37 protein-coding genes and 1 rRNA gene are annotated in these 41,349 nt (G+C 72.3%); 8 read left to right on the top strand and 30 right to left on the bottom strand.

Annotated features, from left to right (window positions below):
• Positions 1 to 84 precede the first annotated feature (84 nt).
• Positions 85 to 510, top strand: a complete 426-nt coding sequence (locus ACZ49J_RS30550; RefSeq protein WP_467453851.1) for a hypothetical protein — start codon at positions 85 to 87, stop codon at positions 508 to 510.
• Between the two features lie 92 nt (positions 511 to 602).
• On the opposite strand, the gene der is transcribed toward ACZ49J_RS30550, so the two are convergent.
• The 5 genes from der to aroH form a co-directional block, all read right to left on the bottom strand.
• Positions 603 to 2,078: a ribosome biogenesis GTPase Der gene (gene der, locus ACZ49J_RS30545; RefSeq protein WP_467453852.1), complete on the bottom strand. Its 1,476-nt coding sequence runs from the start codon at positions 2,076 to 2,078 to the stop codon at positions 603 to 605.
• 74 nt (positions 2,079 to 2,152) lie between these two features.
• Complete coding sequence (locus ACZ49J_RS30540) at positions 2,153 to 2,740, bottom strand: lysophospholipid acyltransferase family protein (RefSeq protein ID WP_467453894.1); 588 nt, start codon at positions 2,738 to 2,740, stop codon at positions 2,153 to 2,155.
• A 56-nt stretch (positions 2,741 to 2,796) separates the two neighbouring features.
• Positions 2,797 to 3,474 (bottom strand): (d)CMP kinase, encoded by a 678-nt coding sequence (gene cmk, locus ACZ49J_RS30535; protein WP_467453853.1) that lies wholly within the window; start codon positions 3,472 to 3,474, stop codon positions 2,797 to 2,799.
• Positions 3,475 to 3,926: 452 nt separating this feature from the next.
• Positions 3,927 to 5,012 carry a prephenate dehydrogenase gene (locus tag ACZ49J_RS30530; RefSeq protein WP_467453855.1) on the bottom strand — a complete coding sequence of 362 codons (1,086 nt, stop codon included), beginning with the start codon at positions 5,010 to 5,012 and terminating at the stop codon, positions 3,927 to 3,929.
• The gene (gene aroH, locus ACZ49J_RS30525) at positions 5,009 to 5,371 is read right to left on the bottom strand and encodes a chorismate mutase (protein WP_467453856.1); all 363 of its coding nucleotides are present in this window, start codon (positions 5,369 to 5,371) and stop codon (positions 5,009 to 5,011) included. The genes ACZ49J_RS30530 and aroH overlap by 4 nt, the downstream gene beginning before the upstream one ends.
• A 170-nt stretch (positions 5,372 to 5,541) precedes the next feature.
• On the opposite strand from aroH, the gene ACZ49J_RS30520 reads away from it, so the two are divergent.
• A complete protein-coding gene (locus tag ACZ49J_RS30520) occupies positions 5,542 to 6,294 on the top strand; it encodes a nucleotidyltransferase domain-containing protein (RefSeq protein ID WP_467453857.1) in 753 nt (250 codons plus the stop codon).
• On the opposite strand, the gene ACZ49J_RS30515 is transcribed toward ACZ49J_RS30520, so the two are convergent.
• The 12 genes from ACZ49J_RS30515 to ACZ49J_RS30460 all read right to left on the bottom strand — a co-directional run bounded on the left by ACZ49J_RS30515 (position 6,211) and on the right by ACZ49J_RS30460 (position 20,517).
• The gene (locus ACZ49J_RS30515) at positions 6,211 to 6,978 is read right to left on the bottom strand and encodes a nucleotidyltransferase domain-containing protein (RefSeq protein ID WP_467453858.1); all 768 of its coding nucleotides are present in this window, start codon (positions 6,976 to 6,978) and stop codon (positions 6,211 to 6,213) included. The two genes, ACZ49J_RS30520 and ACZ49J_RS30515, sit on opposite strands and share 84 nt — an antisense overlap.
• Before the next feature lie 3 nt (positions 6,979 to 6,981).
• Positions 6,982 to 8,004 (bottom strand): ADP-ribosylglycohydrolase family protein, encoded by a 1,023-nt coding sequence (locus ACZ49J_RS30510; RefSeq protein ID WP_467453859.1) that lies wholly within the window; start codon positions 8,002 to 8,004, stop codon positions 6,982 to 6,984.
• Complete coding sequence (locus ACZ49J_RS30505) at positions 8,004 to 8,759, bottom strand: NUDIX hydrolase (protein ID WP_467453860.1); 756 nt, start codon at positions 8,757 to 8,759, stop codon at positions 8,004 to 8,006. The genes ACZ49J_RS30510 and ACZ49J_RS30505 overlap by 1 nt, the downstream gene beginning before the upstream one ends.
• Before the next feature lie 220 nt (positions 8,760 to 8,979).
• Entirely contained in the window at positions 8,980 to 10,086 is a 1,107-nt protein-coding gene (locus tag ACZ49J_RS30500) for a pseudouridine synthase (protein WP_467453861.1), read from the bottom strand.
• The gene (scpB, locus tag ACZ49J_RS30495) at positions 10,086 to 10,760 is read right to left on the bottom strand and encodes an SMC-Scp complex subunit ScpB (protein WP_467453862.1); all 675 of its coding nucleotides are present in this window, start codon (positions 10,758 to 10,760) and stop codon (positions 10,086 to 10,088) included. The genes ACZ49J_RS30500 and scpB overlap by 1 nt, the downstream gene beginning before the upstream one ends.
• Positions 10,757 to 11,854 carry a segregation and condensation protein A gene (locus ACZ49J_RS30490; RefSeq protein ID WP_467453864.1) on the bottom strand — a complete coding sequence of 366 codons (1,098 nt, stop codon included), beginning with the start codon at positions 11,852 to 11,854 and terminating at the stop codon, positions 10,757 to 10,759. Before ACZ49J_RS30490 ends, scpB begins: the two co-directional genes overlap by 4 nt.
• A 352-nt stretch (positions 11,855 to 12,206) precedes the next feature.
• Positions 12,207 to 12,857 carry a hypothetical protein gene (locus ACZ49J_RS30485; RefSeq protein ID WP_467453865.1) on the bottom strand — a complete coding sequence of 217 codons (651 nt, stop codon included), beginning with the start codon at positions 12,855 to 12,857 and terminating at the stop codon, positions 12,207 to 12,209.
• Complete coding sequence (locus ACZ49J_RS30480; RefSeq protein ID WP_366833415.1) at positions 12,842 to 13,969, bottom strand: ParA family protein; 1,128 nt, start codon at positions 13,967 to 13,969, stop codon at positions 12,842 to 12,844. The genes ACZ49J_RS30485 and ACZ49J_RS30480 overlap by 16 nt, the downstream gene beginning before the upstream one ends.
• Before the next feature lie 431 nt (positions 13,970 to 14,400).
• Positions 14,401 to 15,525, bottom strand: a complete 1,125-nt coding sequence (gene ald / locus ACZ49J_RS30475) for an alanine dehydrogenase (protein WP_467453866.1) — start codon at positions 15,523 to 15,525, stop codon at positions 14,401 to 14,403.
• A gap of 162 nt (positions 15,526 to 15,687) precedes the next feature.
• A complete protein-coding gene (locus ACZ49J_RS30470; RefSeq protein WP_467453867.1) occupies positions 15,688 to 17,862 on the bottom strand; it encodes a tetratricopeptide repeat protein in 2,175 nt (724 codons plus the stop codon).
• A 275-nt stretch (positions 17,863 to 18,137) separates the two neighbouring features.
• Positions 18,138 to 18,764, bottom strand: a complete 627-nt coding sequence (locus tag ACZ49J_RS30465; protein WP_467453868.1) for an NUDIX domain-containing protein — start codon at positions 18,762 to 18,764, stop codon at positions 18,138 to 18,140.
• A gap of 94 nt (positions 18,765 to 18,858) precedes the next feature.
• The gene (locus ACZ49J_RS30460) at positions 18,859 to 20,517 is read right to left on the bottom strand and encodes a CTP synthase (protein ID WP_467453870.1); all 1,659 of its coding nucleotides are present in this window, start codon (positions 20,515 to 20,517) and stop codon (positions 18,859 to 18,861) included.
• 528 nt (positions 20,518 to 21,045) lie between these two features.
• Between ACZ49J_RS30460 and ACZ49J_RS30455 the strand changes: the two genes are divergently transcribed.
• The 3 genes from ACZ49J_RS30455 (at position 21,046) to ACZ49J_RS30445 (ending at position 26,490) form a co-directional block, all read left to right on the top strand.
• A complete protein-coding gene (locus ACZ49J_RS30455) occupies positions 21,046 to 22,848 on the top strand; it encodes a glycoside hydrolase family 15 protein (RefSeq protein ID WP_467453871.1) in 1,803 nt (600 codons plus the stop codon).
• Positions 22,849 to 23,321: 473 nt separating this feature from the next.
• Positions 23,322 to 24,710, top strand: a complete 1,389-nt coding sequence (locus ACZ49J_RS30450; RefSeq protein WP_467453872.1) for an FAD-binding protein — start codon at positions 23,322 to 23,324, stop codon at positions 24,708 to 24,710.
• A 121-nt stretch (positions 24,711 to 24,831) separates the two neighbouring features.
• Positions 24,832 to 26,490: a PucR family transcriptional regulator gene (locus ACZ49J_RS30445; RefSeq protein WP_467453873.1), complete on the top strand. Its 1,659-nt coding sequence runs from the start codon at positions 24,832 to 24,834 to the stop codon at positions 26,488 to 26,490.
• Between the two features lie 94 nt (positions 26,491 to 26,584).
• On the opposite strand, the gene ACZ49J_RS30440 is transcribed toward ACZ49J_RS30445, so the two are convergent.
• The 6 genes from ACZ49J_RS30440 to ACZ49J_RS30415 all read right to left on the bottom strand — a co-directional run bounded on the left by ACZ49J_RS30440 (position 26,585) and on the right by ACZ49J_RS30415 (position 32,760).
• Positions 26,585 to 27,703: a glycosyltransferase family 4 protein gene (locus ACZ49J_RS30440; protein WP_467453874.1), complete on the bottom strand. Its 1,119-nt coding sequence runs from the start codon at positions 27,701 to 27,703 to the stop codon at positions 26,585 to 26,587.
• Between the two features lie 269 nt (positions 27,704 to 27,972).
• Entirely contained in the window at positions 27,973 to 28,728 is a 756-nt protein-coding gene (locus tag ACZ49J_RS30435; RefSeq protein ID WP_467453875.1) for a hypothetical protein, read from the bottom strand.
• Positions 28,729 to 28,913: 185 nt separating this feature from the next.
• On the bottom strand, positions 28,914 to 30,656 hold the full coding sequence (gene recN / locus ACZ49J_RS30430) for a DNA repair protein RecN (RefSeq protein WP_467453876.1): 1,743 nt from the start codon (positions 30,654 to 30,656) through the stop codon (positions 28,914 to 28,916).
• A 55-nt stretch (positions 30,657 to 30,711) separates the two neighbouring features.
• Positions 30,712 to 31,617 carry an NAD kinase gene (locus ACZ49J_RS30425; protein ID WP_467453877.1) on the bottom strand — a complete coding sequence of 302 codons (906 nt, stop codon included), beginning with the start codon at positions 31,615 to 31,617 and terminating at the stop codon, positions 30,712 to 30,714.
• The gene (locus ACZ49J_RS30420; RefSeq protein WP_467453878.1) at positions 31,614 to 32,429 is read right to left on the bottom strand and encodes a TlyA family RNA methyltransferase; all 816 of its coding nucleotides are present in this window, start codon (positions 32,427 to 32,429) and stop codon (positions 31,614 to 31,616) included. The genes ACZ49J_RS30425 and ACZ49J_RS30420 overlap by 4 nt, the downstream gene beginning before the upstream one ends.
• A 7-nt stretch (positions 32,430 to 32,436) precedes the next feature.
• Positions 32,437 to 32,760 (bottom strand): hypothetical protein, encoded by a 324-nt coding sequence (locus ACZ49J_RS30415; RefSeq protein WP_467453879.1) that lies wholly within the window; start codon positions 32,758 to 32,760, stop codon positions 32,437 to 32,439.
• A gap of 64 nt (positions 32,761 to 32,824) precedes the next feature.
• Here ACZ49J_RS30415 and ACZ49J_RS30410 point away from each other — a divergent pair, with 64 nt between their 5' ends.
• On the top strand, positions 32,825 to 33,172 hold the full coding sequence (locus ACZ49J_RS30410) for an SCP2 sterol-binding domain-containing protein (RefSeq protein ID WP_467453880.1): 348 nt from the start codon (positions 32,825 to 32,827) through the stop codon (positions 33,170 to 33,172).
• Between the two features lie 310 nt (positions 33,173 to 33,482).
• Here the strand turns inward: ACZ49J_RS30410 and ACZ49J_RS30405 are convergent, their stop codons facing one another.
• From ACZ49J_RS30405 to ACZ49J_RS30390, 4 genes are all read right to left on the bottom strand, one after another.
• Positions 33,483 to 34,412 (bottom strand): ABC transporter ATP-binding protein, encoded by a 930-nt coding sequence (locus tag ACZ49J_RS30405; protein ID WP_467453881.1) that lies wholly within the window; start codon positions 34,410 to 34,412, stop codon positions 33,483 to 33,485.
• On the bottom strand, positions 34,409 to 35,398 hold the full coding sequence (locus ACZ49J_RS30400) for a FecCD family ABC transporter permease (protein ID WP_467453895.1): 990 nt from the start codon (positions 35,396 to 35,398) through the stop codon (positions 34,409 to 34,411). The genes ACZ49J_RS30405 and ACZ49J_RS30400 overlap by 4 nt, the downstream gene beginning before the upstream one ends.
• 125 nt (positions 35,399 to 35,523) lie before the next feature.
• A complete protein-coding gene (locus tag ACZ49J_RS30395; RefSeq protein WP_467453883.1) occupies positions 35,524 to 36,567 on the bottom strand; it encodes a FecCD family ABC transporter permease in 1,044 nt (347 codons plus the stop codon).
• Between the two features lie 234 nt (positions 36,568 to 36,801).
• Positions 36,802 to 37,830 carry an HAD hydrolase-like protein gene (locus tag ACZ49J_RS30390; RefSeq protein WP_467453884.1) on the bottom strand — a complete coding sequence of 343 codons (1,029 nt, stop codon included), beginning with the start codon at positions 37,828 to 37,830 and terminating at the stop codon, positions 36,802 to 36,804.
• A gap of 106 nt (positions 37,831 to 37,936) precedes the next feature.
• Between ACZ49J_RS30390 and ACZ49J_RS30385 the strand changes: the two genes are divergently transcribed.
• Positions 37,937 to 39,232 carry a DUF1015 domain-containing protein gene (locus ACZ49J_RS30385; RefSeq protein WP_467453885.1) on the top strand — a complete coding sequence of 432 codons (1,296 nt, stop codon included), beginning with the start codon at positions 37,937 to 37,939 and terminating at the stop codon, positions 39,230 to 39,232.
• A 54-nt stretch (positions 39,233 to 39,286) separates the two neighbouring features.
• Here ACZ49J_RS30385 and ACZ49J_RS30380 read toward each other — a convergent pair whose 3' ends face one another.
• Together ACZ49J_RS30380 and ACZ49J_RS30375 are read right to left on the bottom strand one after the other, a co-directional pair.
• Complete coding sequence (locus ACZ49J_RS30380) at positions 39,287 to 40,126, bottom strand: tetratricopeptide repeat protein (RefSeq protein ID WP_467453897.1); 840 nt, start codon at positions 40,124 to 40,126, stop codon at positions 39,287 to 39,289.
• On the bottom strand, positions 40,018 to 40,542 hold the full coding sequence (locus ACZ49J_RS30375) for a hypothetical protein (RefSeq protein WP_467453898.1): 525 nt from the start codon (positions 40,540 to 40,542) through the stop codon (positions 40,018 to 40,020). Before ACZ49J_RS30375 ends, ACZ49J_RS30380 begins: the two co-directional genes overlap by 109 nt.
• 199 nt (positions 40,543 to 40,741) lie before the next feature.
• On the opposite strand from ACZ49J_RS30375, the gene ACZ49J_RS30370 reads away from it, so the two are divergent.
• Entirely contained in the window at positions 40,742 to 41,137 is a 396-nt protein-coding gene (locus ACZ49J_RS30370) for a hypothetical protein (protein ID WP_467453899.1), read from the top strand.
• Positions 41,138 to 41,256: 119 nt separating this feature from the next.
• Here ACZ49J_RS30370 and rrf read toward each other — a convergent pair.
• A 5S ribosomal RNA gene (rrf, locus tag ACZ49J_RS30365) occupies positions 41,257 to 41,349 on the bottom strand; the annotation flags it as partial.

Genomic DNA, 41,349 nt, shown 5'->3' with positions numbered 1-41,349 from the left:
TCGCGCCCCTGACGGGGGGTTGCCCCGCGCCTCTTTCGGCCGTATCGGCCGCATCCCATGGGCGGCGGGGTCGTTGGCACAGACGTGCACGCATATGACGTTCCCCGCCGCCACGCCTACCAGTCGAGTCCGTCCTTGCGGCCGGCCCAGGATCCCTCGGCCACGCCGATCTATGACGCGCTCTACGCGGAGTGGGTCAAGTCGTACCGGGCACTGCCCGGCGACCGTCACGGCGAGGAGGAGCTGGGTTTCCAGGCCTTCTTCGCCAACTCCCCGCACAGCACCGGCTCGTACGGTGCGTACCAGTCGGGCACGTACACCGGCCGCCACGGCGCCTCGCACGCGACCGGCCACTTCGCTCCCCAGCAGGGCACCCGGCAGGAGACGCAACAGGGCTCCGCGGCCACGGTGCCGTCGGTGTGGCAGCCGGTCGGACGCATGCCCACCGGCCACACCGGCATGCACCACATCCCGGCCGCGCTGCCGCCGGGCCCACGCCGAGGGCACTGACGCACGAGGAGGGCGGTTCTTTCAAGGGCCCCGGAGATCCGGGGCCCTTGAAAGAACCGCCCTCCTCGCCTTCGCCGTTACGTCACCTCACGTCACTTCTTCTTGCCGCGCTTCTCCCGCACCCGCACCGAGATATGGATCGGCGTGCCCTCGAAGCCGAACTCCTCGCGCAGCCGCCGCTCGATGAACCTCCGGTAGCCGGCCTCGATGAACCCCGAGGCGAACAGCACGAACCGCGGCGGCTTGGTGCCCGCCTGCGTGCCGAAGAGGATGCGCGGCTGCTTGCCGCCCCGGATGGGGTGCGGGTGGGCCGCGACCAGCTCGCCCAGGAAGGCGTTGAGGCGGCCCGTCGGGACCCGGGTCTCCCAGCCGGCCAGCGCGGTCTCGATCGCCGGGACCAGCTTCTCCATGTGCCGCCCGGTACGCGCCGAGACGTTCACCCGGGGCGCCCACGCCACCTGGCCGAACTCGGTCTCGATCTCCCGCTCCAGGTAGTAGCGGCGCTCCTCGTCGAGGGTGTCCCACTTGTTGTAGGCGATGACCATCGCGCGACCCGCTTCCACGGCCATCGTCACGATGCGCTGGTCCTGCACCGAGATGGACTCGGAGGCGTCGATGAGAATCACCGCGACCTCGGCCTTCTCCACGGCGGCCGCCGTGCGCAACGAGGCGTAGTAGTCGGCGCCCTGCTGGAGGTGGACGCGCTTGCGGATGCCCGCCGTGTCGACGAACTTCCAGGTGACGCCGCCGAGTTCGATGATCTCGTCGACCGGGTCGCGGGTGGTGCCCGCCAACTCGTTGACGACGACGCGCTCCTCGCCCGCCACCTTGTTCAGCAGTGAGGACTTGCCGACGTTGGGACGGCCGATGAGGGCGATACGGCGCGGGCCGCCGATCCCGGTGCCGCCGAGCGTCTGCGCGGGTGCCTCGGGCAGTGCCTCCAGGACGGCGTCCAGCATGTCGCCGGTGCCGCGGCCGTGCAGCGCGGACACGGGGTGCGGCTCGCCGAGGCCGAGGGACCACAGGTACGCCGCGTCGGCCTCGCCGCTCGGGCCGTCGACCTTGTTGGCGCACAGCACGACGGGCTTGCCGGACTTGCGGAGCAGTCGTACGACGGCCTCGTCGGTGTCCGTGGCCCCCACCTTGGCGTCGACGACGAACACGACCGCGTCGGCCGCCTCGATCGCGAACTCGGCCTGGGCGGCGACGGAGGCGTCGATGCCCATGACGTCCTGCTCCCAGCCGCCGGTGTCGACGACCTTGAAGCGGCGGCCCGACCACTCGGCCTCGTACGTGACGCGGTCGCGGGTGACGCCCGGCTTGTCCTCGACGACGGCCTCGCGGCGGCCGATGATGCGGTTCACGAGCGTCGACTTGCCGACGTTCGGGCGGCCGACGACGGCGAGGACGGGCAGCGGGCCGTGCCCGGCCGCCCCGATGGCGCCCTCGACGTCCTCGAGGTCGAAGCCCTCTTCCGCGGCGAGCTCCATGAACTCCGCGTACTCGGCGTCGCCAAGCTCTCCGTGCTCGTGCTCGCCCGAGCTGTCGGAGGGGATGTGGTCGTTCATGAAGTCGGTACCTCGTTCATCGTGGTGATCGGTGGAACGCCCGGGTTTCGGGTGATCCACTACTCAAGTGTGGTTCAGCGGCCGGTGAGCCGCCTCGCGTTTTCCAGATGCGCGGAGAGCTGCTTCTGGATGCGCTCGGTCGCCTCGTCGAGCGCCTTGCGCGTACGCCGCCCGCTGCTGTCGCCCGCCTGGAACGGGTCGCCGAAGACGACGTCGATGCGGCTGCGCAGCGGAGGCAGTTTCTTTATCAACCGCCCGTGCTTCTCGGAACTTCCCAGCACCGCGACCGGCACGATCGGCGCCCCGCTGCGGACCGCGAAGTACGCGAGTCCTGCGCGCAGGGAGGCGAAGTCGCCCTCGCCGCGGGTGCCCTCGGGGAAGATGCCGAGGACACCGCCGCTGTCCAGGACGCCGAGGGCCTGGGTGATGGCCGTGCGGTCGGCGGTCGACCGGTCCACCTTCAGCTGGCCGATGCCGAGCAGGAAGGGGTCGAGGGGGCCGACGAACGCCTCCTTCTTGATCAGGAAGTGCGTGGGCCGGGGCGCGACGCCCATGACCATGGGGCCGTCGATGTTGTGGGAGTGGTTCACGGCCAGGATCGCCGGGCCGCTCGCGGGCACCTTCCAGGCGCCGAGGACGCGCGGCTTCCACAGCCCGTACATCAGGCCGACGCCGATCCGGCGGCCGACCTCCGCTCCGCGCTCAGAAGGTGCGTCGGTCACTTTCCGGCCCGCTTCTCCTCGACGAGGGTGACGACGCACTCGATGACCTGCTGGAGGGTGAGGTCGGAGGTGTCCACCTCGACGGCGTCGTCCGCCTTCGCGAGCGGTGAGGCCTTGCGGCTGGAGTCGGCGGCGTCGCGCTTGAGCAGGGCCTCGCGGGTGGCGTTCACGTCGGCGCCCTTGAGCTCACCGTTGCGGCGGGCGGCGCGGGCCTCCGGGGAGGCGGTGAGGAAGATCTTCAGGTCGGCGTCCGGCAGCACGGTGGTGCCGATGTCGCGGCCCTCGACGACGATGCCGTGCTCCGCGCCGGCCGCGATCGAGCGCTGCAGCTCGGTGATCCGGGCGCGCACCTCGGGCACCGCGCTGACCGCGCTGACCTTGGAGGTGACCTCCTGCGTGCGGATCGGACCGGCGACGTCCGTGCCGTCCACGGCGATGCCCGGCGCGGACGGGTCGGTCCCGGAGACGATCTCCGGCTTCCCGGCCACGGCGGCGATCGCCGAGGGGTCGTCGATGTCGATCCCGTTGTTCACCATCCACCAGGTGATCGCCCGGTACTGGGCGCCGGTGTCCAGGTAGCTCAGCCCGAGCTGCGCGGCGACGGCCTTCGAGGTGCTCGACTTGCCCGTGCCGGAGGGGCCGTCGATGGCGACAATCACTGCGGCGCGTTCCACTGTGGGGGCACCTTTCCTGGTCCGGGGTGGTGGTGTGGGGCGGAAGACGCCCCGGACAAGGGTACTGGGTGCGCGTAGCCCATCTGGCCGTACCCGGGGCGCCCCCGGCCCGGCCGCCGGAGCCCCGGCCCCGCCCACGGTCCTACTGCCGGACCGCCCAGCCCCGCTCCCGCAACGCCGCCACCAGGACCGGCACCGCCCTCGGCTCCACCATCAGCTGCACCAGGCCGACCTGCCGGCCGGTCGCGTGCTCGATGCGCACGACCAACCCCCGACGCCACCCTCGCACCACTCGGCGCCAGGGCGCCTCCCGGGCTTCGGGACGGCTGCGGCGGCCTCCGACCACCGACACCCAGGCACCCGACCACCGACACCCAGGCACCCAGGCACCCGGCACCCGGCACACCCGGTGCGGCACCAGGACATCCGGCGCCACCACACCCGCTCCCGGACTACTGCCGAACCGCCCAGCCCCGCTCCCGCAACGCCGCCACCAGGACCGGCACCGCCCTCGGCTCCACCATCAGCTGCACCAGGCCGACCTGCTGGCCGGTCGCGTGCTCGATGCGCACGTCCTCGATGTTGACCCCGGCCATGCCCGCGTCGGCGAAGATGCGGGCCAGCTGGCCCGGCTGGTCGTCGATCAGTACCGCCACGACCTCGTAGGCGCGCGGAGCGGTCCCGTGTTTGCCGGGGACCCTGACCTGGCCGGCGTTGCCGCGGCGCAGGACGTCCTCGATTCCGGTGGTGCCCTCGCGGCGCTTGGCCTCGTCGGAGGACTGCAGGGCCCGCAGGGCGCGGACCGTCTCGTCGAGGTCGGCGGCGAACTCCGCGAGCAGGTCGGCCACCGGGCCGGGGTTCGCGGAGAGGATGTCGATCCACATGCGGGGGTCGGAGGCCGCGATGCGGGTCACGTCACGCATGCCCCCGCCGGAGAGCCGTACCGCGGACTCCTCGGCGTGCTCCAGGCGCGCGGCGACCATGCTCGACACCAGCTGCGGCATGTGGGAGACCAGGGCGACCGCGCGGTCGTGGGCGTCGGCGTCCATGACGACCGGCACGGCACGGCAGTGCGACACCAGCTCCAGGGCGAGGTTCAGGACCTCGGTGTCGGTGTCCCGGGTGGGCGTGAGCACCCAGGGACGGCCCTCGAAGAGGTCGCCGGTGGCCGCCAGGGGGCCCGACTTCTCGCGGCCGGACATGGGGTGCGTACCGATGTACGCGCCGAGGTCGAGGCCGAGGGCCTCCAGCTCGCGGCGCGGGCCGCCCTTGACGGAGGCCACGTCGAGGTAGCCGCGTGCGAGTCCGCGCCGCATGGCGTCGGCCAGGATCGCGGCGACGTGCGCGGGCGGCGCGGCCACGATCGCGAGGTCGACCGGCCCGTCGGGCGCCTCGTCGGTGCCCGCGCCGAGCGCGGCGGCCGTGCGGGCCTGCTCCGGATCGCGGTCGCTGAGGTGGACGGTCACCCCGCGCTGGGCGAGCGCCAGGGCCGCCGAGGTGCCGATCAGCCCGGTGCCGATGACGAGTGCGGTTCTCACTGGGCGATGTCCTTGCGGAGTGCGGCCGCGGCACCGAGATAGACGTGCGAGACCTCCGCGCGCGGCAGGTCGGACTCGATGTGCGCGAGGACCCGTACGACCCGGGGCATGGCGCCCTCCACGTCCAGCTCCTGCGCGCAGATCAGCGGTACGTCGACGATGCCGAGCCTGCGGGCGGCGGCCGCCGGGAAGTCGCTGTGCAGGTCGGGGGTCGCCGTGAACCAGATGCTGATCAGGTCGTCCGCGGTGAGCCCGTTTCGCTTCAGGATGGCGGTGAGCAGCTCGCCGACCTGCTCGTCCATGTGCCCGGCCTCGTCCCGCTCCAGTTGGACGGCGCCCCGGACCGCTCGTACCGGCACGGCTGTGCTCCTCGCTGATGTACGTACACGACTCGTCACACCAGCGTAGTCAGCCCGGCAGGCACCGGTGCGCGGCGCCCGCCTGCCGAGACGGCCGCTGCCCGCCGAGCGGATCACGGTGACGGGAAACTCGGTTCGCCGAGCGTGCTCCACCCCGTACGCTCCCGGGCATGCAGCCCGAGGCCCTGGTCCGCGACCACACGATCTACGCCTGTGTCATGGGCTCGCGCGCCTTTGGCCTGGCCATGGACGGCAGCGACACCGACCGCAGGGGCGTCTTCCTCGCCCCCACCGCCCTGTTCTGGCGCTTCGAGAAGCCGCCCACGCACGTGGAGGGCCCGGCCGAGGAGCAGTTCAGCTGGGAGCTGGAGCGCTTCTGCTCCCTCGCGCTGCGCGCCAACCCGAACATCCTGGAGTGCCTGCACTCCCCGCTGGTGGAGTACGTCGACGACACGGGCCGCGAACTGCTGTCCCTGCGCGACGCGTTCCTGTCCCGCAGGGTCCATGAGACGTTCGCGCGCTACGCGCTCGGCCAGCGCAGGAAGCTCGAGGCCGACGTACGCAACCACGGCGCCCCGCGCTGGAAGCACGCGATGCACCTGCTGCGGCTCCTGAGGAGCTGCCGTGACGTCCTGCGCACGGGCGAACTGAACGTCGACGTGGGCGATGCGCGTGAGCCGCTCCTCGCGGTCAGGCGGGGCGAGGTGCCCTGGGCCGAGGTGGAGTCCCGGATGACCCGGCTGGCGGCGGAGGCGGACGAGGCGGCGGCCCGCTCCCTGCTGCCGCCCGAGCCGGACGTGGCCCGCGTGGAGGACTTCCTCGTACGGACCCGCCGCGCGTCAGCCCTCGGCGCCCGTCAGCCGGGCCCGTACGACGAAGTCGTGCAGGGCGTCGTACGCGGCGGGGGCCTCCGGCAGCACTGACAGGGCCTGGGCCTCCTCCAGCGCACGGTGCAGCCGCTCCACGTCACTCTCCACGCGCGCCCGGTCGACGTCGGCGGCCCCGTGCTCCTGCTCGGCCTTGGCGGCGACGAGGTCCGGCAGGTACGCGGGCGCCTCCACCTCCTGGACGAGCGTGGGCAGATGGGCCTGGAGTTCGGCGCTGCGCATCAGGTGGATCCCGGTGAGCAGCACGCGGAACGTGTAGAGCAGCGGCTTGAGTTCACCGGTCTTCTGGAAGAGCCGCCACTGGGTTGCCCCGAAGCCCCGGTAGTGGTGGGCGTGGTGGCGCGTGAGGACGCCGGGGGCCAGGGCCGCCAGCTCACGGTGGGCGTCGGTGGTGTGCACGACCAGCGGGGAGAGCAGCTGCTCCAGCACGTAGCCGTTGCGGCGCAGCATCAGCCGGGCGAACTTGCGCAGGTCGTGCGTGACGAGGTCCATCTCGACCCCGTCCCGCTCCCACATCCTCGACCGGGTCTCCTCCGGCTCGCGCAGCCCGACGAGTTGGGCCGCCGGCAGCAGGTGGACGCCCCTGAGGTCGACGTCCGAGTCGCGCGAGGGGAAGCCGTACAGGTGCGCTCCGGAGACGGTCGCGAACAGCAGGGGGTAGGGCTGTTCGGCGACCACGGGCGCGAGGTCGATGTCGGGAGTCGCGAGGGGCACAGTCACCCGTCAAGCGTCCCAGAGGGCCCCCAGGGACACGAGGTCGCCCTGGTACTCGATGCGGTCGGCCCATTCCGTCGGCCACGCCGCCGGGCCGAGGTACGCGCCCGCGAAGGCGCCGGCGAGGCAGGCGATGGAGTCGGAGTCGCCCGAGGTGCAGGCGGCGCGGCGCAGGGCCGTGACGGGTTCGTCGACGAAGAGCAGGAAGCACAGCAGGCCGGTGGCGAGCGCCTCCTCGGCGACCCAGCCCTCGCCCGTGGCCAGGCAGGGGTCGGTCTCGGGCGACGGGTGGCGCAGGGCCTGCTGGAGGCGGTCGAGGGCGTCCAGGCACTCGTCCCAGCCGCGGGAGATGAACTCCTCCGGCGATGCGTCCTGGCTGTAGCGCCAGAGGTCGCCGAGCCAGCGCGCGTGGTAGTGGGCTCGGTTCTCGTACGCGTACGACCTCAACTGGCCGACCAGACCGAGCGGTTCGGCGCCCTGCGCGAGGAGCCGTACCGCGTGTGCGGTGAGGTCGGCGGCGGCGAGTGCCGTGGGGTGCCCGTGGGTGAGGGCGGCCTGCAGCTGGGCGGCGCCCGCGCGCTGTTCGTCGCTCAGGCGGGGGATGAGCCCGAGCGGCGCCACCCGCATGTTGGCCCCGCAGCCCTTGGAGTGGATCTGGCTGGCGTCCTGCCAGGGGCGGCGTTCCTCCGCCAGCAGGTCGCAGGCGACCATGCAGGTGCGGCCGGGCGCGCGGTTGTTCTCCGGTGAGCGGGACCAGGCGACGTACTCGGCGCGGGCGGCCCGCTCCAGGGCCTGGGGGCTGAGCGCCCCGCGGTCCATGGCCGAGCGCAGCGCCCGACCCAGCGCGAGCGTCATCTGGGTGTCGTCCGTGACGAAGGCGGGTTTCGGGAGCTCCATCCGCCGCCAGTCCCCGCACTTGGCGAGGATCGACGGGACGTCGTTGAACTCGGTCGGGAAGCCGAGCGCGTCGCCGAGGGCCAGGCCGAGCAGGGATCCGGTGGCGGCGCGCTTGTCGAGCAGGGTCATGGTCATCAGGGCCGTCCTTCGGGCGTGGGTCGCATGAGAGGCGGGTGCAGGGTGGTGGCCTTGCCCGCCCGGTAGAGCGCGGCGGGTTTGCCGCGGCCTCCGGTGAGGCGCGCGGCACCGGGGACCGGCTCGACGAAGCCCGGCGTTGCCAGCACCTTGCGCCGGAAGTTGGGCCGGTCGAGGGCGGTTCCCCATACGGTCTCGTAGACCTGCTGCAACTCGCCGAGCGTGAACTCGGGCGGGCAGAAGGCGGTGGCGAGACAGCTGTACTCGAGCTTGGCGCCGACGCGTTCGTGGGCGTCGGCGAGGATCCGGTCGTGGTCGAAGGCGAGCGGCCCTGCCGTGTCGTACGGCAGCCACCGGGCCTGTGCCGCGTCGCCGCCGCCGTGCGGTTCGGGAGGGTGTGGCAGCAGCGCGGCGAAGGCGACGGTGACGACCCGCATCCTCGGGTCCCGGTCCGGTTCGCTGTACGTCCGCAGCTGCTCCAGGTGGAGTTCGGAGACGTCCTTCAGGCCGGTCTCCTCGGCCAGTTCGCGGCGGGCGGCGGTCTCCGCGGACTCGTGCGGCAGCACGAACCCTCCCGGCAGCGCCCAGTGGCCCGCGTACGGCTCCTGCCCGCGCTCGACGAGCAGCACCTGGAGCGAGCCGTCCCGGACGGTGAGGACGGCCAGGTCGACCGTGACGGCGAAGGGTTCGTGGGCGTGCTTGTCGTAGCCCTCGGGCCTGTTGCCGTTCGACGCGTGGCCGACGGACGCGGTCATGATCCACCTACCCCTCGTGACGGTCCTCTTTATGGTCACCATGACCAATAGTCACTACGACTATAAAGATGCCGGAGGGTGCCGACAACCCGTCGGCGGCAAAGAAACTCGACGGCCGGGCAAAGAACAGCGGGGCGGGAAACGGGACACGACGAAGCGGCCGGCCCGGAACGCTCCGGACCGGCCGCTTCGAAGGGCCTGCGAGAGGGTGCGGGCGGACCTACAGGTCGACCTCGCGCATCAGCATGCCGACCTCGGTGTTGGACAGCCGTCGCAGCCACCCCGACTTCTGGTCGCCGAGGGTGATCGGCCCGAAGGCGGTGCGTACGAGCTTGTCGACCGGGAAGCCGGCCTCGGCGAGCATGCGGCGCACGATGTGCTTGCGGCCCTCGTGCAGGGTGACCTCCACGAGGTAGTTCTTGCCGGTCTGCTCGACGACCCGGAAGTGGTCCGCGCGCGCGTACCCGTCCTCCAGCTGGATGCCGTCCTTCAGGCGCTTGCCGAGGTCCCGGGGGATCGGGCCGACGATGTGCGCCAGGTACGTCTTCTTCACGCCGTACCGGGGGTGGGTCAGCCGGTTGGCCAGCTCTCCGTGGTTGGTGAGCAGGATGACGCCCTCGGTCTCGGCGTCGAGACGGCCGACGTGGAAGAGCCGGGTCTCGCGGTTGGTGACGTAGTCACCGAGGCACTGCCGCCCCTCCGGGTCCTCCATCGACGAGACGACGCCGACGGGCTTGTTCAGCGAGAAGAACTGGTACGACTGCGTGGCCACGGTGAGCCCGTCGACCTTGATCTCGTCCTTCTCGGGGTCGACCCGCACCCCCTGCTCCAGAACGATCTCGCCGTTGACCTCCACCCGGGCCTGCTCGATCAGCTCCTCGCAGGCACGCCGCGAACCGTATCCGGCCCGTGCGAGCACCTTCTGCAGCCGCTCGCCCTCCTGCTCGGCACCCGGGAAGGTCTTCGGGAGCTTGATGTCCTTCTTGCCCGCGTACCGCTCGCGGTTGCGCTCCTCGGCACGCGCCTCGTACTCGCGGGAGCGCGCGGGGGCCGTACGGCCACGCCCACCGCTCTGCTTCTGACCCTGTCCCTGCCCCTGCTGGGGCTTCCTGGGCCCGCCCTTGGCGCCGCCGCGGGCGGAACCGCCACGCCCCGACTTCGGGCCGTCCTGGGTGGCGCCGGGGCCGACGTCGTAGCGGCGCTCCTCGGGGCGGGGCTTGCGGGGGCGGCCCTGACCCTGGCCCTGCCCCTGCTTCTGGTCCCTGTTGTTGCCGGCACCGCGGTAGTTACCGCGCCCACCGCTCTTACCGCTACCGCTGCTTCGCATCAAAGTTCCGTCGTCGTCGTGTTCGTCATGGTCGTCGTGGGCCCGTCGTCCGCGTCCGGGGCGTCCGGATCGAACGACGGCACGGCTTCCTGGGTCTCGGCCTCGATCGCCTCCGCCTCCGGGAGGAAGGGCGCGAGCTCCGGGAGCTCGTCCAGACCGCGCAGGCCCATCCGCTCCAGGAAGTAGTTCGTCGTCCTGTACAGGATCGCACCTGTCTCGGGTTCCGTGCCCGCCTCCTCGATCAGCCCGCGCTGCAGGAGGGTGCGCATGACCCCGTCGCAGTTCACGCCGCGCACGGCCGACACCCGGGAACGGCTGACCGGCTGCCGGTACGCGACCACGGCCAGCGTCTCCAGGGCGGCCTGCGTGAGCCGCGCCTGCTGCCCGTCGAGCACGAACCGCTCGACGGCGGGCGCGTACTCGCCCCGCGTGTAGAACCGCCACCCCCCGGCGACGAACCGCAGCTCGAACCCCCGCCCCTGCTCGGTGTACTCGTCCGCCAGCTCCCGCAACGCCTTCGCGATCTGGCGCCGGGGCCGCTCGACGATCTTCGCCAGGTGCTCCTCGGTGGCGGGCTCGTCCACGACCATGAGGACGGCCTCCAGAGCGGGCTTGAGCTCGAGATCGGCGACGGACAGCAGCCCCGCGGGCCCCTCCATGGTCTCCTCACTCACGCCTTCTTCTCCTCCTCCTTGGGCGGCTCGGGCGGCCGGTCGAACTCGTCGGTGACCAGGGGCCGGTCATCCCCCTCCCCGCCGGTCCACCGTACGAGCAGCTCCCCGAGGGCGGCCTCCTGCTCCAGCGCCACGGCCTTCTCGCGGTACAGCTCCAGCAGCGCCAGGAAGCGCGCCACGACGGTCAGCGTGTCATCCGTGTCCTCGACGAGCACACGGAAGGTCGCCTCCCCGAGCTCCCTGAGCCGCGCCACGACGATCCCCGCCTGCTCCTGGACGCTCACCAGGGGTGCGTGGATGTGGTCGACGTACACCTGCGGCTTCGGCCTCGGCTGCATCGCCTTCACGGCGAGCTTCGCGAACCCTTCCGCGCCGATGCTGATCACGACCTCGGGCAACAGCTCGGCATGGTGCGGTTCGAGTCCGACGGTACGGGGATAGCGCCGGGCCTCGTCGTCGAGACGGCCGCTGAAGATGTCGGCGATCTGTTTGTACGCGCGGTACTGCAACAGCCGCGCGAACAGCAGGTCCCGCGCCTCCAGCAACGCGAGATCGGCCTCGTCCTCCACCTCCGCGGACGGCAGCAGCCGCGCGGCCTTGAGATCGAGGAGCGTGGCGGCCACCACGAGGAACTCGGTCGTCTGGTCCAGGTCCCAGTCGGGCCCCATGGCCCGGATGTGCGCCATGAACTCGTCGGTCACCTTCGACAGCGCCACCTCGGTGACATCCATCTTGTGCTTCGAGATCAACTGGAGCAGAAGGTCGAAGGGCCCTTCGAAGTTGGCCAGCCGCACCGTGAAGACACCGTCGTCGGGCCGGTCGGTCTCGCCGGGTCCACCGGGTCCACCGGGTCCACCGGCTCGACCGGGTTCGCCGGTGTCCTCGGCGGCCGGTCCGGGGCGGGCTTCCGGGACGGGGGCGGCGGCCTGGGGCCGGGCTTCCGGGGCTTCCGGGACGGGGGCGGCGGTCTGGGGCCGGGCTTCCGGGGCTGCCGCCTCGGCTGCGGAGGCAGGGCCGGGCCCGGGGACGCCGGACCGGGAGTCCTGGGCTCGCGGGAGCTTCGCCTCGGCGGGTGTCTCGCCGCCGGGTTCCACGTGGGTGCCGACTTCTCCGGCCTCCGGGCTCGGCTGGGGCCGCTCGGTTCCGGAGGGGTGCGGCGCCCGGCCGTCTCCGCCGCCGTTGTGCCCGCGGGGGCCCGGCGAGGAACCGTCCTCGGCCAGGGACTCGTTGTCCGCCGCAGGCGGCTCGCTCCGCGCCGGAGGCGAGGAAGGGGGCGGGGGGCCGGCCCCGGGCCCTCGGCCCAGCGCACGCCGACGACCGGCCGAACCGCCGGAGGCTGACGCAGGGGACGAGGTCATAGCCGTCGCAGGCTACCGCGTACCGACCACAAAGCCGACAACCGGCCGACGGCCCTGTGATGGCCGCGCTCCGCCCACCGCCCGCTGACTACCGCCCGCGCAAACGGCGCACAAGGATGCTCGCGTCCCCGCGGGACTCGAGGTCGGCCAGCACCACGGCCACGGCCTCCCGGACGATCCGCCCCCGGTCGACCGCCAGCCCGTGCTCCCCGCGCAGCACCAGCCGGGCGTGCTCGAGGTCCATGAGCTCCTCGGCGGACACGTACACGGTGATCTTCTCGTCGTGCCGCTCACGCCCGCTGGGCCGCCGCCCGGCAGCCCGTCCCCGGCGGCGGGGCGCGGCCGCGGCAGAACCTTCCTGCGCGGACTGCGCCGACTGTCCGGGCTGCGCCTGCTGCGCGGCCGCGGACTGCGGGGACTGCCGGCGCGCCGAACGCGCGGGTCCCGGGACCTGCCCGGTGCCCTTGTCCGCCTCCGCGGCCGCCGCCCGGCTACGGGACTCCCCCGCGTCGGCCGCCTCGGCGTCCGCGGCCACGTGCTCGGCGCCCTCGCCGTCACCGCCCTGCGCGGGCACGGACGCGGGCGCGTCCTCCGCGGCGGCGGGATCGCTCTCCCCCGCCGGCGCCGGCACCCTGGCCTCGCCGTTGGCCTGGCGCCGGGGAGTGGACGCCTGGAGCGCCATCCCCCCTGTCGTACGGAACAGTTCGTCGGCCCCCGGCAGACTCACTCGGCGTGACACCGGGCGAGCACCTCCCTGGCGAGCTGGCGGTAGGCGGCGGCACCGACGGAGTTGGAGGCGTACGTGGTGATCGGCTCACCGGCGACCGTGGTCTCCGGGAAGCGGACCGTGCGCCCGATGACCGTGTGGTAGACGTGGTCGTCGAACGCCTCGACGACACGCGCCAGCACCTCACGGCTGTGCACGGTGCGCGAGTCGTACATCGTGGCGAGGATCCCGTCGAGCTCCAGCTCCGGGTTGAGCCGCTCCTGGACCTTCTCGATGGTCTCGGTCAGCAGCGCCACACCACGGAGGGCGAAGAACTCGCATTCCAGCGGCACGATCACCTTGTGGGCGGCCGTCAACGCGTTCACCGTGAGCAGACCCAGCGAGGGCTGACAGTCGATCACGATGTAGTCGTAGTCGGCCATGAGCGGCTTGAGGGCGCGCTGCAGCGTCGACTCGCGCGCGACCTCGCTCACCAGCTGGACCTCGGCCGCCGACAGGTCGATGTTGCTCGGCAGCAGGTCCATGTTGGGGACCGCGGTCTTCAGGAGGACCTCGTCGGCCGCCATGCCCCGCTCCATGAGCAGGTTGTAGACGGTCAGGTCGAGCTCCATCGGGTTCACACCCAGGCCGACGGAGAGCGCCCCCTGCGGGTCGAAGTCGACCAGCAGGACGCGCCGTCCGTACTCCGCGAGCGCGGCGCCCAGGTTGATGGTCGACGTCGTCTTGCCGACGCCGCCCTTCTGGTTGCACATCGCGATGATCTTCGCGGGGCCGTGGTCGGTCAGCGGGCCCGGGATCGGGAAGTACGGCAGCGGGCGTCCCGTCGGGCCGATGCGCTCACGGCGCTGTCGGGCCGCGTCGGGCGCGAGCGTGGCCGCGTACTCCGGATCGGGCTCGTACTCGGCGTCGGGGTCGTAGAAGTGCCCCTCGGGCAGTTCGTCGTAGTCGGCGAAGTGGTTGCGGATCTCGCCACTTCCGTCGCCGGCCATGGCGTTCACGTGATGGCCATCCATGCTCATGGGTGCTGTCTGAGTCCCCTGCGGACTCTGGTGGGCTGCGAAGGTGCGCACAGCTACGGAGCCGACAGCCTGAAGCCCCGCGGGCCGCTGGCCCTGCGCCGGCATTCCTGGTTGACCACCCCCGGGAGTAAATGTCGACTCATTCACAAGTCGTCTTACCTCCTTGGTGACCAGGAAACTTCTAGATAGGTCAGCGTGGCACCATGCCGACGGTTGGCGACTCTATGGCGTGTCGGCGGTCCGCAGCAACACAATCCGCCGGACCCGGCCCGATGTGTCGGCAATGAAACATCCCGCTGTCAAGGGCGTACGGCCGTCGCACGGCAGGTTTCACCGTTGCGCGAATCGGTTGAAGGGTTACGTTCGAGACGAGTTGACCCCGTCTCGCGACGTGAACATACACACCTCCGGCCGGACCTCATCGAGCAAGGTCCGGCCAGAAGTGCGCTGTTGACGACCTGTGTTGACGTATCGCCTTTTACCGTCGGCAAGTCGACTCGCGGCAGCTGCGGCCGCCGCGGGGACAGGCGCGGGGCCTAGCCGAGCAGCGACTCCAGCTCGACGTGCTCCAGGCCGTGCGCCTGCGCGACCTCGCGGTAAACGACCTTGCCGTCATGGGTGTTGAGCCCCTTGGCCAGCGCGGGATCACGGCGCAGCGCCTCGACCCAGCCGCGGTCGGCGAGCTCAACGATGTACGGCAGCGTGGCGTTGGTGAGCGCGTAGGTGGAGGTGTTGGGCACCGCGCCGGGCATGTTCGCGACGCAGTAGAAGACCGACTCGTGGACCCTGAAGGCCGGCTCGGCGTGGGTGGTGGGACGCGAGTCCTCGAAGCAGCCGCCCTGGTCGATCGCGATGTCGACAAGGACACTTCCCGGCTTCATCCGCGAGACGAGCTCGTTGGTGACCAGCTTGGGGGCCTTGGCGCCCGGGATGAGGACCGCGCCGATGACGAGGTCGGCCTCCAGGCAGGCCTTCTCCAGCTCGAAGGCGTTGGAGACGACGGTCTGGATCTTCGTGCCGAAGATCCTGTCGGCCTCCCTGAGCTTGTTGATGTCCTTGTCGAGCAGGGTCACGTGGAAGCCCATGCCGATGGCGATCTGCGCGGCGTTCCACCCCGACACGCCGCCCCCGATGACGACGGCCCGGCCGGCCGGTACTCCGGGGACACCTCCGGGCAGCACGCCGCGTCCGCCGCCCGCGCGCATCAGGTGGTAGGCGCCGACCTGCGGGGCGAGGCGGCCCGCGACCTCGGACATGGGGGCGAGCAGCGGCAGCGCGCGGCTGGGCAGCTCGACGGTCTCGTACGCGATCGCGGTCGTCCCCGACTCCAGCAGCGCGTCCGTGCATTCCTTGGAGGCCGCCAGGTGCAGGTAGGTGAAGAGCGTCTGGTCCTTGCGGAGGCGGTGGTACTCCTCGGCGACGGGCTCCTTCACCTTGAGCAGCAGGTCCGCGGCGGCCCACACCTCGTCGGCGGTCGGAAGGATCTCGGCGCCGGCGGCGACGTACTCGGCGTCGGTGATCGACGAGCCGACTCCGGCGTTCCGCTCGACGACGACCTGGTGGCCGTGGCGCACCAGTTCGTGCACGCCGGCGGGGGTGATGGCCACCCGGAACTCGTTGTTCTTGACCTCGCGGGGGATGCCGACCTTCACGTCGATCACGGTCCTTGACTTGGAGGGTTGGGGCGCACGCGCGCACAGCGACGCGTGCTCGGGCAATGACGACATACCCGTACACACCGGAGCGCACCGGGATACACCGCGGAGAACCGGCGGCGGACCCAGTCTAATGAAGGCTTCCCCGCTGTCTAGCCTTTCAAAGCATTAATCTTCAGCCGATCCGCTGCGGATTTCGTAGGCGTTAGCCCCTTGTTCCGCCTGAGTCTCGTCGGCGGCGCCCGAATCGTCCTCGTGGATCGCGCGGGTTGCGTGGGTTGCGTGGAGTTCCTGGAGCTCGTCGAGTTCGTCTCCCAGCATGCGTTCGGCCGCCGCGCGGTGCAGCCGTGCCGCCGCCGGGTCCCCGAGCCGCTCCAGCGTGTCGGCGAGCCGGACGTGCAGCGCGGCCTGCAACCGCGCGTCCTCCGCGTGGCGCGCCCATTCCAGTGCCTCCTGGCAGACGGCCAGCGACTCCTCGAACCGCCCCGCGTACTCGTGGACGCGTCCCATCTCGCTCATCGCCCTCGCCTGGCCGCCCAGGTCGCCGGCCTTGCGGTAGCCGGTCAGTGCCGACCGCCAGTTGCGCAGCGCCTCGTCGTAGCGGCCCGCGCGGGTGTGCGTGCCCGCGATACGGCCGTAGAGCCGGGCGGCGTCGGCGCGCTCGTCGCGGGCGAGCCGCTGGGCGAGCGCCCTGCCGTACCAGTCGGCTGCTCGCTCGTAGTCCCCGAGCTCCTGGTGGGCGCCTCCCACGGATTCCATCGCGCGGCCGGTCGCATACGGGTCGCCCGCCTCGCGTCCGGCGTCCAGCGCGGCCCGGTACCGGGCGAGCGCCGCACTTGTACGGCCGGTACGGGCGTCCAGGTCGGCGAGGTTCAGCAGGGCGGCGGCCTTCTCCCTGGGCAGATTCCGCCGCTCGGCGACGTCGAGGACGAGCCGGTGGATGCCGTACAGGTCGGGGGCTGCGGCGTGGGTGCCGAAGTGGGCGACCATCGTGCGCACCAGCTGGGACATCAGGCGCCGGGCGAGGGTGTCCAGCTCCCCGTCGGCGACCGCGAGCCGGGCCGCGGCCAGCAGCGCGGGCCGACGGACCCGCAGCCAGTCCTCGGCGGCCCGGGGCGTGGGGAAGCGCAGGGCGCGGGGCATCTCCTGGAGCTTCTCGCGGGCCTGGGTGCTGTCGGTCTCGGTGATGGTGCGACAGGACTGCAGGAGACGCACGGTCCGCTCCAGCATCCGGGCCCGCGCGAGCTGGAGCTCGGCCGGGCGGTCATGGGCCTCGGCGAGGGCGCTCAGCAGGGGCTGCAGACAGCCCGGCACCTCGTACTGCGGCAGGGGCGAGTCGACCGCGTGGAGGAAGCCGTGCGCCACGAAGTCGTCCAGCGTGGTACGGGCGGCGCCGACCGAGCAGCCGGCCAGCGCGGACGCGGTGTGCGGGTCGACGAGGCCCGCCGGGGCGAGCGAGAGCAGTCGCAGTATCCGGGCGGCGGGGGTGAGCAGGGAGCCGTAGGCGAGCCGGAAGACACGGGCCAGCGGCGTGCCCTCGTCACCCTCGGTGTTCAGGTGCCTGGCCAGGTCGGCGACGGCGGCCCTGGGGCGGGCGGCGAGCCAGCCGCCGGCGAGCATCAGCGCGGCGGGCTGGCCGGAGCACTCCAGGACCAGTTCCTCGGCGGCGCGCGGGTCCACGGTGATGCGCACGGAGCCGGTGAAGCGGCTCAGCAGTTCCACCGCGGACTTGGTGTCGAGACCGCCCAGGGTGCACGGGCGGACGTCGGAGATGCCGGTCAGCGGCCCTTGGGAGACCGCGACGACCAGGCACTCGGGGGTGTCCGGGAGCAGCGCGTCGACCTGCTCGGCGTCGGCCGCGTCGTCCAGCAGGAGCAGCATCCGCCGGTCGGCGAGGGCGTCGCGCAGCGCCGCGCTGAGGTCGTCCTCGGCGGCCCCGGGAGGGGTGGGCAGGTCGAGCGCGGAGAGCAGCTCGCGGGCGGTGCGCTCGGTCGGGACGCGGGTGCCGTCGGGCTCCGTGAGCCGTGCGCGGAGCACGCCGTCGGGGTAACGCTCGGCGACCTGCCGTGCGAGTTCCCCGGCGAGCGCGGTACGGCCGTAGCCGGGGCGGCCCGCGATGAGGAGCACGCGCGCGCGGGGCGCCTTCCGGCCGGAGAGCGTGTCGAGACCGGCGCGCTCGATGTCGGCGCGCAGCTCCTTCAACTCCCGCTCCCGGCCCAGGAACTGACGGACCGTGGAAATGGCCTCGGGAGTGCCCTCGGGGACCTCCGCGGGTTCCTCGGCCGAGGGCCGCTCGGTTCCGGACACCTCGGTGCTCTCCGTGTCGACCGCCTGATCCGTCACGGGTCACGCTCCCGTCCCACTGCACACGCAAGGCCCGCCGGGACTCCGGCGCGGGCGTGCTGCAGAGCCTAGTTCACGCTCTGCGACGTCCCCGGCCGAGCACGACGGAGGGGTCCCCCGATCGGATCAGGCGATCGTAGGACGAGCGGTGTCAAGCGGGCGTGAGGCGAGCGCGCGTAAGGGGCGCGGGGCTGCATCGATATGCGGCTCCGCCGCGTGGTCGCGACCAGCCACGGACGGGCCGAAAGCCGAAGAACCGCCGAACCCGCGGAGCGCTACGCCTCGAACGGCCGGGCGGGCCAAGGCGCCTCGGCCGGCCGCAGCGCCTCCAGCCCGTCCCCGGTCCGCGCCGCGACCAGCGAAAGAACGCCCACGACCAGGCAGTTGTTGTGCAGCTCGCCGGCCAGGACGCCCCGTACGAGCTCGTCGACGGGCACCCGGGACAGCTCCATGTCGGCCTCCTCGTCCTCGACCTCGAAGCGCCGGCCGTCGGCCTCGGAGAGGTCGCGGGCGAGGAAGATCCGCACGGCCTCGTCGCAGCCGCCGGGCGTGGTGTAGACGTCGGTGAGGACGCGCCAGTCCTCCGCCTTGACGTGTGCCTCCTCGTACAGCTCGCGCTGGGCGGCGTGCAGCGGGTTCTCGCCGGGGACGTCGAGGAGCCCGGCGGGGATCTCCCACAGCTTCTGGCGCACGGGGTGGCGGTACTGCCGGATGACCAGGACCCGGTCCTGGTCGTCGAGGGCGAGCACGGCGACGGAGCCGGGATGGACCTGGTAGTCGCGGCGGACGACCGACCCGTCGGGCATGACCACGTCGTCGGTGCGCACGGAGGTCTTGTTGCCGACGAAAGGCGTGTCGCTCGCCCGGATCTCCCACTCCTCGGCGGTGTCCTTGATGGTCATGTCGACTTGTCCTCCCACACATGCGAAGAAGCCGGGGTGCCTGTCCTGCGGGACGGGCACCCCGGTCACGGTACAGCGCTCGTGCCGCCCGCTCTTACTGACCCGTCTGACCCGTCTTGCGCTCCACGGCAGCCTTGACGAGCCCGGTGAACAGCGGGTGAGGCCTCGTCGGGCGCGAGCGCAGCTCGGGGTGCGCCTGGGTGGCGACCAGGTAGGGGTGGACGTCCCGCGGGTACTCCACGTACTCGACGAGCTTGCCGTCCGGCGAGGTGCCCGAGAACAGCAGGCCGGCCTTCTTCTCCAGCTCGGCGCGGTAGGAGTTGTTCACCTCGTAGCGGTGGCGGTGCCGCTCCTCGACGTACTCCTTGCCGCCGTAGACCTCGCGCACGATCGAGCCCTCGGTCAGCTTCGCCGGGTACATGCCCAGCCGCATCGTCCCGCCCATGTCGCCGTCACCGGCGACGATGTCGAGCTGCTCGGCCATGGTGGAGATGACCGGGTGGGCGGTGGCGGAGTCGAACTCGGTGGAGTTGGCGTCCGGGATGCCGGCCAGGTTCCTGGCGGCCTCGATCACGATGCACTGCAGGCCGAGGCAGAGACCGAGCAGCGGGATCCCGTTCTCGCGGGCGTACTGGATGGCGCCGACCTTGCCGGACACGCCGCGGTCGCCGAAGCCGCCGGGGATGCAGATGGCGTCCACGTCTCCGAGCTGCTCGGCCGCCCCGGCCGGGGTCTTGCAGTCGTCCGAGGTGACCCACTTGATCTTCACGCGGGCCTTGTTGGCGAAGCCGCCCGCGCGCAGGGCCTCGGTGACGGACAGGTAGGCGTCGGGCAGGTCGATGTACTTGCCGACGAGCGCCAGGTTGATCTCGTGCTGCGGGTTGTGGACGCGGTCGAGCAGGTCGTCCCAGGTCGTCCAGTCCACGTCGCGGAAGGGCAGGTCCAACTTGCGGACGACGTAGGCGTCGAGGCCCTCGCCGTGCACGGTCTTCGGGATGTCGTAGATCGAGCGGGCGTCGGGGCAGGCGACCACGGCGGCCTCGTCGACGTCGCACATCAGCGAGATCTTGCGCTTGATCGCGGTGGGCACCTCGCGGTCGCAGCGCAGCACGATCGCGTCCGGCTGGATACCGATGTTCCGCAGAGCCGCAACCGAGTGCTGGGTCGGCTTCGTCTTCAGCTCCCCCGAGGGGCCGATGTACGGCAGGAGCGAGATATGCACCACAAAGACGTTGTCGCGGCCGACCTCGTGACGGACCTGGCGGACGGTCTCCAGGAACGGCAGCGACTCGATGTCGCCGACCGTGCCGCCGACCTCGGTGATCACCACGTCCACCTCGGCGGTGGCCATGCGCCGGATGCGGTGCTTGATCTCGTTGGTGATGTGCGGGATGACCTGCACGGTGTCGCCCAGGTACTCGCCGCGCCGCTCCTTGGCGATGACCGTCGAGTAGACCTGACCGGTGGTGACGTTGGCGGAGCCGTCCAGGTCTCGGTCGAGGAAGCGCTCGTAGTGGCCGATGTCGAGGTCGGTCTCGGCACCGTCGTTGGTGACGAACACCTCACCGTGCTGGAACGGGTTCATGGTGCCCGGGTCGACGTTCAGGTACGGGTCCAGCTTCTGCATGACCACGCGCAGGCCGCGCGCCTTGAGCAGCATGCCGAGGCTGGAGGCCGTCAGTCCCTTGCCGAGCGAGGACGCGACACCCCCGGTGACGAAGATGTGCTTGGTCGTCGAAGATTTGGGCGGCATGGCCAAGAGGGGGCTCCCGTGGTCGCGGTATGGAGTGCGGGGCGGCTGTCGGCCCGGAGACTTCCGGGGTGCCGTCGCTGCGGTTCGGGGGACCCTTGTTCTGTCCGGGGCGCCCACCGGTCCACGGGCTACCAGCGTATCAGCGACCGCAGGGGATGGCTTCCGGCCACGCTCCGCGCACGGACCACCACGGAGGCGCCCCGGCGTCACGGTAGGTCACCCGTTGCTCACTCGTTCGGGTCACCCGCGTTGCCGGGAGCGGCACGCGGAGGGCGGGGCAGCGTCGTATCCTCTTCGGACACTCGCTGCCGAGCCCGGCCGGCGAACGGCACACCCCCGCCCGTCTCCCCGGAACAACAAGAGCTCGTCAGTTCGTTGAGCAACGAACGCCTTCATTCCGTTGAGCATCGTTGTACGACGACGCTTTAACAGAACCCTGGGATCTCGTTTGACACTGGTCCTATGGGTCCCATGACCGCACAGCGACCGCCCCTCGGGGGGCGACGTGGCCGTTCGACTGGAGTTGCATTGGCCGGGCGCATCGAAGACTACGCACTCATCGGAGACATGCAGACAGCCGCGCTGGTCTGCCGGGACGGCACGGTGGACTGGCTGTGCCTGCCCCGTTTCGACTCCCATGCCGTCTTCGCGGGGCTGCTCGGCAACGAGGAGCACGGTTTCTGGCGCCTCGGCCCGGCCCACGCGGTCGACGCCGAGCCTCCGACGGCGTCCCGGCGCGCGTACCGGGGCGACTCGCTGGTGCTGGAATCCGAGTGGGACACCCCGCGCGGCACGGTCCGAGTGACCGATTTCATGCCGCCGCGTGACGGCGCCCCGCAGCTGATCCGGATCGTCGAGGGCGTCAGCGGCCGGGTGCCGATGCGCTCGGCTCTGCGGATGCGTTTCAGTTACGGCCGTGTCGTGCCGTGGGTGCACAAGCACGAGGGCCGGACGGTGGCGGTCGCCGGACCGGACAGCGTGTGGTTCGACACATCGGCCGAGACGTACGGAAAGTCGCTGACGACGTACGCCGACTTCACGGTGGCGCCGGGCGAGAAGATCGCCTTCACCATTTCCTGGCAGCCTTCTCACAAGGAGCCGCCGGGGCTGCCGGAGCCGGAGCAGTCGCTGGAGGCGACGGAGGAGTTCTGGCGCGAGTGGGTCGAGCACTGCACGTACCACGGCCCGTACCGCGAGGCCGTGATCCGCTCCCTCATCACCCTGAAGGCCCTGACGTACGCCCCCACGGGCGGCATCGTGGCGGCCCCCACCACCTCGCTCCCTGAGCACATCGGCGGCGTCCGCAACTGGGACTACCGCTACACCTGGCTGCGTGACGCGGCGATCACCCTGTCGTCGCTGCTGCGCACCGGCTACCGCGAGGAGGCCCGCGCCTGGCGCGAGTGGCTGCTGCGGGCCGTGGCGGGCGATCCGGAGAACCTGCAGATCATGTACGGGATCGCGGGCGAGCGGGAGCTGGGCGAGGCCGAGCTGGACTGGCTGCCCGGGTACGAGGACTCGGCGCCGGTCCGGGTGGGCAACGGCGCGGCGCACCAGCTCCAGCTGGACGTGTACGGCGAGGTCACCGAGGCCCTGCACCTGGCCCACATGACGGGTCTGGCCCGCAACGACTACGCGGCCCTGCTCCAGCTCAAGCTGATCCGCTACCTGGAGGACCACTGGGACGAGCCGGACGAGGGCATCTGGGAGGTGCGCGGCCCGCGCCGCCACTTCGTGCACTCGAAGGTCATGGCCTGGGTCGCGGTGGACCGCACGATCAAGCTCATCGAGTCCGGCGACGCGGACGGCCCGCTGGAGAAGTGGCGCGAGCTGCGCGACGACATCCACCGGGACGTGTGCGAGCGCGGCTACGACAAGGAGCGCAACACCTTCACGCAGTCGTACGGCTCGAAGGAGCTGGACGCCTCGCTGCTGCTGATCCCGCAGGTGGGCTTCCTGCCGCCGGACGACAAGCGCGTGATCGGCACCATCGAGGCCATCCAGCGCGAGCTGTCGACCGCGGACGGGTTCATCCTGCGCTACCCGACCTCGGGCGAGGACGAGGGCGTGGACGGTCTGCCGGGCGACGAGGGCGCCTTCCTGGCCTGCTCGTTCTGGATGGCGGACGACCTGGCGATGATCGGCCGCGTCGACGAGGCCCGCAAGCTCTTCGAGAAGCTGCTGTCCCTGCGCAACGACCTGGGCCTGCTCGCCGAGGAGTGGGACCCGCGCCTGAAGCGCCAGGTCGGCAACTTCCCGCAGGCCTTCAGCCACGTCCCGCTGATCGACACGGCACTGCGGCTGACGGCTTCCGGCGCGTACGGAGGCTGATCCCCGCGCGCCCGCCCGCCGGACGGGCGCGCGGCCAGGCGCCCTGAGCAGGCGCCTGCGCCCCGTGCACAGCGGCGACCTGCTTCAGCCCGTCCGGCGTTCGACTTCAGCCCGTCCGGCGTCTGAGGGCGAGGCCCGTCAGGCCGATGGCCGGGGGAAGGCGCGCCGGGCCCGCATTGCAGCCCGTCCGGCGTTTGAGGACGAGGCCGTCAGGCCGATAGCGGGGGTCTGGGGGCGGCAGCCCCCAGGGACGGGACGGGTAGGGGCGGCGGGGGCGAGAACCTCTTCTCCGGCGCCACGGCCCGGCAACCCGCCCGAAGGCCCGGCAACAAAACCACCCGGTCGCCCACAGCGTCAGGACCGGGCCGGCCCACTCACCCCCGAGGCCCCCGTCGCCCCAGCAGGCACCGGCCCGACGACCGGGCCTAGCCTGGGACTAGTCCTGTCCCCTGGTGTGAGAGGGGGCGGCCGCCATGGCTCCCCTCGGGAAGGCGCGGGCGGCACTGGCCGCGCTGCGCGAGGATCTCACCGGTGACGTCCTGGCGCCCGGAGATCCGGGGTACGACGACGCCCGGACCGTCTTCAACGCGATGATCGACCGCCGGCCCGCCGTGATCGCGCAGTGCGAGACCCAGGACGACGTGGTGCGCTCGGTGCGCTTCGCCCGGGACCTCGACCTGAACATCGCGGTGCGCGGCGGCGGCCACAGCGTGGCGGGCATGGCCCTCAACGACAACGGCCTGGTCGTCGACCTGCGAAGGATGCACGCGGTCAAGGTCCACCCCGGGTCGTCGAGCGTACGGGTCGAGGGCGGCGCCACCATGAGCCACCTCGACCGCGCCACCGAGCCGTACGGCCTCGCCACCACCGGCGGCCGGGTCTCCACCACGGGCGTCGGCGGCTTCGTGCTGGGCGGCGGGAACGGCTGGCTCGACCGCGTGTTCGGGCTCGCGGTCGACAACATCCTCGGCGTCGAACTGGTGACCGCGGACGGCCGTACGGTCCGGGCGACGGCCCACGAGAACCAGGAGCTGTTCTGGGCGCTGCACGGCGGCGGCGGGAACTTCGGCGTCGCCACCGCGCTGACCCTCAGGCTGCACGAGCTGCCCGCGTTCGCCATCGCCTTCGTGCTGTACCTGCCGGCGCACGGCCCCGAGGCGGTCCGCGTCTTCCGTGAGGTCATCGGAACCGGTCCGCGGGAGGCGGGCGGAGGCGTGATCTACCTGACCGGCCCGCCCGAGGAGTGGGTCCCCGGGCATCTGGTGGGAAAGCTCACCTGTGCCGTCCTGCTGACCTACGCGGGCACCGAGGACGACATGCGAAAGGTCGCCCAGCCGCTCCTTGCGCTGCCGCACGAGGCGGAGATCGTCCAGGCCATGCCGTACGCGGACGTCCAGTGCATGCTCGACGACCCGCCGGGGATGCGGAACTACTGGTCGGCTGAGTACGTGAGGGGCCTCCCGGACGACCTCGTGGACGTCTTCTGCGCCCGGGCCGACTCGATGCCCGTCCCCACCGGGACGCAGCACGTGCTGTTCCCGCAGGGCGGTGCGATCGCCGAGGGGCCCGCCGAGTTCCCGGTGCCGTACCGGGACGCGGCCTGGGTTGCGCACCCCTTCGGGGTCTGGGAGGAACCGGTCGACGACGAGCGCTGCATCCAGTGGGTACGGGACGTGCGCGCCGACATCCGGCCGTGGAGCACCGGCGCGACGTACCTCAACTTCATCGGCGAGGAGGGCACCGACCGGGTCGTGGCCGGCCTGGGCCCCGAGAACACGCGACGGCTGGCCAGGGTGAAGGCCGCGTACGACCCGGACAACGTCTTCCGGTTCAACCACAACATCCCGCCGGACCCCAGGTGAGGCCCCCCGGCGCCGCAGGAGCGTGGACGTGCCGCCGTAGGAGCGTGGAGACGCAGCCGTGGTGGCGCGGGGAACGTGCAGCCGTAGGAGCGGGCACGTCCCTGCGGGTAGCGTCCGTTGCATGGACAGCCGCAGCCACAGGGACAGCCGCCCCGACCCGCCAGGCCCCCAGGGCGGTGGGATCACCGTGCAGCGGGCTCTGGAGCTGCCGGGGCTGCGCAGCGGGCTGCCGGAGGTCCTGGCCGGGGCCGACCGGCTGCGGCGCACGGTGCGCTGGGTGCACGCGGGCGAGGTGCCGAACATCGCCTCGCTCCTCAAGGGCGGCGAGCTGCTGCTGACCACGGGCTACGGGCTGGGCAACCGCCCGGCCGACCAGCGCGCCTTCGTGCGCACCCTGGCCGACCGTGGCATCGCCGCGCTCGTGGTCGAGCTCGGAACCCGCTTCACACGGCTGCCCGCCGCCCTCGTGGAGACCGCCCGCACGGCCGGCCTGCCGCTGGTCCAGCTGCACCGCGAGGTGCCGTTCGTGACCGTGACCGAGGAGATCCACACCGAGATCGTCAACGGTCACTACGCGCTGCTCCAGCGGGCCGAGGAGGTCCACCGGCGCTGCACGGGGGCCCTGCTGGGCGGTGGCGGTGTGCCCCAGGTGCTCAGCGTTCTCGCCGAGTTCAGCGGTACCCCGGTCTTCCTGGAGACGGCGGACGGACAGCTCCTGTACGCCGCCGGGGCCGGGCCCGCGGACACCGACCCGATCCAGGTGTGGGAGGGGCTGCGCGGCCATCACCGGGACGAGCCGCCCACGGGCACGACCATCGTGGACGTACCGGGCAGCGGGCCGGGAACAGGTTCGGTACGGGCCCGGCTGGTACTGCTGCCCGTCGGCGAACCCGTGGCCCCCGTGCACCGGATGGCCGCCGAACGGGCCGCGGGCATCCTGGCGGTCGTGCTGATGCAGGCCCGCCAGGAGGAGGAACTGGCCGCCCGTGGGCGCGGCGACTTCCTCACCGACCTCGCCGAGGGCCGCGTCGCGGCTGAGGACGCGCCCGCGCAGGCGCGCGTCCTGGGCTTCAAGCCGGGGAGCGGTCCGCTGCTGCCGGTGGTGATGCGCCTGGCCGACGGTCCGTCTCCGTCGGGCGGCGGCTGGGCGGTCCTGGCCCGCGCCGTCGGCGAGGAGCTGGCCTCGGTGGGGGTTCCGGTCCTGCTCGGCGTACGGCCGGTCGAGGGCCGGGTGCCGCTGCTGCTGGGCCTGCGGGCGGAGGCGGAGCGCCCGGCGGTGGCGGACCGGGTCACGACGGCGCTGCGGGCGGGCGTGGAGCGAGCGGGAGTCGGGCGGCCCGGGGCCCGGCCGCCCGTGGTGGTCGTCGGCGTGGCCGGGGGCTGGGCGGCCGCCTCGGCGGGACTGCGGCACGCGGCCGAGACGGCGACGGCGGCGCACGGCCTGCCGGAACGCCCCTGGCACGACGCCCGCCGCCTGGACATCGACCTGCTCCTGTGGAGGCTGCGCGACCACCCCGACCTGGCGGCCTTCGTGGACCGCGCGATCGGCCCCCTGCTCGACCACGACGCCCGCTCCAAGCCGCCGCTGCTGCCCACGCTGGAGACGTATCTGGCCCACACGGGCCGCAAGGCCGAGACCGCCCGCGAACTCCACCTCAACCGCCAGACCCTCTACAACCGCCTCGCCCGCATCGGCGAACTCCTGGGCACGGACCTGGACGACCCGCAGACGGTGCTGACCCTGAGTCTGGCGCTGCGGGCGCGCAGGCATGTGCCGTAGGCGGAGACGGAGACGGAGACGCGGACAGAGGCAAGAGCACGGGACTGCCTGGGGAAGCACTGCCTGGTAAAGGACCGCCGGGTAAAGGGACTGCCTAGGAAAGGGGCCGCGGTTGGGTCAACTCGTCGTAGACACTCAGTACCTGGGCCACTGTCTCGTCCTCGGTCGGCCATGCGGCGGTCTGCCGGGCGCCCCGCTCCTTGAGGAGCTCCCGTCGGCCGGGATCGGCGAGGAGCCGTACGACGGCTTCCCCGAAGGCCTCCCCGTCGCCGTACGGAACGAGTTCGGCCGCGTCGCCGACCAGTTCGGGGATGCCGGGGGCGTCCGCCGCGACGAGCGGCACGCGCGCGTGGAGGGCTTCCTGGGCGAGCACCGACCGGGCCTCCCAACTGCTCGGCAGGAGCGCGAGATCCGCCGCGGCGATCAGGTCACTGACGTCGTCGCGCCGCCCCACCAGCCGCACGGGCAGTTCCTCGTCCTCGATGCGCCGCTGCAGAACGGGCCGCAGCGGCCCCTCTCCGGCCACCACGAGCAACGGCACGGGGTCGAGCCCGCGCCAGGCCCGCGCCGCGTCCAGCAGCGTCTCGTGCCCGCGGTACCGGTCGAGCGTGCCGACGGCCATGAGCAACGGGCGGCCCGTGGCTCCGACTTCGGCCCGCGCCTTGGACGGCGGATCGGGGTCGTCGCCGCCGGGGCGCGGCGCGGGAAGTGCCACGGCCGCGAGGCGCGCGTCCCGGGCACCCCGGCTGCGCGCCCGGTCGACGAGGTCGGAGGTCGTCCCGAGCACCACCGAAGCGGCCTTGGCGACCCGCCGCTCCAGCATCCGCAGCAGATGGGCCCGGGCGCCCTCGGCATGCGCGCGCGAATGCCACGTCACCACGAACGGCACCTGCCGGCCGCTGAGCGCGAGAGAGGCCCGGAACGCGGCGTGCAGCCCGTGCGCGTGCACCAGGTCGGCGTCCGCGCAGGCCATCCTCAGCGCGGTCACGGAGGCCGGGTCGCTGCTGCGGGGCACGGGAACGTGCACGGCGCCCGCACCGCTGAAGTCGTACGCCCTGTCCGCCTCCCCGGGCGCGCACACGGTGACCCGGACCCCACGGGCGACGAGTCCCGAGGCCAGTGACCGCACGTGCACACAACTGCCCGCGCTGCCGCCGCCGAGCACTTGCACGGTGCGCAGCGGCGACTGGCCGTGCGGTGAGTGGCTGCTCACGTGGCCGGGGCTCCTGGTTCGGCGGTCGGGCGGTCACGAAGAAACGTACAGAAGGTTCACGCAACGCACAGAAGGCTCGTGCGGAGGGTCATACCGCGCGAACCGCTTCCGCGTGCTACGTCAAGAATGCCAGGCCATGAGGATGTTCCGGCACCAAGGAGGCCGCACTCCCGCACCATCACGGGCAACCCGACCGCACCAGGTCACCCACATGAGTGATCTCCCGTACGTCGTTGCCCCTCCGGCCCCACCCGCCCCTCACCGACTCTTCACAGGGGCTTGAAGAAGCGCGCCACCTCACTGACGCGTTCCCCGCACACCGCCGCCGCCACGAGCGCGCCCGCGTGCGCGAGCAGCCCGAGCCGCCCGTTGCCGACGACGGCAGCGGTGCCCAACGCGGCACCGAGCGCGTGCGCCCCGCAGTCCCCGATCATGGTTCGCTCCCCGAGGTCGCCGGGCAGCACGGCGACCGAGGCACCGACGACCGAGGCGGCCACGTCGCCCGCGACACCTCCCCGCGCCATCCCCGGCACCCCCAGCGCGACCACCGCGCCCACGGCCCTCCCCGGACGCACGTCCACGAGGTTCACCGCGTGCGCGGCCCCGGCGATCACGACGCCGGCGAGCACCTTGTCGACGAACCGCTCCTTCAGCACCGCCCCCGCGACAAGCCCGGCCGCCGAGATCCCGAACAACTTGACCGCGCCACTCGTCACTTCGCCGTCCCGCAACGCGGCCAGATGAGCCCGGAACCCACGCCGCGGGTCCCCGTCCCCGGCGACGTCGTCGTAGGCCCCGCACGCCCCGGCCACCAACACGGCGGCCCCGGCGACTGGGTGAGCACTCCAGGCCCCGAACACGGCCCCCGCCGCGACCGCGGGCCCCGCGTACAGATCGACGGCCCGCCCGGCGTGGTTCTCGCGCTGCCACCGGGCGGGGCCACCGGGCGGGCACGAGCGCAGTGCCGTCAGAACGGCTCGGGTCGAGGCGGCGGCGAGACCGAGGGAGAGCGAACGGCGACTCAAGATCCAGCCTCTTTGGCGTTCGAGGAGCGGGGGCCCGGGGCCGGAGCCCCCGAAACGGGGTCGAAGGGGCGGAGCCCCTGGGGATGGGACGAGGATGGGACGGGTAGGGGCGGCGGGGGCGAGAAAACGCAGGCTGAACCACCCACCTACGCCACCGCCTTCACCACCACGAACGCCCCAGTCCCCTACCCGTCCCCCCGAGCCGTCGCCAGCAACTCCTCCGCATGGGCCCGGGCCGTCTCCGAGTCCTCCTGCCCCGCCAGCATCCGCGACAACTCCCGGATCCGCTCCTCCCCCTCCAGCACCTTCACACCGGAGCGCGTCACGGACCCGTCGTCGGTCTTCTCCACCAGCAGTTGCCGGTCGGCGAACGCGGCCACCTGCGGCAGATGCGTCACGACCACGACCTGCGCGGACTTCGCGAGCTTGGCGAGCCGCCGCCCGATCTCGACCGCGGCCTTGCCGCCGACCCCCGCGTCGACCTCGTCGAACAGGTACGTCGGCACGGGATCGGTCCCGGCGAAGACCACCTCCACCGCGAGCATCACCCGCGACAGCTCACCACCGGAGGCCCCCTTGGCGATGGGCCGCGGCGGCGCCCCCGGGTGCGGGGCGAGCAGCAGCTCCACCTCGTCGACGCCCGCCGGCCCGTACGCGACCGCACGCCCGCCGACCTCGACACCGTCCGCGTCCTCGGTCTGCCGGATCGCGAACGACACGCGCGCGTGCGGCATGGCCAGCGAGGCCAGCTCCGCGGTCACGGCCGCCGCGAACCGCTCCGCGGCCTCCGTCCGGGCGTCCGTCAGGGCCTGGGCGAGCCCGCCCAGTTCGGTCCTGAGCGCGTCCCGCTCGGCGGTCAGCTCCTCGATCCGCTCGTCGTCACCGTCCAGTTCGGTCAGCCGCGCGGCACTCTGCTCGGCCCAGGCCAGTACCGCGGCCACGTCCTCCCCGTACTTCCGCGTCAGCGCGGTGAGCGCGGCCCGCCGCTCCTCCACCGCCGCGAGCCGCAGCGGATCGGCGTCCAGGTCGTCGGCGTAGCCGGCGAGTTCCCCGGCCACATCGCCCAGCAGGATCCCGATCTCGCCGATCCGGTCCGCGAGCGCGGCCAGGGCGGGATCGTGCGACCGTACGGCCTCCAGCGCCCGGTGTGCGCCCGCGACGAGCGTCGAGGCGTCCACGCTCTCCGGGTCCTCGGGATTGCCCGCGAGAGCGGCGTGCGCGGCCGTCGCGGCGGACGCGAGAGCCTCCGCGTGCCCCAGCCGCTCGGCCTCCTCCGCCAGCTCCACGTCCTCGCCGGCCCGCGGCTCGACCGCCGCGATCTCGTCGAGGCCGTAGCGCAGCATGTCGGCTTCCTGGGCCCGTTCCCGCGCGCGCGTGGTGATCTCGTTCAGTTCGGCGGAGACGGCGCGCAGCCTGCGGTAGGCCTCCTGGTACTTGGCGAGCGGCACGGCCACCGCGTCCCCCGCGTACCGGTCGAGTGCCTGCCGCTGCCGGGACAGCTTGAGCAGCCCCTGCTGGTCGGTCTGCCCGTGCACGGCCACCAGTTCGTCCGCCAGCTCGGCGAGCACACCCACCGGCACGGAACGCCCGCCGAGGTGGGCCCGCGAGCGTCCCTCGGCGGAAACGGTGCGGCTGATCAGCAACGCCCCGTCGTCGAGTTCGGCCCCGGCTTCCTCGGCGCGTACGGCCGCCGAGGCGTCCACGGGCACACTGACCCGCCCCTCGACCACCGCGTTCTTGGCCCCGATCCGTACGAGCGCCGGGTCCGCGCGCCCGCCGAGCAGCAGGCCGAGGCTGGTGACCACCATGGTCTTGCCCGCGCCCGTCTCACCGGTGACGGCGGTGAACCCGGGCGACAGCTCGACGACCGCGTCGTCGATGACTCCCAGCGACCGTATCCGCATCTCCTCCAACACGGAGAAGACCATACGAGGTCGGGGCCGAGGAGTGCGAGGTGCCCTGTCACCCGGGGGAGTGGCGGCGCTAGTGCGGTGCCCCCCGCCACCCGGAAACCGGTAGCGCGAACTTGGCCACCAGCCGATCGGTGAACGAAGCGTGGTGCAACCGGGCGAGCCGCACCGGCACGGCCCCCCGCCGCACCTCCACCCGCGCCCCCGGCGGCAACTCGAAGGTCCGCCGTCCGTCGCACCACAACACCCCGGGCGGGATGTGAGGCAACAGCTCCACGGCGAGCACGGAATCGGGTGACGTGACCAACGGCTTCGCGAACAGCGCGTGCGCACTGATCGGCACCATCAGCAGCGCCTCCACCTCCGGCCACACCACGGGGCCGCCGGCGGAGAACGCGTAGGCCGTCGACCCGGTCGGCGTGGACAGGACGATCCCGTCACAGCCGAACCCGGTCACCGGCCGCCCGTCGATCTCCAGCACGACCTCGAGGAGCTTCTCGGCGCCCGCCTTCTGCACGGCGGCCTCGTTGAGCGCCCAGTCGGTGTGCACGATCTCGCCGTTGCGGTGCACGACGACGTCGACGGTCATGCGTTCCTCGACCTCGTACGCCCTCGTCACGACCCGGTCGACGACCTTGTCCAGGTCGTCCCGTTCGGCCTCGGCGAGGAATCCGACGCTCCCGAGGTTGACGCCGAGCATCGGCACCCCGGAGGCGCGGGCGAACTCCGCGCCGCGCAGCAGCGTGCCGTCACCGCCGAGCACGATGAGCAGCTCACACCCTTCGAGGCACTGCGGGGTGGCCTCCTTGACCAGCTCCACCTCGTCCGAGAGCGGCAGGTCGCGCGCCTCGTACTCCAGGACGCGCACGCCGAGTCCGGAGCGCAGCAGCCCCTTGACGACGAGTTCGGCGCTGCGGATGGCCGCCGGCCGCCCGGTGTGGGCGAGCAGGAAAACAGTACGAGCTCGGTTCTGGGTCAACGCGGCCCCTCCGCCACTGCACGGTCAACGTCGGCCGGATCCAGCGCGGGTGCCCCGGCTCGCAGCCACAGAAAGTACTCGACATTGCCCGAGGGCCCGGGCAGCGGGCTTGCGGTCACACCGCGCACGCCGAGCCCCAACTCCCCCGCGCTGCGGCCCACCGAGCGCACCGCTTCGGCGCGCAGCTCCGGGCTGCGTACGACTCCACCACTCCCCAGCCGCTCCTTCCCCACCTCGAACTGCGGCTTGACCATCATCACCAGATCGGCGTCCGGTTTCGCGCACCGCACCAGGGCGGGCAGCACCAGGCCGAGCGGGATGAAGGAAAGATCCCCCACGACAAGATCCACAGGCTCCCCATCGATCGCAGCGAGCGTCAACTCGCGTACGTTCGTACGGTCCCTGACGGTGACGCGTTCATCACTTTGGAGAGACCACGCAAGTTGTCCGTAGCCGACGTCGACGGCGACGACGTGCGCGGCGCCCGCCCGCAGCAGGACGTCGGTGAAGCCGCCGGTGGACGCGCCGGCGTCCAGGGCCCGCCGCCCCTTGACCTCCAGCCCCCGCGGCACGAACACCTCCAGGGCACCGGCGAGCTTGTGGCCGCCGCGCGAGACGTAGTCCGGATCACTGTCGTCCTGTGCCACCACGATCGCGGCGGCAGTCTCCACCTGGGTGGCGGCCTTGGTGGCGACGGTCCTGCCGACGGTCACGCGCCCGGCGGCGATCAGCTGGCTCGCGTGCTCGCGCGAGCGCGCGAGCTTGCGACGCACCAGCTCGGCGTCCAGACGGCGGCGTGCCACTCCTGCCACGTTCGGTTCAGCTCCTGCGGTCGTGAGGCGACGGGGACGATGGGGGCGCCGGAGGCCCCGGGCGGGCGTCGAGCGCGGTCAGCGCGTCGCGCAGCGCCCCATGTACATCCTCGTACACCTCGATGTGTCCGTCGGTGGCGAGGTGGTCGGCGTCCCCCAGCCGGTCGAGGGCCGCGTCGACGTCGGCGTTGCCCGTGGGGGTGCGGGGCACGCCGAGCGGGGCCGGTGCGGCCGGGTCGTGGTCGGGCTCGCCTGCGGGCTCCGGCTCGGACACGACGGGCTCTGTGGCGCCCTCCCACGGGGCCTCTGCCTCTGGCACGGAGTCGCTCATGCCCCGACGCTACCGCGAAGCCCCTGGGTACCGTCGACGCAGCCCTGGGGTACCGTCGGTCGCGATGGCCACGATCGAGGAGTGCCGCAGCGCACTCGATAAGCTCTCGGAGAACCTCGCGGGCGCCGACGGCGACGTCCGCGACGCCGCCGCGCTCGACCGCTCGCTCAGTTGCCGCATCACCGACCTGGACGTGACCTTCGTCGGCCGCCTCACGGACGGCCGGATCGAGGTGCAGGACACACTCCAGGGCCCGCCGCCGGAGAAGGCCGACATCCGCCTCACGATGACCGGCGACGACCTGGTCGCGATGGTCAACGGCGAGCTCCACTTCGCGAGGGCCTGGGCCTCCGGCCGTATCAGACTGGAAGCGGGCCTGCGCGACCTCGTGCGCCTCAGAAAGCTCCTGTAGGGGTGCGCGGCCGGCGGGCCCCGGTGACACCCCGCCGGACGCAGCAGGCCCCGACGACGGCCAGCCGAACACCGGCAAACCCGGCGACACCCCGCCGGACGCAGCAGACCCGGGCGACGGCCAGCCGAACACCGGCAAACCCGGCGACACCCCGCCGGACGCAGCAAGCCCGGACGACGGCCGACCAGGAACCACCAGACCCGGGCGACGGCCAGCCGAGCACCAGCAGCCCTCAGCGACGACCAGCCGAGCGCCGGCACCCCCGGTGACGACCAGCCGAGCGCCGGCAGGCCCTGGCGGCCCCCGGGCGTCAGGACGCCTCGGCCGCGGCCACCCGGGTGCGGGCCTTCCGGGCCGCGGGCACCACCAGTGGCGTCCCCGTCTCCGGGTCGTCGATGACCTGACAGCGCAGCCCGAAGACCTCCTGGACCAGCTCGGCCGTGACGATGTCGGTCGGCGCCCCCTCGGCGATCACCCGGCCGCCGCGCAGGGCGATGAGGTGGGTGGCGTACCGGGCGGCGTGGTTGAGGTCGTGCAGCACCGCCACCAGCGTGCGCCCCTGTTCCTCGTGGAGCTCGGCGCACAGGTCGAGCACGTCGATCTGGTGCTGGATGTCCAGGAAGGTCGTCGGCTCGTCGAGCAGCAGCAGCGGCGTCTGCTGGGCGAGCGCCATGGCGATCCACACGCGCTGCCGCTGACCGCCGGAGAGCTCATCGACGTACCGGTCCGCGAGCTCGGCGACACCGGTGGACTCCATCGACTCCCGTACGACCCGCTCGTCCTCGGCCGACCACTGCCGCAGCAGCCCCTGGTGCGGGTACCGTCCGCGCCCCACGAGGTCCCCGACCGTGATCCCGTCGGGCGCGATGGACGACTGCGGCAGCAGCCCCAGCGTCCGGGCGACCTTCTTCGCGGGCATCGACTGGATGACGCTCCCGTCCAGCAACACCCGCCCCTGGGACGGCTTCAGCATCCGCGAAAGGGCGCGCAGCAGTGTCGACTTGCCGCAGGCGTTGGGACCGACGATCACCGTGAACGAGTTGTCGGGGATCTCCACCGACAGCTGCTCGGCGATGATCCGCTGGTCGTAGGCGAGGGTGACGTTCTCGGCGGACAGGCGGTTCACTGTGCTCCTCGTGGTGCTCTTGTCGATGATCTCGTTCGCCGGTGCGCTGCCCTTGTCCACGCTCGGGTCCACCCGGGACGCGCTGCCCATGCCCGCTCGGGGCGCGCCGCTCATATGCGCCCGGCCTTCCGCTCGGTGACCAGCAGCCACAGGAGATAGGCACCGCCGACGACCCCGGTCACCACGCCCACGGGCAGCTGGTCGGCTCCGAAGGCCCGCTGTGAGGCGAGGTCCGCGGCGATCAGGAGGGTCGCGCCCATGCACATGGACGCCACGAGGTTCGGCCCCGGAGAGCGGGTCAGCCGCCGGGCGAGCTGCGGCGCGGTCAGCGCGACGAAGCCGACGGGCCCCGCGGCGGCGGTCGCCCCGGCGGTGAGCAGCACGGCCGCCACCATCAGCAGCATCCGTACGCGCTCGACGCGCACGCCGAGGGCGTACGACACGTCGTCGCCCATCTCCGTCATCCGCAGCCCTCGCGCGTTCGCCAGCACCAGCGGTACGAGGACGACACACATCCACAGCAGCGGCCAGACCTGGGACCAGTCACGGCCGTTGAGGGAGCCGGTCATCCACACCACCGCGCGGGCCGCGTCCACGAGGTCGGCCTTGGTGATCAGGTAGCCGTTGACCGCCGTGACGACCGCGGACACGCCGATGCCGACCAGCACCAGCCGGTACCCGTGCACACCCCGCTTCCAGGCCAGCAGATAGATCGCCAGACCTGTCGCGAGCCCACCGACGAGCGCCCCGACGGTGACCTGGCTCGCGGAGCCCGAGAAGAGCACGATGACTACGAGCGCCCCGGCGGTCGAACCCTGCGCGAGACCGAGCACGTCCGGACTGCCCAGCGGATTGCGGGAGATGGACTGGAAGAGCGCACCACCGAGCCCGAGCGCGGCGCCGACCAGCAGTCCGACGAGGACACGCGGCAGCCGCAGTTCGTTGACGATGAACTCCTGGCCCTGGTTTCCGTCGCCCACCAGCGCCTTGAGGACGTCGGCGGCCGGGATCGGGAAGTCGCCCGTACCGATCAGGACGACGCTCGCGGTGAGCCCGGCCAGCAGCAACACGACCACGACGAGGAGCGCCCGCACGTGCATCCGCACCGAGAGCCCGCCCGGAGTGCGCAGGGCACGGGTACCGAGGGCGGGGCCGCGCGGGCCCGGCTCGGACGCGCCGGGCCCGCGCAGGGCGGTCCTGCGCAGGGCGGTTCCGTTCATGACCTTCACAGCTGTGCCGTCCTCCGCCGCCGTACGAGAAAGATGAAGACCGGTCCGCCGAGCACCGCGGTGACGATGCCGACCTGGAGCTCCGCCGGCCGCGCCACCATCCGTCCGAGAACGTCGGCCCCCAGCAGCAGCACGGGCGACAGGACCGTCGCGTACGGCAGGATCCAGCGCAGGTCGGGCCCGGTGAAGGACCGTACGGCGTGCGGGACCATCAGCCCGACGAACAGGATCGGCCCGCAGGCGGCGGTCGCGGCCCCGCACAGCACGGTCGCCGCGGCCATCGACAGCGCGCGGGTACGGCCCAGGCTGGCGCCGAGCGCGCGGGCCGTGTCGTCGCCCATGGCCACCGCGTTCAGCGGCCGGGCCAGGAACAGCGCGAGGACCAGGCCGGCCCCGATGAACGGCAGGACCTGCGTGACGGTCGAGTCGGTCGCCGAGGCGAGCGAGCCGACCGTCCAGAAACGCATCTTGCCGAGCGCCGCCTCGTCCATGATCATCACGGCCTGGAGGTAGCCGTAGAGCGCCGCCGTGATCGCGGTACCCGCGAGCGCGAGTCGCACCGGTGTCGCCCCGCGGCTGCCGCCGAGGAACCACACCAGCGCCCCGACACCGGCCGCGCCGAGGAACGCGAACCACACATAGCCGCTCAGCGAGGTGACGCCGAAGAACGTCATGGCGGTGACGACCGCGGCGGACGCGCCCGCGTTGATGCCGAGCAGGCCGGGGTCGGCCAGCGGATTGCGGGTCAGTGCCTGGAGCAGGGCGCCGGCCAGACCGAGCGCGGCCCCGGCCAGCAGCCCGATCACGGTACGGGACAGGCGCTCACCGACCACGACGTCGCCGTACGTGCCCGAGTCGTCGAACAGGCCGTGCCAGACCTGCTCCAACGAGAGCTCTTTCGCGCCGATGGCGATGCTGGCCAGGGCGACGAGGACCAGGATTCCCAGCGAGACGAGAAGCCCCACGGTCCGTATCGCCCGATGTCGGGGTGGCGCTGCGGTGGTCACCGCGCGCTGCTCGGGAGGACTGTCGACGAACACCAGGTTAGGTTAGCCTACCCTCCCATTTCGTCTCGATCCCGTACCACGCGAACCCGGCAGCCGAGCCGCCGTGGACCCGGCTACCCGCCTACCCGCCGTACGCTCCCCGTATCGAGCAACTCGCGGCGGCGACCGAGAAGTCCAATCCGATCGCCGCCTGACGCGGCTTCAGGCGGCCCTGGCCTAAAGAGCTGGCCCAGAGCACGCCGAGGCACGTCACGCCGTGACCCGCCCTCACAATCCCAGCCGCGCCAGCGCCTTCCCCCCGTCCAGCCCGCACGAGCCCTCCCCGGCCGCTGTCCAGGCCGCCGCGCACAGCGCACGCAGCCCGTCGAGCACCTCACCCTCGCCGTCCAGCTCCAGCCGCTCGGTCCCGGCCGCCGCGGTCCAGCCACCGCAGCGGAACCCCTCCCCCGCCCCGACGACCTCCGGCTGCCCGGTGAGCAGCCCGCGCAGATCAGCGTCCACGTACGTCGGCCGGTGCCGCGGCGGCGCGGCCAGCAGCTGCGCGCCGTCGGTGACCCCGGTCAGCACGAGCAGCGAGTCCACCTCGCCGTTGAAGGCCCCCTCGATGTCGGTGTCCAGCCGGTCCCCGATCACGAGCGGCCGCTCGGCGCCGGTACGCAGGATCGTCTCCCGGTGCATCGGAGGCAGCGGCTTGCCCGCCACCTGCGGCTCGGCGCCCGTCGCGATCCGCACGACCTCCACCGCCGCCCCGTTCCCGGGCGCGATGCCACGCGCGCTGGGGATGGTGAGGTCGGTGTTGGACGCGAACCACGGCACCCCGCGCGCGATGGCGTAGCAGGCCTCGGCGAACCGGCCCCACGGCAGCTCCGGCCCGCCGTACCCCTGCACCACCGCCACCGGACCGTCGTCGGCGGACTCCACGGGCTCCAGCCCCCGCTCCCGCAGCGCCACCCGCAGCCCTTCCCCGCCGATCACCAGCACGCGCGCCCCGGCGGGCACCTGCTCGCTGATGAGCCGGGCCACGGCCTGCGCCGAGGTGATGACGTCACCGGGCTCGGCCGGTATCCCCAGCGCCGTGAGGTGCGCGGCCACCGTGTCGGGCGTCCGCAGCGCGTTGTTCGTGACGTACGCGAGGTGCATCCCGCCGTCGCGGGCCGTGCGGAGCGACTCGACGGCGTACGCGATCGCGCTTCCGCCCGCGTACACCACGCCGTCCAGATCGAGCAGCGCCGTGTCGTACGCCTCGCTCAGGGGCCGCCCACTCCCCTCGGGCCGCGTCCTGACGGTCTGGCTCATTGCACATCGCTCCTCGGTGGACGGTTCGGCGATCCGTCGATCTCTCGATCTCTCGATCTCTCCGTCCGATCATCGCGCATACCACTGACACACATACGATGCCTCAATGAACCCTGCAGGTCCCGCGAAGGAGACCCCGGCGCGCAGCGGCCTCGAACTGTCCCCGTTCCGAGGCCTTCGCTATGACCCCGACCGGGTCGGCAGCCTGGCCGCGGTGACGTCCCCGCCGTACGACGTGGTCGTCCGCCCCGACGGTCTGCTCCACCTCGAATCCGCCGACCCCTACAACATCGTCCGCCTGATCCTCCCCCAGGCCTCAACACCCACGGCCCGCAACAGTCAGGCGGCGGCCACCCTGTGCCGCTGGCTCTCCGAGGGAGTCCTGGTCGCGGACGAGCAACCCGCCCTGTACGTCTACGAGCAACGCGACGGCGACGGCATGCTGCAACGCGGCGTCATAGGCGCCCTCCGCCTGTCGGAGCCACCGGACGGCGTGGTCCTCCCCCACGAGGACGTCATGCCCCACGTGGTCGACGACCGCGCGGCCCTGATGCGCGCCACCCGCGCCAACCTGGAACCGCTGCTCCTGACGTACCGCGGCGACGGCTCGGCGACCGGCACACGGGCCGTCATCGAGCGCACCGCCGAACGCCCGCCGCTCCTTGCCACCACCACGGAGGACGGTTTCAGCCACCGCCTGTGGGCCGTGACGGACCCGGCCGACGTCACCGAGATCCGTTCGGACCTCGCCCGCCACCAGGCCCTCATCGCCGACGGCCACCACCGCTGGGCGACCTATCTGCGTCTACGCGCGGAGCACCCCTCCCCCAGCCCCTGGGACCACGGCCTGGTCCTCCTGGTCGACACCGCCCGCTACCCGCTGCGCGTCCGCGCGATCCACCGCCTCCTGCACCAACTCCCCCTACGGCAAGCCCTGTCCGCCGTGTCGGACCACTTCCGCGTACGCCGGCTCGACATCCCGCTCCCCGAAGCCCTCGCGGCCCTGGCCGACGCGGCCTGCGCGGGCAACGCCTTCCTCCTCGCCGGCGACGGCGCCTTCCACCTCCTGGACCACCCCGACCGGGCCCTGCTGGACCGTACGGTCCCTGCCGGGCATCCGGCGGCGTGGCGCACCCTGGACGCGACGGTGCTGCACGCCACGCTCCTCGACCACGTGTGGCACATCCCGGAGGACTCCCCCGCGCACATCGCGTACGTCCACGACGCGGCGGCCACGGTCGCCAAGGCGGAGCGGGACGGGGGCACGGCGGTCCTGATGCACCCCGTCCGCGAGGAGGTGGTCCGCGACCTCGCCCGCCAGGGCGTGACCATGCCCCGCAAGTCGACGTCGTTCGGCCCCAAGCCGGCGTCAGGCCTGGTCCTGCGAGCGCTGGAGATCTGACACGCGAAAGGGCGGGACCCGTACATCACGGGTCCCGCCCCTCGGCCACTCACATCAGCTCTCGTGGTCCTCGTGGTCCTCGTGGTCCTCGTGGTCCTCGTTGTCCTCGTTGTCCTTGTCGTCCTTGTCGTCTGCCGAAGGGCCGTCGACGGGAGCGTCCTCGGGCTCCGGTTCGAGCTTGGTGTCGTCCTCGCCCGTGTCCTGGCCCTCGTTCTCGTCGAGGGCGTCGACGAACTCGACACCGTCCATCTCCGCGAGCCGGTCGGAGGCGTCCGTGCTGCCGTCCTTGTCGGCCTCGACGGCCTTGGCGAACCACTCGCGCGCCTCACCCTCGCGTCCGGCGGCGAGCAACGCGTCGGCGTACGCGTACCGCAGCCGCGCGGTCCACGGCTGCACGGAGTTGGAGGCCAGTTCGGGGCTCTGCAGCGTCACGATGGCCGCGTCGAGCTGCCCCATGTCCCGCCGGGCGCCGGCGGCCACCAGCCGCATCTCGACCTGCCCGGCCTTGTCCAGCTTGTGCACCTCGGGCGCTCCGGCCATGTCCAGCGCCTTCTCGGGCCGCCCGAGGCCGCGCTCGCAGTCGGCCATGACCGGCCACAAATCGGTGTTCCCGGTCATGCGCCGCGCCGCCCGGAACTCGGCGAGGGCCTCGCTGTACTTCTGGTTCGCGTACGCGGCGAAGCCGGCCGCTTCCCGTACGGCGGCGACACGCGAGGCGAGCCGCAAGGCCACCCTGGAGTAGCCGTAGGCGGCCTCCGGGTCCTCGTCGATGAGCTTGGCCACCATCACCAGGTTCCTGGCGACGTCGTCCGCGAGCGTCTTGGGCAGGCTCTGCAGTTCCTGCCGTACGTCCTTGTCGATCTCCTCGCCCGTGACGTCCTCGGGGATCGGCAGCCGCTTGATCGGCTCGCGGTCGCGCTCCCTCTCCCGCTCCTCACGGAAACGCCCGCCGCCACGGCGATCGTCACCACGCCCACGGAAACCACCGGGGCGCCCCGGCCGACCGCCCCGGTCGCGATCGTCCCGCCGCGGCCCACGTCCGCGATCGTCACGTCCGCGGTCATCACGCCCACGGTCGTCCCGGCCGCGGAATCCACCGCGCTCACCACGGGCGTCGTCACGCCGGAAGCCACCACGGTCCGGCCGTTCCCGCCGCGGCCCGCGCTCCGCACGCTCGTCGCGCTCATCACGCCGGAACCCAGAGCGCTCACCGTCCCTGCGGTCGCCACGCCGGTCATCCCGCCGGTCGAACCTGCGATCGTCCCTGCGGTCATCCCGGCGGTCATCGCGCCGGTCATCCCGGCGGTCATCGCGCCGATCGTCACGTGAGCGGAACCCGCCACGACTGTCATCCCGGCGGAAGCCACCACGTTCGCCGCGCTCACTTCGCTCAGCACGGTCATCACGCCGGAACCCACGGTCACGGTCCCGGTCGTCACGGCGGAATCCGCCACGGTCGCCCCGCTCACCGTCACGCCGTTCATCGCGCCGGTCCTCACGCCGTCCTCCGTGGCCACCGCCGAAACCGCCGCGGCTGTCCTCCCGCCGGAAGCCGCCGCGCTCGTACCGCTCGCCCCGCTCACCGCGATCGCCCCGGTCATCGCGGCGGTCATCGCGGCGCGAGCCTCGGTCGCCCTCTCGACGGTCATCGCGCCGGCCATAACCACCGCGGTTGTCATCGCGCCGGAATCCACCGCGATCACCACGGTCGTCACCCCGCCGGTCATCCCGACGGAACCCACCCCGGTCGCCCCGGTCGCCCCGGTCATACCCACCACGGCCACCACGGTCGTTGTCACGACGAGGGCCGCCGCGGTACCCACCACGCTCGCCACGGTCACCACTGTCCCGGCGGCGCTGATCGCGCTCCGGTCGCTCGTCGGGAGAGTTGGTGGACATCGGTGACTCCTGTCTTCGGTACCGCAGTCATTCTCGCGCAGCCGGGTACCCGTCGCGCACTGGCAAAACAAAAAGGACCCCTGGCCCCAGCTGAACGCTGGTGACCAGGGGTCCTGTCAAAGATTGTTCGGCGGTGTCCTACTCTCCCACAGGGTCCCCCCTGCAGTACCATCGGCGCTGTAAGGCTTAGCTTCCGGGTTCGGAATGTAACCGGGCGT

This window comes from Streptomyces sp. NPDC030840, assembly GCF_055572015.1.
This window is presented reverse-complemented; position numbering and strand designations above follow the sequence as displayed.

Excerpts from the sequence above, each read along its gene's own strand:
- der (WP_467453852.1), bottom strand. The coding sequence starts at position 2,078 with ATGAACGACCACATCCCCTCCGACAGCTCGGGCGAGCACGAGCACGGA.
- ACZ49J_RS30540 (WP_467453894.1), bottom strand. The coding sequence starts at position 2,740 with ATGTACGGGCTGTGGAAGCCGCGCGTCCTCGGCGCCTGGAAGGTGCCC.
- ACZ49J_RS30520 (WP_467453857.1), top strand. The coding sequence starts at position 5,542 with ATGCAGCCCGAGGCCCTGGTCCGCGACCACACGATCTACGCCTGTGTC.
- ACZ49J_RS30510 (WP_467453859.1), bottom strand. The coding sequence starts at position 8,004 with ATGACCATGACCCTGCTCGACAAGCGCGCCGCCACCGGATCCCTGCTC.
- ACZ49J_RS30505 (WP_467453860.1), bottom strand. The coding sequence starts at position 8,759 with ATGACCGCGTCCGTCGGCCACGCGTCGAACGGCAACAGGCCCGAGGGC.
- ACZ49J_RS30500 (WP_467453861.1), bottom strand. The coding sequence starts at position 10,086 with ATGCGAAGCAGCGGTAGCGGTAAGAGCGGTGGGCGCGGTAACTACCGC.
- ACZ49J_RS30480 (WP_366833415.1), bottom strand. The coding sequence starts at position 13,969 with ATGCCGGCGCAGGGCCAGCGGCCCGCGGGGCTTCAGGCTGTCGGCTCC.
- ACZ49J_RS30465 (WP_467453868.1), bottom strand. The coding sequence starts at position 18,764 with ATGACCATCAAGGACACCGCCGAGGAGTGGGAGATCCGGGCGAGCGAC.
- ACZ49J_RS30460 (WP_467453870.1), bottom strand. The coding sequence starts at position 20,517 with ATGCCGCCCAAATCTTCGACGACCAAGCACATCTTCGTCACCGGGGGT.
- ACZ49J_RS30450 (WP_467453872.1), top strand. The coding sequence starts at position 23,322 with ATGGCTCCCCTCGGGAAGGCGCGGGCGGCACTGGCCGCGCTGCGCGAG.
- ACZ49J_RS30445 (WP_467453873.1), top strand. The coding sequence starts at position 24,832 with ATGGACAGCCGCAGCCACAGGGACAGCCGCCCCGACCCGCCAGGCCCC.
- recN (WP_467453876.1), bottom strand. The coding sequence starts at position 30,656 with ATGGTCTTCTCCGTGTTGGAGGAGATGCGGATACGGTCGCTGGGAGTC.
- ACZ49J_RS30415 (WP_467453879.1), bottom strand. The coding sequence starts at position 32,760 with ATGAGCGACTCCGTGCCAGAGGCAGAGGCCCCGTGGGAGGGCGCCACA.
- ACZ49J_RS30410 (WP_467453880.1), top strand. The coding sequence starts at position 32,825 with ATGGCCACGATCGAGGAGTGCCGCAGCGCACTCGATAAGCTCTCGGAG.
- ACZ49J_RS30405 (WP_467453881.1), bottom strand. The coding sequence starts at position 34,412 with ATGAGCGGCGCGCCCCGAGCGGGCATGGGCAGCGCGTCCCGGGTGGAC.
- ACZ49J_RS30400 (WP_467453895.1), bottom strand. The coding sequence starts at position 35,398 with ATGCACGTGCGGGCGCTCCTCGTCGTGGTCGTGTTGCTGCTGGCCGGG.
- ACZ49J_RS30390 (WP_467453884.1), bottom strand. The coding sequence starts at position 37,830 with ATGAGCCAGACCGTCAGGACGCGGCCCGAGGGGAGTGGGCGGCCCCTG.
- ACZ49J_RS30385 (WP_467453885.1), top strand. The coding sequence starts at position 37,937 with ATGAACCCTGCAGGTCCCGCGAAGGAGACCCCGGCGCGCAGCGGCCTC.
- ACZ49J_RS30375 (WP_467453898.1), bottom strand. The coding sequence starts at position 40,542 with ATGACCGCCGGGATGACCGGCGCGATGACCGCCGGGATGACCGCAGGG.